General features: G+C 59.8%; 60 protein-coding genes, 1 rRNA gene and 1 pseudogene (1 of these 62 cut by a window edge). 38 read left to right on the top strand and 24 right to left on the bottom strand.

The annotated features are described in order from the left end of the window. The 16 genes from rrf to ACTQ33_RS13010 all read left to right on the top strand — a co-directional run. A 5S ribosomal RNA gene (gene rrf, locus ACTQ33_RS12935) occupies nt 1-111 on the top strand; the annotation flags it as partial. Nucleotides 112-170: 59 nt separating this feature from the next. After that, complete coding sequence (locus tag ACTQ33_RS12940; protein WP_441465016.1) at nt 171-575, top strand: hypothetical protein; 405 nt, start codon at nt 171-173, stop codon at nt 573-575. A 361-nt stretch (nt 576-936) separates the two neighbouring features. Next, entirely contained in the window at nt 937-1,422 is a 486-nt protein-coding gene (locus ACTQ33_RS12945) for a tRNA (cytidine(34)-2'-O)-methyltransferase (protein WP_441465017.1), read from the top strand. Between the two features lie 32 nt (nt 1,423-1,454). Beyond that, complete coding sequence (locus ACTQ33_RS12950; RefSeq protein WP_441465018.1) at nt 1,455-2,654, top strand: phosphoglycerate kinase; 1,200 nt, start codon at nt 1,455-1,457, stop codon at nt 2,652-2,654. 338 nt (nt 2,655-2,992) lie between these two features. Then, complete coding sequence (gene tpiA, locus ACTQ33_RS12955) at nt 2,993-3,769, top strand: triose-phosphate isomerase (protein WP_441465019.1); 777 nt, start codon at nt 2,993-2,995, stop codon at nt 3,767-3,769. A 128-nt stretch (nt 3,770-3,897) separates the two neighbouring features. Further along, on the top strand, nt 3,898-4,326 hold the full coding sequence (locus tag ACTQ33_RS12960; protein WP_441465020.1) for a CBS domain-containing protein: 429 nt from the start codon (nt 3,898-3,900) through the stop codon (nt 4,324-4,326). Nucleotides 4,327-4,598: 272 nt separating this feature from the next. Continuing rightward, nucleotides 4,599-5,051: a ribosome maturation factor RimP gene (rimP, locus tag ACTQ33_RS12965; protein ID WP_441465021.1), complete on the top strand. Its 453-nt coding sequence runs from the start codon at nt 4,599-4,601 to the stop codon at nt 5,049-5,051. Between the two features lie 33 nt (nt 5,052-5,084). After that, on the top strand, nt 5,085-6,299 hold the full coding sequence (nusA, locus tag ACTQ33_RS12970) for a transcription termination factor NusA (RefSeq protein WP_441465022.1): 1,215 nt from the start codon (nt 5,085-5,087) through the stop codon (nt 6,297-6,299). Nucleotides 6,300-6,327: 28 nt separating this feature from the next. Beyond that, nucleotides 6,328-6,603 carry an RNase P modulator RnpM gene (gene rnpM, locus ACTQ33_RS12975; protein WP_441465023.1) on the top strand — a complete coding sequence of 92 codons (276 nt, stop codon included), beginning with the start codon at nt 6,328-6,330 and terminating at the stop codon, nt 6,601-6,603. Beyond that, nucleotides 6,593-7,012, top strand: coding sequence for a L7Ae/L30e/S12e/Gadd45 family ribosomal protein (locus tag ACTQ33_RS12980; RefSeq protein WP_441465024.1), 420 nt, complete (start codon nt 6,593-6,595; stop codon nt 7,010-7,012). The genes rnpM and ACTQ33_RS12980 overlap by 11 nt, the downstream gene beginning before the upstream one ends. Nucleotides 7,013-7,027: 15 nt before the next feature. Continuing rightward, nucleotides 7,028-9,358 carry a translation initiation factor IF-2 gene (gene infB, locus ACTQ33_RS12985; RefSeq protein ID WP_441465025.1) on the top strand — a complete coding sequence of 777 codons (2,331 nt, stop codon included), beginning with the start codon at nt 7,028-7,030 and terminating at the stop codon, nt 9,356-9,358. 168 nt (nt 9,359-9,526) lie between these two features. Next, nucleotides 9,527-9,901, top strand: a complete 375-nt coding sequence (gene rbfA / locus ACTQ33_RS12990; RefSeq protein ID WP_441465026.1) for a 30S ribosome-binding factor RbfA — start codon at nt 9,527-9,529, stop codon at nt 9,899-9,901. Beyond that, nucleotides 9,888-10,838, top strand: coding sequence for a DHH family phosphoesterase (locus ACTQ33_RS12995; protein ID WP_441465027.1), 951 nt, complete (start codon nt 9,888-9,890; stop codon nt 10,836-10,838). Before rbfA ends, ACTQ33_RS12995 begins: the two co-directional genes overlap by 14 nt. Nucleotide 10,839: 1 nt before the next feature. Beyond that, complete coding sequence (truB, locus tag ACTQ33_RS13000) at nt 10,840-11,697, top strand: tRNA pseudouridine(55) synthase TruB (protein ID WP_441465028.1); 858 nt, start codon at nt 10,840-10,842, stop codon at nt 11,695-11,697. Nucleotides 11,698-11,702: 5 nt separating this feature from the next. Continuing rightward, nucleotides 11,703-12,656 (top strand): riboflavin biosynthesis protein RibF, encoded by a 954-nt coding sequence (ribF, locus tag ACTQ33_RS13005; RefSeq protein WP_441465029.1) that lies wholly within the window; start codon nt 11,703-11,705, stop codon nt 12,654-12,656. A 64-nt stretch (nt 12,657-12,720) separates the two neighbouring features. Beyond that, the gene (locus ACTQ33_RS13010; RefSeq protein WP_441465030.1) at nt 12,721-14,022 is read left to right on the top strand and encodes an HlyC/CorC family transporter; all 1,302 of its coding nucleotides are present in this window, start codon (nt 12,721-12,723) and stop codon (nt 14,020-14,022) included. Between the two features lie 195 nt (nt 14,023-14,217). On the opposite strand, the gene ACTQ33_RS13015 is transcribed toward ACTQ33_RS13010, so the two are convergent. The 10 genes from ACTQ33_RS13015 to miaB all read right to left on the bottom strand — a co-directional run bounded on the left by ACTQ33_RS13015 (nt 14,218) and on the right by miaB (nt 25,573). Continuing rightward, nucleotides 14,218-14,958: a DivIVA domain-containing protein gene (locus ACTQ33_RS13015; RefSeq protein WP_441465031.1), complete on the bottom strand. Its 741-nt coding sequence runs from the start codon at nt 14,956-14,958 to the stop codon at nt 14,218-14,220. Between the two features lie 22 nt (nt 14,959-14,980). Beyond that, complete coding sequence (locus tag ACTQ33_RS13020; RefSeq protein ID WP_441465032.1) at nt 14,981-15,484, bottom strand: cell division protein SepF; 504 nt, start codon at nt 15,482-15,484, stop codon at nt 14,981-14,983. A gap of 41 nt (nt 15,485-15,525) precedes the next feature. Further along, the gene (locus ACTQ33_RS13025; protein ID WP_441465033.1) at nt 15,526-16,218 is read right to left on the bottom strand and encodes a YggS family pyridoxal phosphate-dependent enzyme; all 693 of its coding nucleotides are present in this window, start codon (nt 16,216-16,218) and stop codon (nt 15,526-15,528) included. After that, the gene (locus ACTQ33_RS13030; RefSeq protein WP_441465034.1) at nt 16,215-17,450 is read right to left on the bottom strand and encodes an HlyD family efflux transporter periplasmic adaptor subunit; all 1,236 of its coding nucleotides are present in this window, start codon (nt 17,448-17,450) and stop codon (nt 16,215-16,217) included. Before ACTQ33_RS13030 ends, ACTQ33_RS13025 begins: the two co-directional genes overlap by 4 nt. Before the next feature lie 36 nt (nt 17,451-17,486). After that, nucleotides 17,487-17,726 (bottom strand): RNA chaperone Hfq, encoded by a 240-nt coding sequence (gene hfq / locus ACTQ33_RS13035; protein WP_441465035.1) that lies wholly within the window; start codon nt 17,724-17,726, stop codon nt 17,487-17,489. A 64-nt stretch (nt 17,727-17,790) separates the two neighbouring features. After that, nucleotides 17,791-18,738 carry a tRNA (adenosine(37)-N6)-dimethylallyltransferase MiaA gene (gene miaA / locus ACTQ33_RS13040; RefSeq protein WP_441465036.1) on the bottom strand — a complete coding sequence of 316 codons (948 nt, stop codon included), beginning with the start codon at nt 18,736-18,738 and terminating at the stop codon, nt 17,791-17,793. Between the two features lie 13 nt (nt 18,739-18,751). Further along, nucleotides 18,752-20,689 carry a DNA mismatch repair endonuclease MutL gene (gene mutL / locus ACTQ33_RS13045; protein ID WP_441465037.1) on the bottom strand — a complete coding sequence of 646 codons (1,938 nt, stop codon included), beginning with the start codon at nt 20,687-20,689 and terminating at the stop codon, nt 18,752-18,754. 4 nt (nt 20,690-20,693) lie between these two features. After that, entirely contained in the window at nt 20,694-21,413 is a 720-nt protein-coding gene (locus tag ACTQ33_RS13050; protein WP_441465038.1) for a CPBP family intramembrane glutamic endopeptidase, read from the bottom strand. An 18-nt stretch (nt 21,414-21,431) separates the two neighbouring features. Then, nucleotides 21,432-24,059, bottom strand: a complete 2,628-nt coding sequence (gene mutS / locus ACTQ33_RS13055; RefSeq protein ID WP_441465039.1) for a DNA mismatch repair protein MutS — start codon at nt 24,057-24,059, stop codon at nt 21,432-21,434. Between the two features lie 110 nt (nt 24,060-24,169). After that, nucleotides 24,170-25,573, bottom strand: coding sequence for a tRNA (N6-isopentenyl adenosine(37)-C2)-methylthiotransferase MiaB (gene miaB, locus ACTQ33_RS13060; protein WP_441465040.1), 1,404 nt, complete (start codon nt 25,571-25,573; stop codon nt 24,170-24,172). A 188-nt stretch (nt 25,574-25,761) separates the two neighbouring features. Between miaB and ACTQ33_RS13065 the strand changes: the two genes are divergently transcribed. From ACTQ33_RS13065 to ACTQ33_RS13110, 10 genes are all read left to right on the top strand, one after another. After that, a complete protein-coding gene (locus ACTQ33_RS13065; RefSeq protein ID WP_441465041.1) occupies nt 25,762-26,451 on the top strand; it encodes a hydrolase in 690 nt (229 codons plus the stop codon). A gap of 104 nt (nt 26,452-26,555) precedes the next feature. Then, on the top strand, nt 26,556-26,987 hold the full coding sequence (locus tag ACTQ33_RS13070; protein ID WP_441465042.1) for an RrF2 family transcriptional regulator: 432 nt from the start codon (nt 26,556-26,558) through the stop codon (nt 26,985-26,987). 194 nt (nt 26,988-27,181) lie between these two features. After that, nucleotides 27,182-27,502, top strand: a complete 321-nt coding sequence (locus tag ACTQ33_RS13075) for a PadR family transcriptional regulator (protein WP_441465043.1) — start codon at nt 27,182-27,184, stop codon at nt 27,500-27,502. Beyond that, nucleotides 27,495-28,097 (top strand): DUF1700 domain-containing protein, encoded by a 603-nt coding sequence (locus tag ACTQ33_RS13080; protein WP_441465044.1) that lies wholly within the window; start codon nt 27,495-27,497, stop codon nt 28,095-28,097. Before ACTQ33_RS13075 ends, ACTQ33_RS13080 begins: the two co-directional genes overlap by 8 nt. After that, nucleotides 28,094-29,056, top strand: coding sequence for a DUF4097 family beta strand repeat-containing protein (locus ACTQ33_RS13085; protein WP_441465045.1), 963 nt, complete (start codon nt 28,094-28,096; stop codon nt 29,054-29,056). The genes ACTQ33_RS13080 and ACTQ33_RS13085 overlap by 4 nt, the downstream gene beginning before the upstream one ends. 179 nt (nt 29,057-29,235) lie before the next feature. Further along, nucleotides 29,236-30,420: a cysteine desulfurase NifS gene (gene nifS, locus ACTQ33_RS13090; protein WP_441465046.1), complete on the top strand. Its 1,185-nt coding sequence runs from the start codon at nt 29,236-29,238 to the stop codon at nt 30,418-30,420. A gap of 1 nt (nt 30,421) precedes the next feature. Further along, the gene (nifU, locus tag ACTQ33_RS13095; protein WP_441465047.1) at nt 30,422-30,859 is read left to right on the top strand and encodes a Fe-S cluster assembly scaffold protein NifU; all 438 of its coding nucleotides are present in this window, start codon (nt 30,422-30,424) and stop codon (nt 30,857-30,859) included. Nucleotides 30,860-31,016: 157 nt separating this feature from the next. After that, the gene (locus ACTQ33_RS13100) at nt 31,017-31,526 is read left to right on the top strand and encodes a GNAT family N-acetyltransferase (RefSeq protein WP_441465048.1); all 510 of its coding nucleotides are present in this window, start codon (nt 31,017-31,019) and stop codon (nt 31,524-31,526) included. Between the two features lie 51 nt (nt 31,527-31,577). Next, nucleotides 31,578-32,192 (top strand): GNAT family N-acetyltransferase, encoded by a 615-nt coding sequence (locus ACTQ33_RS13105; protein WP_441465049.1) that lies wholly within the window; start codon nt 31,578-31,580, stop codon nt 32,190-32,192. 32 nt (nt 32,193-32,224) lie between these two features. Next, complete coding sequence (locus ACTQ33_RS13110; protein ID WP_441465050.1) at nt 32,225-32,950, top strand: HAD family hydrolase; 726 nt, start codon at nt 32,225-32,227, stop codon at nt 32,948-32,950. Here the strand turns inward: ACTQ33_RS13110 and ACTQ33_RS13115 are convergent. Beyond that, nucleotides 32,942-33,367, bottom strand: coding sequence for a hypothetical protein (locus tag ACTQ33_RS13115; protein WP_441465051.1), 426 nt, complete (start codon nt 33,365-33,367; stop codon nt 32,942-32,944). The two genes, ACTQ33_RS13110 and ACTQ33_RS13115, sit on opposite strands and share 9 nt — an antisense overlap. A gap of 253 nt (nt 33,368-33,620) precedes the next feature. On the opposite strand from ACTQ33_RS13115, the gene rpsO reads away from it, so the two are divergent. From rpsO to ACTQ33_RS13135, 4 genes are all read left to right on the top strand, one after another. Next, nucleotides 33,621-33,887 carry a 30S ribosomal protein S15 gene (rpsO, locus tag ACTQ33_RS13120; protein WP_441465052.1) on the top strand — a complete coding sequence of 89 codons (267 nt, stop codon included), beginning with the start codon at nt 33,621-33,623 and terminating at the stop codon, nt 33,885-33,887. 146 nt (nt 33,888-34,033) lie between these two features. Beyond that, a complete protein-coding gene (locus ACTQ33_RS13125) occupies nt 34,034-36,160 on the top strand; it encodes a polyribonucleotide nucleotidyltransferase (protein WP_441465053.1) in 2,127 nt (708 codons plus the stop codon). 342 nt (nt 36,161-36,502) lie between these two features. Continuing rightward, the gene (locus ACTQ33_RS13130; RefSeq protein ID WP_441465054.1) at nt 36,503-37,687 is read left to right on the top strand and encodes a diguanylate cyclase domain-containing protein; all 1,185 of its coding nucleotides are present in this window, start codon (nt 36,503-36,505) and stop codon (nt 37,685-37,687) included. Then, nucleotides 37,684-38,931, top strand: coding sequence for a GGDEF domain-containing protein (locus tag ACTQ33_RS13135; protein WP_441465055.1), 1,248 nt, complete (start codon nt 37,684-37,686; stop codon nt 38,929-38,931). Before ACTQ33_RS13130 ends, ACTQ33_RS13135 begins: the two co-directional genes overlap by 4 nt. A 135-nt stretch (nt 38,932-39,066) precedes the next feature. Here ACTQ33_RS13135 and ACTQ33_RS13140 read toward each other — a convergent pair whose 3' ends face one another. Next, complete coding sequence (locus tag ACTQ33_RS13140) at nt 39,067-41,049, bottom strand: SpoIIE family protein phosphatase (protein ID WP_441465056.1); 1,983 nt, start codon at nt 41,047-41,049, stop codon at nt 39,067-39,069. Nucleotides 41,050-41,183: 134 nt separating this feature from the next. Here ACTQ33_RS13140 and ACTQ33_RS13145 point away from each other — a divergent pair, with 134 nt between their 5' ends. Continuing rightward, entirely contained in the window at nt 41,184-41,768 is a 585-nt protein-coding gene (locus ACTQ33_RS13145) for a CYTH domain-containing protein (RefSeq protein WP_441465057.1), read from the top strand. Between the two features lie 43 nt (nt 41,769-41,811). Here the strand turns inward: ACTQ33_RS13145 and ACTQ33_RS13150 are convergent, their stop codons facing one another. After that, a complete protein-coding gene (locus ACTQ33_RS13150; RefSeq protein ID WP_441465058.1) occupies nt 41,812-44,838 on the bottom strand; it encodes a phosphodiester glycosidase family protein in 3,027 nt (1,008 codons plus the stop codon). 182 nt (nt 44,839-45,020) lie between these two features. On the opposite strand from ACTQ33_RS13150, the gene ylxM reads away from it, so the two are divergent. The 6 genes from ylxM to trmD all read left to right on the top strand — a co-directional run bounded on the left by ylxM (nt 45,021) and on the right by trmD (nt 48,788). Then, nucleotides 45,021-45,368 carry a YlxM family DNA-binding protein gene (ylxM, locus tag ACTQ33_RS13155; protein WP_441465059.1) on the top strand — a complete coding sequence of 116 codons (348 nt, stop codon included), beginning with the start codon at nt 45,021-45,023 and terminating at the stop codon, nt 45,366-45,368. A gap of 3 nt (nt 45,369-45,371) precedes the next feature. Further along, nucleotides 45,372-46,736 carry a signal recognition particle protein gene (ffh, locus tag ACTQ33_RS13160; RefSeq protein ID WP_441465060.1) on the top strand — a complete coding sequence of 455 codons (1,365 nt, stop codon included), beginning with the start codon at nt 45,372-45,374 and terminating at the stop codon, nt 46,734-46,736. 69 nt (nt 46,737-46,805) lie between these two features. Then, nucleotides 46,806-47,045 (top strand): 30S ribosomal protein S16, encoded by a 240-nt coding sequence (rpsP, locus tag ACTQ33_RS13165; RefSeq protein WP_441465061.1) that lies wholly within the window; start codon nt 46,806-46,808, stop codon nt 47,043-47,045. A gap of 20 nt (nt 47,046-47,065) precedes the next feature. After that, complete coding sequence (locus tag ACTQ33_RS13170) at nt 47,066-47,293, top strand: KH domain-containing protein (protein WP_441465062.1); 228 nt, start codon at nt 47,066-47,068, stop codon at nt 47,291-47,293. 261 nt (nt 47,294-47,554) lie between these two features. Further along, nucleotides 47,555-48,052, top strand: coding sequence for a ribosome maturation factor RimM (rimM, locus tag ACTQ33_RS13175; protein WP_441465063.1), 498 nt, complete (start codon nt 47,555-47,557; stop codon nt 48,050-48,052). Beyond that, nucleotides 48,042-48,788 carry a tRNA (guanosine(37)-N1)-methyltransferase TrmD gene (gene trmD, locus ACTQ33_RS13180; protein WP_441465064.1) on the top strand — a complete coding sequence of 249 codons (747 nt, stop codon included), beginning with the start codon at nt 48,042-48,044 and terminating at the stop codon, nt 48,786-48,788. The genes rimM and trmD overlap by 11 nt, the downstream gene beginning before the upstream one ends. Nucleotides 48,789-48,845: 57 nt before the next feature. On the opposite strand, the gene ACTQ33_RS13185 is transcribed toward trmD, so the two are convergent. The 3 genes from ACTQ33_RS13185 to ACTQ33_RS13195 form a co-directional block, all read right to left on the bottom strand. After that, a complete protein-coding gene (locus ACTQ33_RS13185; protein WP_441465065.1) occupies nt 48,846-49,262 on the bottom strand; it encodes a DUF2871 domain-containing protein in 417 nt (138 codons plus the stop codon). Continuing rightward, entirely contained in the window at nt 49,259-49,942 is a 684-nt protein-coding gene (locus ACTQ33_RS13190) for a hypothetical protein (RefSeq protein ID WP_441465066.1), read from the bottom strand. The genes ACTQ33_RS13185 and ACTQ33_RS13190 overlap by 4 nt, the downstream gene beginning before the upstream one ends. A gap of 75 nt (nt 49,943-50,017) precedes the next feature. Next, nucleotides 50,018-50,575 (bottom strand): TetR/AcrR family transcriptional regulator, encoded by a 558-nt coding sequence (locus tag ACTQ33_RS13195; protein WP_441465067.1) that lies wholly within the window; start codon nt 50,573-50,575, stop codon nt 50,018-50,020. 48 nt (nt 50,576-50,623) lie between these two features. Between ACTQ33_RS13195 and ACTQ33_RS13200 the strand changes: the two genes are divergently transcribed. Next, nucleotides 50,624-50,734, top strand: a complete 111-nt coding sequence (locus ACTQ33_RS13200; protein WP_441465068.1) for a DUF2200 family protein — start codon at nt 50,624-50,626, stop codon at nt 50,732-50,734. Between the two features lie 76 nt (nt 50,735-50,810). Here the strand turns inward: ACTQ33_RS13200 and ACTQ33_RS13205 are convergent, their stop codons facing one another. The 8 genes and pseudogenes from ACTQ33_RS13205 to ACTQ33_RS13240 form a co-directional block, all read right to left on the bottom strand. Further along, nucleotides 50,811-51,260 carry a helix-turn-helix transcriptional regulator gene (locus ACTQ33_RS13205; RefSeq protein ID WP_441465069.1) on the bottom strand — a complete coding sequence of 150 codons (450 nt, stop codon included), beginning with the start codon at nt 51,258-51,260 and terminating at the stop codon, nt 50,811-50,813. A gap of 95 nt (nt 51,261-51,355) precedes the next feature. Next, nucleotides 51,356-51,787, bottom strand: a complete 432-nt coding sequence (locus ACTQ33_RS13210; RefSeq protein WP_441465077.1) for an arsenate reductase ArsC — start codon at nt 51,785-51,787, stop codon at nt 51,356-51,358. 18 nt (nt 51,788-51,805) lie between these two features. Beyond that, nucleotides 51,806-52,471, bottom strand: a pseudogene (locus tag ACTQ33_RS13215) (DUF5714 domain-containing protein); the annotation flags it as partial. A 157-nt stretch (nt 52,472-52,628) separates the two neighbouring features. Then, a complete protein-coding gene (locus tag ACTQ33_RS13220; RefSeq protein ID WP_441465078.1) occupies nt 52,629-53,333 on the bottom strand; it encodes an SDR family oxidoreductase in 705 nt (234 codons plus the stop codon). Nucleotides 53,334-53,345: 12 nt separating this feature from the next. Further along, nucleotides 53,346-53,660 carry a TIGR04076 family protein gene (locus ACTQ33_RS13225; protein ID WP_441465070.1) on the bottom strand — a complete coding sequence of 105 codons (315 nt, stop codon included), beginning with the start codon at nt 53,658-53,660 and terminating at the stop codon, nt 53,346-53,348. Beyond that, nucleotides 53,657-54,067 (bottom strand): peptide deformylase, encoded by a 411-nt coding sequence (locus ACTQ33_RS13230; protein ID WP_441465071.1) that lies wholly within the window; start codon nt 54,065-54,067, stop codon nt 53,657-53,659. Before ACTQ33_RS13230 ends, ACTQ33_RS13225 begins: the two co-directional genes overlap by 4 nt. A gap of 79 nt (nt 54,068-54,146) precedes the next feature. Then, nucleotides 54,147-54,623 carry a flavodoxin gene (locus tag ACTQ33_RS13235; protein WP_441465072.1) on the bottom strand — a complete coding sequence of 159 codons (477 nt, stop codon included), beginning with the start codon at nt 54,621-54,623 and terminating at the stop codon, nt 54,147-54,149. Nucleotides 54,624-54,807: 184 nt separating this feature from the next. Continuing rightward, nucleotides 54,808-54,868 carry the final stretch of an EFR1 family ferrodoxin gene (locus ACTQ33_RS13240; protein WP_441465073.1) on the bottom strand. Its footprint extends 683 nt past the window's final position, so the window shows 61 of its 744 coding nt (coding positions 684-744); its start codon lies off the right edge, out of view — the gene reads right to left on this strand; its stop codon occupies nt 54,808-54,810.

The raw sequence follows: 54,868 nt of genomic DNA on the forward strand, positions 1-54,868 counted from the left end.
TGTTGATTGCAGCGAGGGTCCACCTGTTCCCATTCCGAACACAGAAGTTAAGCTCGTTTGCGCCGAAAATACTTTGCGGGCGACTGCACGGGAAAATAGGTAATGCCAACACAGAGAACGAGGATTGCAATTGCGGTTCTCGTTTTTTGATTTTATTGGAGGTATATAAGATGAATCGGAAGGCTCTGGACGTCATCAGCCTGGTCGGGTTGCTGATCTGCGCAGTGGCAGTAGCGGACCTGCTGACCAGATGGGATAATACCATCCTACTACTGCTGTATTTTATTTGGGGTGTTGCCAGTGCGGCCATGGTAGCCATCGTGCTGCTGGCATACAAAGTTCGGCAACAGGTACAGGAGGTATGCCGGGGCGGTGCGCCGCTGTTGGGCCTACGCCTGGCTTTGTCTGTGATGCTGCTGGTTTTGGGATGGTACGTCAACGCGGCTTCCGAGGCTCTTTACGGCGCGGACAGTGCCATGGTGGCCGATAACGGGATACGGATGTTTTGTGTGATTTTTTCCGCCGTGTTCCATGTGATCTATTTTGCCTATACCAAGAAAAAGCCGGAGCGGTAACCGCTTCGGCTTTATTTAATACAAGTTGGTGACAGCGGCCAAAACCACGGCAGGGATTGCGCTGGCGACGGCGGTGCTGATAGCCGGGGCATGCGAATTTGTCCTCTGTGTGGCGGAGACTGGAGACCAACGAAGTCTCCCAAATGACTGGAAAACAAGGGCCGCGGCGCATATAGGGCCGCGGCCCTTTGCCGTCAAGAGGGGCCTTACAATCGGATTCCACAAAAACAGCCGGGTTTCTCAGGGGATTCCCTGTAAAGAAAAGAAAAATGCAATTTTCTAGTTGAATTTCGCGGCAGTTTATCATAGAATAGGAAAGTGAAAGCCGAAAGGCAGAGATTTTGGATAGAGAGGCTTGTATATGCTGCATATCGTACTGGTGGAGCCGGAGATTCCGCAAAACTGCGGCAATATTGCCAGAACCTGCGCCGCCACGGGCAGCGTGCTTCATTTGATCAAACCCTTGGGCTTTGACATTTCGGAAAAGGCCGTCAAACGGGCCGGACTGGATTACTGGCATCTGGTGGACGTCCGGGTTTATGAAAATCTGGAGGACTTTTTCCGGCGCAACACCGTGGAGCAGATGTGGCTCATGACCACCAAGGCGCCCCGCAGTTACGCCGAGGCATCCTTTTCCGACAACTGCTACCTGTTGTTCGGCAAGGAGACGCGGGGACTGCCGGAATCGCTGCTGCGGCAGCATCCGGACTGCTGTCTGCGTATCCCCATCCGGGCGGAGGCCCGCAGCCTGAATTTGGCCAATTCTGTGGCGATTGTCACCTTTGAGGCCCTGCGCCAGCAGGGATTTCCCCATCTGTCCGATCAGGGGCTGATGGTCAACTGGTAATTGGAGTAACATGATATTGGAGGTCAACAAACATGAATTACAACAAGAAATCCATTGAGGATATCGACGTCAAGGGCAAAAAAGTCCTGCTGCGCTGTGACTTCAATGTTCCCCTGAAGGCCGGTAAGATCACCAGCGACAAGCGCATCGTCGCTGCCCTGCCCACCATTCAGTACCTGCTGAAGAACGGCGCTGCCGTTATTGCCTGCTCCCACATGGGCAAGCCCAAGGGCGAGTGGAAGCCTGAGCTGAGCCTCAAGGTTGTGGCCGAACGTCTTGGCGAGCTCCTGGGCCAGGAGGTCATCATGGCTGCCGATGTGGTGGGTGACGACGCCAAAGCCAAGGCCGCTGCGCTGCAGCCCGGCCAGATCATGCTGCTGGAGAACACCCGTTACATGAAGGGCGAGACCAAGAACGATCCCGAGCTGTCCAAGGACCTGGCTTCCATGGCGGATCTGTTCGTCAATGACGCATTCGGCTCCGCCCACCGCGCCCACTCCTCCACCGCCGGTGTGGCCGACTATCTGCCCGCCGTCTGCGGCTACCTGATCGAGAAGGAAATCAGCATCATGGGCAAGGCCCTGTCCGACCCCGCCCGTCCCTTCGTCGCCATTCTGGGCGGCGCCAAGGTCTCCGACAAGCTGAACGTCATCAACAATCTGCTGGAGAAGGTGGACACCCTCATCATCGGCGGCGGTATGGCCTACACCTTCCTGGCTGCCAAGGGCTATGGCATCGGCAAGTCCCTGCTGGACAGCGAGAAGCTGGACTACTGCAAGGACATGATGAAGAAGGCCGAGGAGAAGGGCGTCAAGCTGCTGCTGCCCATCGACACTGTGGGCGCCGATCACTTCCCCGATCCCATCGACGGCGACATCGCTGTGGAGACCTTCCCTGTGGAGGCGCATCCCGACAACATGATCGGCATGGATATCGGCAAGGAGACCTGCAAGCTGTATGCCGATGCCGTCCGCTCCGCCAAGACCGTCGTGTGGAACGGCCCCATGGGCATCTTTGAGAACCCGGTTCTGTCTGCCGGTACCATCGCCGTGGCTCAGGCCCTGGCCGATTCCGATGCCATTACTATCGTCGGCGGCGGCGACAGCGCCGCGGCCTGCGAGCAGCTGGGCTTCGCCGACAAGATCACCCACATCTCCACCGGCGGCGGCGCTTCCCTGGAGTTCCTGGAGGGCCTGGAGCTGCCCGGCATTGCCTGCCTGGAGGACAAGTAAGGACTGTGACCTTGTGGAGTACCCGGAACGAAGGCATGCACTTTCGGCCGGGCAGCTCCAATGGGGTCCCCACACTAAAGGCTGTGTCTTTGGTGTGGGGAAAAGGCAAAGCAAACAGAGCGAAAGAGCGCTGCCGCTGACGGCGGCGCGATGGATGCGGCGATTGCTTTGCCGCCGCCCGGCATTGCCTGCCTGGAAGACAAGTAATTTTTATATGGGCATCTGCAAACACATATGTCTGCGGAAGCCCGGTTTTCCCGCCGAACCGTAGTATCAGTATTCCGGCGGCGCTGCCGCCGGAACCGGAAAAAAGTAATCGTTGAGGAGATACGAGAACCATGAACAGAAAGTACCGCAAGACCATCATCGCCGGCAACTGGAAGATGAACAAGACCCCCTCTGAGACCAAGGAATTTATGACCGAGTTTAAGTCCATCATGCCCAAGGGCCGCTGGTGCGATGTGGCTCTGTGCGTGCCTGCCGTGTGCATTCCCATGGCCGTGCGCTGCATGAGAGAGACCCGTGTGGGCATCGGCGCTGAGAACTGCAACGCCAACGCCTCCGGCGCTTACACCGGTGAAATCGCCGCTAACATGCTGGTGGACGCCGGCTGTAAGTATGTCATCATCGGTCACTCCGAGCGCCGCGCCATGGGTGAGACCGATGCCGATGTCAACGCCAAGGTCCACGCTGCGCTGAAAGCCGAGCTCATGCCCATCGTTTGTGTGGGTGAGACCCTGGAGCAGAGAGAGCTGGGCATCACCGAGGACTGGATCTCCATGCAGGTCAAGTGCGCCCTCCACGGCGTGCCCGAGGAGAAGATCCGCAAGATCGTTGTGGCCTATGAGCCCATCTGGGCCATCGGCACCGGCAAGACCGCGACCCCTGAGCAGGCGGAGGAAGTCTGTGAGCACATCCGCACCGTCATCCGCAAGCTGTACGGCGCCAAGATTGCCCGTGCCATCTCCATCCTGTACGGCGGCAGCATGAACGAGAAGAACGCCTTTGAGCTGCTGGCACAGCCCGACATCGACGGCGGTCTGATCGGCGGCGCTTCCCTGGTGCCCGAGAAGTTTGTGCAGATCATCGAGGCGGCCAACCAGCCCACCGTGTAAGCGGAAATCTGATCGGAATTGTGCACAAAACAGGCGCAGATTTTTCTGCGCCTGTTTTTCTGCCTTTACAAAATTTTCATGCCTTAACTGAAAATCTATGATACAATAAGGGCGAAAGGGGATGTGTCATGAATATTTTGTTTTTTCTGACACCCAAAGCCACCTGCTCCTATCTGGAGGAGGACGACACGCTGCGTCAGGCCCTGGAGCGGATGGAACAGTGCGGCTATTCGGCCTTGCCCATCCTCCGCAAGGACGGCACATACTGCGGCACGCTGACCGAAGGCGATTTGCTGTGGGCGCTGAAAAAGCTGTGTGTCATGGACATCAAGCAGACGGAAAACCACAACATTATGGAGATCGCCCACCGGCGGGACAACAGCGCCGTGTCGGTGACCACCAACATTGAAGATCTGGTGACCAAGGCCACCGACCAGAACTTTGTGCCGGTTATCGACGACCGGCAGGCGTTCATCGGAATTGTTACCAGAAAGGCCATCTTGCAATACTGCCTGAAAAACTTCTTTGTTCATACCAGACAGGAGGCCGCCGTATAGGCGGTCTCTTTTGTAAACTTGGGGCGAAACCGGACTTTTCTGCCGGTTCTATTCCAAAAAATACCCTGTTTTTTCAAGAAATTTTCATAAATTGCTTGCAATACACATAGAATAGTGATATAATGTGTACGATTTAAGATGTAGTAGGATGAAGGCTGGGGTTTTTCCCCAGTCTTTCTTATTGGAATGACAGCGTCCGCAGGCACCGTTCCGGTGATCACGCGGCGACTGTACGCGTGCCGCTTGCAGCGGCGGAAAGGGGAATCTGCCATATGAAGATCACCGAACAGGTCCGGCAGTTTGCCGAGCCGGTGGTGGAGGCCCAGGGCTGCTCCCTGTGGGATGTGGAATACGTCCGCGAGGGCGGCGAGTGGTTCCTGCGGCTCTATATCGACAAGGAGGGCGGCGTGGACATCAACGACTGTGAAGCCGTGTCCCGGGCGGTGGACCCCATCCTGGATGAGAAGGACCCCATCCCCGACAGCTACCACTTTGAAGTCAGCTCCGCCGGACTGGAGCGGACGCTGCGCCTGCCCCAGCACTTTGCCAAATGCCTGGGCCAGAAGGTCGCCGTCCGGCTGTACCGGCCCAAAGACGGCGCCAAGGAATTTGTGGGTGTTTTGCGGGAATATGAGGATGGCCGGGTGACCATTGAAACGGCTGCCGGTCCCAAGACCTTTGAAAAGAACGAAGTCGCCCTGGTGCGGCTCTATGTGGAATTTTAACCGTCTTACCGACTAAGAGGAGGAATTTACCCAATGAATCCCGAGATTTACGCAGCTCTGGACCAGCTGGAGAAGGAGCGGGGCATCCCCAAGGACTACATGCTGGAGAAAATCTCCGACGCCCTGAAGAATGCCTACAGCAAAAATAAAGTGGGCTATACGGAGAATGTCACCGTGGAGCTCAACGACGGCGTCCTGCGGATGTATGCCCAGAAGGAAGTGGTAGAGGATGTCATGCTCCCCGCCACGGAAATCAACATTGAAGCCGCCCGCAAGATCGACAAGCATGTGCAGCTGGGCGACCTCATCAATGTGGATGTAGACACCAAGAACTTCGGCCGCATCGCCGCCCAGACCGCCAAGCAGGTCATCATCCAGGGCATCCGCGAGGCCGAGCGGGGCAAGGTCTTTGACAACTTCTCCTCCAAGGAGCATGAGATTCTCACTGGTACCGTCCTGCGCATTGACCCCAACACCCGGGACATGATCGTCCGCATTGGTTCCGGCGCCGTCAGCACCGGCGCTCTGGGCAACAGCGAGCGCACCGACGCATTGCTGTCCGGCTCCGAGCAGGTCAAGAGCGAGGTCTACACCGAGGGCAACCTGATCCGCGTCTATGTGGTGGAGGTCCGCCGCTCCAACCGCGGTCCCCAGGTCATTGTGTCCCGGACCCATCCGGGCCTGGTCAAGCGGCTCTTTGAACTGGAAGTGCCGGAGATTGAGTCCGGTCTGGTGGAGGTCAAGTCCATTGCCCGGGAGGCCGGCTCCCGCACCAAAATCGCCGTCTGCGCCACCGAGGAGAACATTGATCCCGTGGGCGCTTGCGTCGGCCCGCGCGGCGGCCGCGTCGGGGCCGTGGTGGAGGAGCTCCACGGCGAGAAGATGGACATTGTGGTGTGGTCCGAGGACCTGGCCCAGTTTGTGGCTTCGGCACTGAGCCCCGCCGATGTGGTGTCCGTCACCATGATTCCCGGCCAGAAGGCTTGCCGCGTGATTGTCCCCGATGATCAGCTGTCCCTGGCCATCGGTAAAGAGGGCCAGAACGCCCGTTTGGCGGCCCGTCTCACCGGCTGCAAAATTGATATCAAGCCCCAGTCCATGGAGGACCAGCTGGAGCCCATCGTGGCCCCCGCAGAGCGGGAGGAACCGGCTGCTGCGGAAGCGCCGGAGGCGTCTGAAGAGCCTGTGACGGCGGAGCAGGAATCTGCTGCCGACGCGGCGGAGGAACCCGCCGGCCAGCAGGCGTAACCGCCGGACCCCGGAAGGAGGAGACGCCATGCCCAAAAAGATTCCCATGCGCCAATGCGTCGGCTGCCGGGAGATGAAACCGAAAAAGGAACTGGTGCGGGTGGTTAAATCGCCCGACGGCGAAATCACTGTGGATTTTCGCGGCAAGGCGCCGGGACGCGGCGCGTATGTGTGCCCCAACACCGACTGTCTCAAACGGGCCATCAAGTCCAAGGCCCTGGAGCGGGGCTTTGCAACGGCCATCCCCCAGTCGGTTTACGATACCCTTGTGGAGAGAATGGAGGCGGGAGACGATGGATCGTAATCGTGCGTTGAACCTGCTGTCCCTGGCGCGCAAGGGCGGCAATATCCAGCTGGGCGAGGAGAACGTGGGCGCGGCCAGCCGCGCCGGTCAGGCCCGGCTCATTGTGGTGGCGTCCGACGCCGCCGACAACACCTATGGCCGGGTGAAAACCTTCTCCCATGCCGGTAAAACCACGTTTATCCGCGTGCCCTATACGAAAGAGGAATTGGGTCACGCCTGCGGCCGCGCCGTGTGCGCCATGGCCGCCATCACCGATGTGGCGCTGGCCAGAGCGTTTGTCAACGCCCTGGGTCAGCCGGAGAAGTACGCCGAGCTGTTGGCCGACCTGGACCGCCGGGTGGAGCGGGTCCAGCAGCGGCGGCGGGAGGAAAAGGCCCATCGCAACAATATCAAACACGGGAAAAAGTAACTCGGAGGTGGCTATATGAGTTTAATGAAATATCGCATCCACGAGGTCGCCAAGGACTTCGGGGTACCCACCAAGGTCATGATGGAGCTGTACGAGAAGCACTTCGGCAAGCCCAAGAACCATATGCAGGTCCTGGAGGAAGACCAGCTGAATCTGCTGTTTGACGTATTTACCAAGAGCCATCAGGTGGCGTCGCTGGAGGAGGCCCTGAAGGCCACCGGTGAGACCAAGGCTCCGGCCAAGACTGCGGAAAAGCAGGAGCACAAGCCGGCTGAGGCCCCCAAGGCGCCCGCGGCCAAGAAGGAGAACAAGCCCGCCCCCCAGAGCGAGCAGAAGAAAGAGCAGCCCAAGAAGGACGAACGCCGCCGCGAGCGCCGTGTGGTTGACACCTCCGCCGTTACGGTCAACGCCGAGCGGTTCGACGACCGGGTGGACTCCCTGGTGTCCGAGCGTATGCAGAACGCCAAGGGCGGCAAGCAGCGCATTGGCGGCAAGCAGGGCAGCAACAACAAGAAGAAGGGCAACTTCGGCAACAAGCGCCGCAACGAGGAGCAGGAGAAAATGCGCCGGCTCCAGCTGGAGATCGCCAAGAAGACGCCCCTTACCGTTAAAATCCCCGACGAGATCACCGTGGGCGAGCTGGCCAGCCGCATGAAGAAGACGGCTGCTGAGGTCATCAAGCAGCTCATCAAGCTGGGCGTCATGGCCGCCGTCAATCAGGTCATCGACTACGATACCGCCGCATTGGTTGCCATGGAGCTGGGCTGCAAGGTGGAGAAGGAAGTCGTTGTCACCATCGAAGAGCGCCTCATCGATGACCACGAGGATACCGCCGACGAGCTGCAGCCCCGCAGCCCTGTTGTCGTGGTCATGGGCCACGTCGACCACGGCAAGACGTCGCTGCTGGACGCCATCCGGAAGACCAACGTGGTCTCCGGCGAGGCCGGCGGCATCACCCAGCACATCGGCGCCTATCAGGTGGAAATCAACAACCAGCCTATCACCTTCCTGGATACTCCCGGTCACGCCGCCTTTACGGCCATGCGCGCCCGCGGCGCCATGTGTACCGATATCGCCATTCTGGTGGTGGCTGCCGACGACGGCATCATGCCCCAGACCGTCGAGGCCATCAACCATGCCAAGGCCGCGGAAATTCCCATCATCGTGGCCATCAATAAGATGGATAAGCCCGAGGCCAACCCCGACCGCATCAAGCAGCAGATCACCGAATACGATCTGGTGCCCGAGGAGTGGGGCGGCGACACCATTATGGTGCCCATCTCCGCCAAGAAGGGCGAGGGCATCGACAACCTGCTGGAGATGGTCCTGCTGACCGCCGAGATGCAGGAGCTGAAGGCCAACCCCAACCGCCGCGCCAAGGGTACCGTCATCGAGGCCCGGCTGGACAAGACCCGCGGCCCCATTGCTACCCTGCTGGTCCAGAACGGCACCCTGCACCAGGGTGATATCATTATTGCCGGTACCGCCGTGGGCCGTGTCCGCGTCATGACCAATGACAAGGGCAAGACCGTTAAGGAAGCCGGTCCCTCCGTCCCCGTGGAGATCACAGGTCTGGGCGAAGTACCCGGCGCCGGCGACATCTTCAACGCCGTCGAGGACGAGCGCATGGCCCGCCAGCTGGTGGAGGAGCGCAAGGCCGAGGAGAAGGCCCGCGCCGCCAAGGCCATGACCAAGGTCACCCTGGATGATCTGTTTGCCCAGATTCAGGAGGGCAACATGAAGGAGCTGAACATCATCGTCAAGGCCGATGTGCAGGGCTCCGCCGAGGCGGTCAAGGCCAGCCTCCTGAAGATTTCCAACGACGAGGTCCGCGTGAAGGTCATCCACACCGGCGTTGGCGCCATCAATGAGTCCGACGTGCTGCTGGCCTCCACGGCAAACGCCATCATTGTCGGCTTCAACGTCCGCCCCGATGCCGCTGCCGCCGCTTCGGCCCAGCGCTCCAAGGTGGATATGCGGATGTACCGCGTCATCTATGACGCCATCAACGAGATCGAAGCCGCTATGAAGGGTATGCTGGACCCCAAGTTCCGGGAAGCCGTCATCGGCCACGCCGAGGTCCGCGAAACCTACAAGGTTTCCTCCGTGGGCACCGTCGCCGGCTGCTACGTCAAGGACGGCAAGATCACCCGGGATGCCCAGGTCCGCGTTCTGCGCGACAATATTGTCATTCACGAGGGTGTGCTGGGCTCCTTGCAGCGCTTCAAGGACTCCGTCAAGGAAGTGGCGGCCAACTATGAGTGCGGCATCACCATCGACAAATTCAACGATATCAAGGAAGGCGACGTCTTTGAGTGCTTCGTCATGGAGCAGATCAAGGACTAAGCGTTCCGCGCCAGTGTGCAAACATTGGCAGGCATATACGGAATGCAAGTAATTTGCAGGGCGGGGGCATGTCCCCCGCCGCCACCAACCGACACCGTACCGAATAAGGCGGGGGTTTGCCCCGTCCGACACGGTGCGGTATCATCGTTTCTAAGGAGGTCCATTACTATGGCATCCAATCGCATCGGAAGAATCAACGAGGAGATCCAGCGGGAGCTGGCAGAGTTGCTGCGCACGCTCAAGGACCCCCGCGTCCAGGCCATGATCTCCGTGACCCGTGTGGAGACCACCGGCGATCTCCGCTATGCCAAGGTCTATATCAGCGTCCTGGAAAAGGAACGGAGCCGCGATGTTTTGAAGGGCCTCAAGTCCGCCGGCGGCTTCCTGCGCCGGGAGATCGGCAACCGGCTTCAGCTGCGGTATACGCCGGAGCTGGTCTTTGAGCTGGACGACTCCATTGAACACGGCGCGCACATTTTTGATCTCATTGCCAAGCTCCACGACCAGGAGGAGCAGAGGGGGGAACACCATGACGAGGAGTGAAGCCGCGGCGTGGCTGCTGGCCCATGACCACTTCTGTATTTTGACCCACCGGAATCCCGACGGCGACACCATCGGCTGTGCCGTGGGCCTGTGCCGCGGCCTGCGGAGTTTGGGTAAGACGGCCCACATTCTCCGGAATCCCCAATTTGGCCCCCGCTACGCCAAGTGGTACGACGGGCTGCTCTGTGAGGAGCCTGCTGCTGATCATATCCTGGTCTCTGTGGACATCGCTTCCGAGTCCCTGCTGCCGGATAATGCGCAGGCATTGGCCGGGAAGATTCAGCTGGCATTGGATCACCACGGTTCCAATACGGGCTATGCCCATTGTGACTGTGTGGAGCCGGATTTGGCTGCCTGTGGTGAGTTGATTTTCGGCGTTCTGCGGGAGCTCCACGTGGACCTGACGGCGGATACGGCTTCGGCCCTCTACCTGGCCGTGTCCACGGATACCGGCTGCTTCCAGTACGCCAATACCACGTCCAACACCCTGCGGGTGGCGGCGGAGTTGATCGACGCGGGCTGTGACGCATATCCCATCAACAAAGAGTTTTTCGGCACCCGGTCCATTTCCCGCCTGCGGCTGGAATCCCGGCTCACCGACAGCCTGGAATTCTTTGCCGGCGGCACGGTGGCCCTCTCCCACATTCCCCTGTCCTGGATGGAGGAGCTGGGCCTGCGGGAGGAGGAACTGGACTCCATTTCCGGCTTTTCCCGCAACGTGTCCGGCGTGCAGATCGGCATCACCATCCGGGAGCAGGCCGGCGGACGGCAAAAAGTGTCTCTGCGGACGGCCAGCTGTGCCAATGCGTCGGCCATCTGTGCGCACCTGGGCGGCGGCGGCCACAAGGCGGCGGCGGGCGCCACGGTGACGGCCTCCTATGAGGAAGCGCGGGCCATGGTGCTGGACGCCCTGCGGGCCGAAGGCATTGAGGTGTGATATGGCGGCAAACGGCATTGTCATAGTGGACAAGCCCCAGGGCTGGACGTCCCAGGACGTGACGGCCAAGCTGCGGGGCGTGTTCCACCAGAAGCGCATTGGCCACGGCGGTACGCTGGACCCCATGGCCACCGGTGTTCTGCCGGTGTTTGTGGGCCGGGCCACCCGGGCTGTGGAGTTTTTTGAATCAGCAGAAAAGGGTTATGAAGCGGGGCTGTGCCTGGGCCGTGTTACCAACACCCAGGACACCACCGGCGAGACGTTGGAGGAACATCCCGTCACCGTGAGCCGGGCCGACGTGGAAGCCGTACTGCCCCGATTCACCGGAGAAATCGACCAGATTCCACCCATGTATTCGGCGGTGAAAATTAACGGCCAAAAGCTGTACCAGCTGGCCCGCCAGGGAAAAGAGATTGAGCGGAAGCCCCGCCGCATCACCATTCACAGCCTGCGGCTGCTGGAGGGCGACGATCTGAGGCTGGAGGTGCTCTGCTCCAAGGGAACGTACATCCGCACGCTGTGCCATGACATCGGCACGGCGCTGGGCTGCGGCGGCTGCATGTCCAGTCTGCGGCGGACCAAGGCCGGGTGTTTTGCACTGGCCGACAGCATCCCCCTGGAAACCCTGATTGCCGCCGAGCATCCGGAACAGTATCTGCGGCCCGTGGACAGCCTGTTTGCAGACCTTCCGGCGGTGACGCTGACAGAGGAGCAGGTGAAGCCCTGCCGCAACGGCGCGGCTATTCCAATGGAAGGCCGGGGCCGCTGCCGCGTCTACGGCCCCAACGGAGAATTTCTCATGGTGGGTCGGTTCCGGCAGGGAAAACTCTGGACGGAAAAAAGTTTTTTTGAGGTGTGACGCCATTGGAACTACAACGTGTCATTGCCATTGGATTTTTTGACGGCGTCCATCGGGGCCACGGGGCGTTGCTGACCAGAGCCCGACAAGTGGCGGACCGGCTGGGACTGCCTGCGGCGGCTGTGACCTTCGACCATCACCCGGCCTCGGTGCTGGGCGGCCGCACCGTACCGCTGCTCAGTACGCCGGAGGAGCGGGCGGGCCTGATGGTGCGGCTCTACGGCATGGACGAGGTGTTGATCTGCCACTTTGACCGGGAGATGGCCCAGATGCCCTGGCGGTCCTATGTCAGCGACCTGCTGCACCGGCAGTATGGGGCGGTCCATGTGGTCTGCGGCGAGGACCACCGGTTTGGATGGCGGGGCGAAGGCGACGCCGTCCGGCTCCAGCAGCTGTGTACCCGGCTGGGGATGGGCTGCGACGTGATCCCCAAGGTGGAGATGGGCGGCAGCGCCGTCTCCTCCACCCGTATTCGGACCTTACTGGAACGGGGCGATGTGGCCGGGGCCAATGCGCTGCTGGGCCATCCCCACTGTCTGACGGGCCGGGTGGTCCACGGCCGCCAACTGGGCCGCCAGCTGGGCACCCCTACAGCCAACCTGCTGCTGCCAGACGGCGTCTTGGCTCCGGCCTACGGCGTCTATGCCACCCGGGTCTGGGTGGGGGAACGGTCCTATGCCGCCGTGGCAAATGTGGGCGTCCGGCCCACGGTGGACGGCCTGGGCGCTGTAACCGTGGAACCGTGGCTGCTGGATTTTACAGGAAATTTATATGACCGGGAAGTTCGGGTCGATTTTTACGAATTTCTTCGACCGGAGCAGAAATTTGACGGGTTAGACCAGCTTCGTGAGGCTATTTTGTTGAATGCCGACCAGACCCGCGCCTATTTTGCCCACCGGGACCCGCCGGAGACTTCGGAATTCTCCCTTTACAATAGGGAGAATGATGTGATAAACTAAAAACCATATCAGTGCTTGTCATGCTGATAAATTTTATGATGAAAGTAGAGTTGATTCGTCCCAAATGGACAGTACAGGTAATTTAGTGATGATCGTGGCCCTGTTGGCCCTGGTCGCCATGTCCGGCTATTTTTCCGCCACAGAAACGGCCTTTACATCACTCAACCGCATCCGTCTGAAAAACCGCGCCGAAAACGGCGACCGCCGGGCCGCCAAAACGCTGGCGCTGGCGGAGGATTACGACAAGCTGCTCTCCACCATTCTCATCGGAAACAACATCGTCAACAACGTGGCCACCACCATCGGCGCTGTGCTGTTTATTAAGCTCATCGGCGAGACCCGTGGTCCTACGGTGTCTGCTACCGTGCTCACAGTTGTCATTCTGATCTTCGGCGAGGTCTCCCCCAAGAGCCTGGCCAAGGAGAATCCAGAAGCCTGGGCTATGTTTGCCACGCCGCTGCTGCGATTCTTCACCTGGGTTCTGACTCCGGCCAATTTTCTGTTCACCATGTGGAAAAAACTCCTGTCGCTGGTGTTTCGCAACAACGGCGACGACGGCATCACCGAAGAGGAGTTGGTGGGCATGGTCGATCAGGCGGAGAATGAGGGCGGTCTCGACGAGCACGAGAGCGATTTGATCCGCAACGCCATCGAGTTCAGCGATTTGGAGGTGTCGGAGATCCTGACGCCCCGGGTGGACCTGGTGGCAGCCGAGGATACCGCCACCGTGGAAGAGGTGGCGCGGCTGTTTGTGGAGAGCGGATATTCCCGTCTGCCCATCTATCACGACAACATCGATAATATTATTGGCCTGATCCATGAGAAGGACTTTTACGCGGCCCGTTATCGCGGTCTCAGCGATATCTTCCATCTGAAAGCCCCCATTCAGTACACCACCGGTACCACTAAGATTTCCGAACTGCTGCGGATGCTCCAGCGGAACAAGGCGCATATGGCCGTTGTGGTTGACGAGTACGGCGGCACCGAGGGCATTGTCACCATGGAGGACATCATGGAGGAACTGGTAGGCGAAATCTGGGATGAGCACGATGAAGTGGTGGAGCTGTTCCGCAAACAGGAGGACGGCAGCTACCTCATCGGCTGTACCGCCGATCTGGACGACCTGTATGATCTGTTTGAAGTCAAGGGCAGTGACGACTCCGACGCCGTCACCGTGTCCGGCTGGGTCATGGAGCAGGTGGGCCGGGTGCCGGAGATCGGCGACCACTTCCAGGCCGAAGGCCTGGATGTCACCGTTACCAAGGTGGAGCACCGCCGGGTTATGGAAATTCAGGTCCGCATTCTGGAGGAAGAACCCGACGACGAGACGAAAAACGGCAAGAAAAACGGTAGATCTGAGAGATAACCGTCAGGGCGCGCTGCTGCGGCAGCGCGCCCTGTTTTGCGGCTTATCCGCATTGCACCTGTGTGTCCACCAGCCACCGCGGACACACGGCGGGTAGACAGTCCAAAAATCCAGTCAAAACTTTTGTGGATTATAGAAACGATTACAAAAACCGAGGCGCTGCTCCAGGGCAGCGCCTCGGTTTTTATTCTGCAATTACTCCCGGTCGGGGGAGAAGTTCTTGCCGAACTGCAAGTCAGAGAATTTGTCGTTCTTATGGGCGACACGGGTTTTTTCCAGATCGCCGTCATCGTTGGGACCGATGACTTTTTCCAGATTCTGTTCAATCTGGTGGGCAATTTCTTCGGTCTCGCGCTCCTGCTGGGCTTCGGCCTCGCGGATTTTGTCTACGGGTACCTGAACGGTAATGGGCTCCACGGTTTCCTTCTTGGGGGCCGGGGGCTCGGCGTGGAAGTCAAAGGAGGAGGCAGAGGGCTGGGGACCCAGATTCATGAGCTTGAGATTATTCAGCAGGTCCAGATGACGGGCCACATCCTTTTCAATGATCTCAATGAAGTTCCGGGCGGCCTGCTTGGCCCGCTCAATGCGGTCCTCTTCGGCGCTGATCTGCTGCTGGGATTCCTGAATCTTGGCGCGGACAATGTTTTCCGCCTGACTGGTCAGCTGGGCGCATTTCTTCTCCGCCTCAGCCACCATGGTATCGGAGGTCTTCTGAGCAGCCACCAGAGCCTTTTTCATGCTGTCTTCCTGGGTGCGATACTCTTCCAGCTTTTCCACCAGAATTTTCATCTTGCTTTTGAGGACGGCGTTCTCCTTGTACAGAGTGATATAGTCCTCGGTCAGCGGCTCGAGAAATTCGTCGACGCTGGCCATGTCATAGCCGCCGAACACAGCTTTGACAAATGTTTTTTCTTCGATCTCCTGAGGGGTAAACACAGGGCAGGGCTCCTTTCAGCGATTACAGATACACGCCGTTGTTTTCCAGCTGATCGATAACATCCCCAATGATATCCACATTGTAGGGCGTAATCAGGTAGGTGGAAATGGCGATTTTCTTGATCTTGCCGTCGAGAGCGTAGGCACAGCCGGAGAGGAAATCCACCAGGCGGCGGGCGATGGCGGCATCGGTCTTCTCCAGATTCAGCACCACGGCGTGCTTGGCCCGCAGGTGCTCGGCGATTTCGGTAACGGTGTCAAAGGATTCGGGCTTGACAAGAATGACCTGCATCTGCACCGTGGGGTGGATGCTGACGACTTTGTTGCTGCGGGTGTCGTTATTGACCGTGGCGGTGGCGGAACCGAGACCCAGATCGTTCATATCGTAGGCCGGAGCTACAGAAGATTTCGAGGCCGGGGGTACATTGGGAGCCTCGTCGTTGAGGCCGTCATCATAGTTATCAAAGTCCTCCGAGTCCTCGGAGAAGGGCTTGGCTAAACGCTTGAGTTCGTCCATAAAACGCATGTTGCAAAATCCTCCTATTAGTAAAAACGATCCACGTTACCTTATCCGTAATTTCGGGCGCCAAAAATGGCGGTACCCACGCGTATCATGGTGCTGCCCTCAGCAATGGCGTCGGTGAAATCGTCCGACATGCCCATAGATAGGCAGTCCATAGAAACATTATCGTACTTTTTTCCCTTAATGTCAACAAAAAGGTTGCGCATTTGTGCAAAAAACTTGGAATTATCCCCAGGATTTTGGCTGATGGGGGGAATGGCCATGAGTCCGCGCAGGTGAACGGCAGGAAATTCACCCATCCGGGCCGCTACGGCGGCGGTTTCCTCTACGGTGAATCCCGATTTGCTGGCCTCGCCGCCCACGTTGACCTCCAGCAGAATGTCCTGGACAATGCCCTGCTTGTCGGCCTCCTTCTGGATGCACTCCAGCAGAGGCAGGCGGTCCACCGACTGGATGCAGTCCACCCGTCCCACCACCTGCTTGACCTTATTGGTCTGCAAATGGCCGATAAAGTGGACAGGTACGCCCGTATAGGCGCCCAAGGGCTGCTTTTCCAGCAGCTCCTGGACCCGGTTTTCGCCGCAGCAGTCTACGCCGGCGGCGACTGCCTGCCGGACGGCGTCGGCGTTGTTCATCTTGGTAGCGGCGCACAGAAGAATTTCTTTGGGGTCGCGGCCGGCGGCCTCGGCGGCCCGGGCCATGGCGGCCCGGATGGTCTGTACATTTTCGTGGATCATGAGGTGATCACAACCTTCCCATCGTATAGTTCTTTGGCGTTGACGATAATTTCATCGCCTGGCCACAGATTGTCTGTAACCGATTTATCCAGCGACACCACGTAGCTGTCGCCGTCATCATAGAGTAGGGTGACGGGTTTCCACTGGGCGGAGGTGGTTTCGAGAATATAAACGCCGGTATTGCCCGATTCATCGGTGCGGATGGCCTCCTTGGGCACCCGCAGACCGTGGTGGAACCGGAGGATAATGTCGGCCTGCTGGCGGCGCAGCAGCGTCACCGATTGCAGGGACGATTCCGACGACAGCACCAACAGGCTCCGGCCGTTTTCGTCGTCGCCCAGACGCTCCACCTGCATGGGCAGACTTTCGCTGCCGCTGATGGCAAACTGGACCGTCACGGTGTCGCCGGCTTCCAGCTCCTCCAGGCTTTCAGTGGGAACCGCCGCCACATAGTACCAGCGAGAGCTGGTGATCAGGCGCCCGAAGGCGTTTTGATCGATGGCGGCAGGCTCCAGGGACTCCAGCTGCGCAATGGACAGGGTGGACAGCAGTTCCGGCGTCAACACCTGTTCGTAGCCGTCCACATCGCCGGAAAAATAGCCGGACACCGGGGCGTTGATGGAGGTGGTGTCACCGACGGCCTGGGTTTCCAGGGCGGTGAGCTGGGACTGGAGCTGGGCAATCTGGCTGTTGAGGACCGTCAATGCGCCGTCATCGGCGCCATGGCGGAGAATCAGACCTTTGAGCGCTGTGCTCACGTCTACACTCTCCGAAAGGGACTGACTGGCCGTCAGTTTGGCCCAGGCCGTCAACTGCTGAAAGACGGCGTCGTCCAGGGAGGTGGTGTCGCCGGCTTCGGCGGCCACGGTGGTGGCATAGGTCAGCTGTTCCAGCTGAGCCGACAGGAGTTCAATTTGATCCTGCCGTGTCTGGGCATCGGCATCGCTGTAGCCCATGGCCACCACCTGACCGGCGCCGACCTTTTCCCCTTCGCTGCGCTCCGGAACGGTAATGGCGCTGGAAGAGGTCAAGAGCTGCTCCTCCCGGACCACCCAGCCCTCCACGGAACGGCCTTCGCTGACGGAGACCTCCACGGCGAGAATGGTGGACAGGGGATCTCGAAAATAGTTCAGTGCCATGTAGCCCGCATAGAGCAGTAGAGCTGCCACGGCAATCAATACGATGATACGGTTGTAGAATTTACCGGATTTGGACAGTAGTTGCAGCTTCATGGAGACTCCTTCCGACCCCGCGGGCCGGGTGAAGCGTCACGGCGCGGGGGTTGTCTGCTCCCGCAGCGACACGGCAACGGCGGGAGAAATGGTGGATATGGCGTGCTTGTAAATCATGTTCTGCCGCCCCTCCGACTGGATGATGACGGCGTAGTTGTCATAGCCGGTGACGACGCCGCGCAGCTGGAAGCCGTTCATCAAAAAAACGGTGACCTGGGACTGCTCCCGGCGGACGGCTTTGAGAAATTGTTCCTGTAAATTGTAAGGGTGTTGCATGGGTATCTCTCCTTTGTCTGTTCCGGCCTGGGGCCGGGAATGGGATACCCATAATCTACCATGTCTATGGTGCGAAATCCCCCGAAATGCCGTCCTCCAACAGATGAAGGGCCGTTTCCAGCGTCTGATGGGCGTCCGGTTCGTCGGGTTGGACAATCCAGGCAATGGCGGGATTGCGGCGGAACCATGTCAGCTGCCGTTTGGCGTAGCGGCGGGACTCCTGCTGGATTTTCGCCACGGCTTCCTCCATGGTGATCTCGCCCCGGAGTGCCGCCATGGGCTCCTTGTAGCCGATGGCCTGGAGACTGGTGGCCGTGGGCGGCACGCCCCGATCTAACAGGGCCTGAAGTTCCTCCAGCAGCCCCTGCGCCATCATCTGTTCCACCCGCCGGTCAATGCGGGCGTAGAGGGCGGCGCGGTTTACAAAATCCAGGCCAATCCACCGGGCCTCATAGCGGGGCGGCAGCAGTTTGGTCCGGCGGTTGTGCTCGGTGATGGTAACGCCGGTTTCCAGATAGACCTCGGCGGCCCGGATGATGCGCCGGTGGTCTCCGGCGGGAAGCCGTGTATAGGAATCCGGGTCCACGGTGCGTAACAATTCCCGAATGGGTTCGATGCCCTCCCGTGCCGCCTGCTCCTCCAGATGGCGGCGGTGACCCGTGGCGGGACAGGCGAAGGAGCGGCCCAGCAGCAGGCTGTCCAAATACAGCCCCGTGCCGCCGCAGACAATGGCCCGTTTCCCCCGCGCCAGAATATCCCGAAGGCATTGGTCCGCCATCTCCACATAGCGGCTGACGGAAAAATCCTCGGCGGGGTCAATGACGTTCATCATATGATGGGGGATGCCGTCCATTTCCTCTGCCGTAGGCGTGGCAGTGCCGATGTCCATATGGCGGTAGAGCTGCATGGAGTCACAGGACAGCACCTCGCCGTCCAGCGCCTTGGCCAGCCCAATGGCCAGACCCGTTTTTCCCGACGCCGTGGGTCCCACCACAGCGATGATATCGTGCATAGGGCGTTCCTCCTTAGCCGCGGCCGAACCGGCGTTCCAGCTGACCGCGGGTGACGGTGATGCAGACCGGGCGGCCGTGGGGACAATGCTGGATGTCAGGCCGGTACAAAACTTGGGCCACCAAATCGGCCAATTCGGCGTCGGTGGTATGCCAACCGGCCTTAATGGCTGCTTTACAGGCGATGGAATGGAGAATATGGTCCCGCAAAGCTGCCGGGTCCGCCCGGCGGCCCTCAGACAGGGCTGTGGCCAGGGCTTGCAGGGTGGCTTCGGCCTGCTCCTGGGGCAGATCGGCGGGAATTTGCCGCACCATCACAGCGACGTCGCCAAATTCTTCCACGGTAAAGGCGAACTGCTCCAACAGCTCCGCGTTTTCCAGCAATGCCGCCGCCTCCTGGCGGGATACCTCCACGGGAATGGGCGTCAGCAGCTGTTGGCCCATGATCTGCTGTTCCGAGGCCCGCAGCTTTTCAAACAGCAGCCGTTCATGGGCGGCATGCTTGTCCAAAAACAGCAGTTCTCCGTTCTGTTCAATGACAATGTAGGTGTTCAGGACTTCCCCCACAATGCGGTAATCGGGGACCTCCGGCATGGAAAGGGTCTGCTGCTCCGGCTCCACCGGTGCGGATTCCACAGCCAGGGGGGCGGTGGGGGAGCCGAAAGAGAGCATTTCCGCCTCCGTGGGCAGAAAGTCCAGCCGCTCCTCCGATTCGGCGTCGGACTGGCCAACGGGCGGGGCTGCTGGCGTCACCGGGGCCGCAATGGGAATCGGCGGTTCCACGGTGCGGGGGGCAAATACCGCTGACATGGTCTCTTTTTTCGGCGTGACTTTGGGGGCGTCGGCCACGGCCTGGGCAAACTCCCGGAACTGGGAGGCGTCCATGGTCTTGAAAAAATCCTGTTTCGGCTGGGGCGCGGCAGCGGGCGCCGGGTCCTTGGTCAACTTCAATTCGGGCCGGTCCACCGCGTGGGACAAGGCCCCCAACACACCGTAGTGGACGGCGTCAAAGACGGCCCGTTCCGACAGAAACCGGACCTCCGTTTTGGCCGGATGGACATTGACATCCACCAGATGGGGCGGCAGGTCCAGATGGAGTACGCAGCAGGGGAATCGGCCCTGCATCATCTGATTCTGATAGGCCTGTTCCAGGGCCGAGGTCAGCAGTTTGGACTTGACCGGGCGGCCGCCCACGAAAAAGTGCTGGCCCGACCGGTTGCCCCGGGTAGCCGTGGGCTTTCCCACAAAGCCCCGGAGGGTATAGTGTTCCCAATGGCTGTCCACCGGCACCAATCCGGCGGAAAACTGCCGCCCGTAGACGCAATAGACAGCACTGCGCAGGTCCCCGTCGCCGGGGGTGCTCAGCAGCTCCTGACCGTCCTTCAAAAAGCGGATGGCCACGTCGGGATGGGAAAGGGCCTGCCGCTGCACGGCGGCGAAGACGTGGGAGCTCTCGGTGGCGTCGGATTTCATGAACTTCATCCGGGCCGGGGTGTTGTAAAAGAGGTCCCGGACGAGAATGGTGGTGCCGTCGGGGCATCCGGCCTCGGTGTGTTCCGTGACCTGACCGCCCTCCAGATGGAGCGCCGTACCGGAGGCCGCCCCGGTGAGTCGGGTTAAAAGGTCGATGCGGCTGACACTGGCAATGGCGGCCAGGGCTTCGCCCCGGAATCCCATGGTCACAATGGACGAAAGATCATCGGCACAGCGCAGTTTGCTGGTGGCGTGACGGAGAAAGGCCGTCTCCGCGTCGTCGGGGCCCATGCCGCAGCCGTCATCGGTGACGCGCAGGAAGGTCATGCCGCCGTTTTGAATCTCCACGGTAATGTGTCTGGCTCCGGCGTCCACGGCGTTTTCCAGCAGTTCCTTGACGACGCTGGCCGGACGCTCCACCACCTCGCCGGCGGCGATGAGATCGGCCACATGGGCTGACAGCTGTTGAATGACTGCCATGCGATCAACCCAACCCTTCCAGTTGGAGTAGTCCCAGGCCCATGCCGTTGAGGATGGCATGGAGGATCATGGAGGCCCAAATGCTGTCGGCCTTGGAATAGGTCCAGGCCAGGGCGATGCCGCCGGGCAGATAGCCGATGGAGGCCAGCAGCGCGGCCTGCCAGCCGATCTGCGGAATATAGGCCACCACGTGGATAACGGCAAAGACAATCACGGAGACGAGGTAGGCGGCCAGGGGGCTGAGGCGGCGCAGATTGCCAAAGATGACACCGCGGAAAAGAATCTCTTCGGCAAAGGGGGCCAGGATGACGATGGAAATGGCCATGGTGGTGAATTGGGTCTTGGCCAGACCGCCCAGATAGTTGTCATTGGGCGAGGGCGGCACAATGCCCGTCAGCTGATAGACCATGCCCAGGAGCCACGTCAGGGCGTAGTACAGGACAAAGCCCAGGATGACGGCTTGGAGGAAGGGCCAGAACTTCCAGCGGCCCGTGGGAACAGAGGCCAGAAGCCACCGGCGGAACAGCAGGGCCAGAAAGAGGAAGTTCAGAGCAAAATACCAGAGGTTGGCCGTGACCTCCGCGGGCTTGACCTTCAGCAGGCCAAAGACCAGCTCCAGAACAAAGGACAGGCCGATCATATAGATGGGCAGATATACAATACCACAGATAATCTCAACCCGGGTCATGGAAGGGCCGGGAACACTCTTTTTCATCAATGCCATGGGGTCTCCTTTCTGTCCTTACAGGCCCTTGTCGGCCAGCTGTTTCAGCTGATACAGGGCGTTGAGTGCTTCAATGGGGGTCATGGTCTCCACGGTCATGGCCTGGAGCTTTTGCCGCAGTTCGTTGCCGGTCATATCCAGGAGCGATACCTGATCATCGGCAACGGGTGCCGCAGCGGGGGCGGGGACCGGCGCACCGTTGCCGGATTCCAGTTGGTGCAGCAGCTGCCGGGCCCGGCGGATGACTGAATCGGGCAGACCGGCCATTTTGGCCACGTCTACGCCGAAGGAATCGTCCGCCCCGCCGGGGACAATTTTCCGCAGGAAAATCACCTCATCCTGCTTCTTTTTTACGGCAATGTTGTAGTTTTTCACGCCTGGAAGCTCCTGCTCCATGACGGTCAGTTCATGGTAATGGGTGGCAAACAGCGTTTTGGCCCCCAGCTTTTTCCGGTCCGCCGTATGCTCCAGGACGGCCCGGGCGATGGCCATGCCGTCAAAGGTGGAGGTACCGCGGCCGATCTCATCGAGAATCAGCAGGGAGCGGGGCGTGGCGTTGCGGAGAATCTCGGCCACCTCCGTCATCTCCACCATAAAGGTGGACTGGCCCGAGGACAGGTCATCCGACGCGCCGATGCGGGTGAACAGCCGGTCCACAATGCCCAGCCGTGCCGATTTGGCCGGGACAAAGCTGCCCATCTGGGCCATGAGGACCATCAGGGCGACCTGGCGCATATAGGTGGATTTACCGGCCATATTGGGGCCGGTGAGAATGGCTACATTGTCGCCGCCGACGCCCAGGGTGGTGTCGTTGGCCACAAAGAGACTGCCCTCCAGCATCTGTTCCACCACCGGATGGCGTCCGTCCTTGATGACGATTTCGCCGGAAAAGTCCACCTCGGGGCGGCAGTAGTGGTTGTGAACGGCCACATGGGCCAGATTGGACAATACATCGGCGGTGGCTACGGCCCCCGCCGTCAGCCGCACCCGGTCGGCCTGTCCTGCCAGCCATTCCCGTACCTCGTTGAACAATTCGTATTCCAGGGAGGTGATGCGGTCCTTGGCCGTGAGAATGGTGTTTTCCAGCTCTTTTAATTCGGGGGTGATGTAGCGCTCGCAGTTGGTGAGGGTCTGCTTGCGGATGTAGTGGGCCGGAGCCTGTTCGCTGAGGCTCTTGGAAATCTCGATGTAGTAGCCGAAGACCCGATTGTATCCCACTTTCAGCGTCTTGATGCCCGTCAGTTCCTTTTCCCGGGCCTCGATTTCGGCCATAGCCCCATTGCCGCCGGACAGGATATCCCGGAGCCGGTCGGCCTCCTCGCTGTAGCCGGGGCGGATCAGCTTGCCCTCCCGGACCGTGAAGGGAGGATCGTCCACAATGGCCCGGTCGATGCGGGCTTTCAAATCAGAAAGGTCGTCCAGCTGTTCGGCCAGCGTCTGGGCCATGGACGAGTCCAACTGGCCCAGGGCGTGTTTCAATTCCGGCAGACAGGCGCAGCCGTTGGCCAGGGACAGCAGATCCCGGCCATTGGCCGTGCCGTTGACGATGCGGGCCATGACCCGTTCAAAGTCGGACACCTCCCGCAGCAGCTGCCGCAGTTCCTCCCGGTCCACGGTCTTCTGCACCAGTTCTTCCACAGCGGACAGCCGTTTGCCGATGAGGGCCGGGGAGAGAAGCGGTTTCTCCAGCCAGCTCCGCAGGAGCCGCCCGCCCAGGGCCGTAACCGTCTTGTCCAGGACCCACAGGAGACTGCCCCGCTTTTCCTTGGAACGCAGCGTCTCCGTCAGTTCCAGATTGCGGATGGCCGTCAGGTCCAGCTCCAAAAACCGGCCCGACAGATAGTAGTCCATGGCCCGGATGTGGCCCAGATCCGACTTCTGCACCCGATGAAGGGTGGCCAGCAGTGCGCCGGCGGCGCAGATCACCGCAGGCACGGCTTCCAGTCCCAGGGCAGCCAGACTCTGACGGAACTGCTGCTCCACCACAGCGGTGGCGGCGTCCAGGGCAAAAAGGGCGTCATCGCCCCGGTCCACGCAGCAGTGCAGGCGCGCTTGCAGGGCTTCCGGCAGCAGGGTCACCTCGCTGGCCTCGCCGCCCAGCAGCAATTCAGAGGGAGAGAAGCGGGCCAATTCGTTGATGGTCTGCTCCACAGCATGGGGGCCGGAGAGACAGGTGGCGTAGAAAGAGCCCGTGGATACGTCGCAGAAGCACAGGCCGAAGATACCGTCCCGGCCGTAGGCGCAGGCAAAATAGTTGTTGCGCCGTTCGTCCAGCATGGAGCTTTCAGTGACGGTGCCGGGGGTGACAATGCGGGTGATGTCCCGTTTGACCAGCCCCTTGGCCGTGGCTGGGTCCTCCATCTGCTCGCAGATGGCCACCTTGTAGCCCTTGGAGACCAGGCGGGCAATATAGCCTTCGCTGGAGTGGTAGGGAATGCCGCACATGGGGATGCGGTTGGGGTCGTTTTTCTCCTTGGTGCGGTCGCGGCTGGTGAGGGTCAGGTCCAGCTCCTGGGCAGCAGTGCGGGCATCGTCATCGAACATCTCGTAGAAGTCGCCGAGGCGGAAAAAGAGAATGCAGTCCGGATGATCGTTTTTGATCTGCCGGTATTGCTGCATCATGGGGGTCAGTTGCTGCTGGGCCATGTAGCGGCCTCCTTTGTGTGGGTGTAATAAAAAATATATCAAACTGCGCCGTGCAGGGCGGGGACTTGTCCATGTCCTGCACGCTGCGGTCATGGAATTTGGGTGGAATCTTATAGTTTTCCCATCAGGGACCAGGTGTTGGCGCCGGTAATGGTGGCGTCGGCATACTGACCGATGAGGTCCTCCGTACCGTTTTCCAGGCGGACCAGACGGTTGCCGCCGGTGCGGGCCGTCAAAACGCCGTCGTCCACGCCGTCCACCAGGACTCGGACCGTTTTGCCCACATACTCCCGGTGCTTCTCCTCGGAAATGCGGTTCTGTGCAGCGCACAGCCGGTCGAACCGGGCCAGCTTCTCCTGGCGGGTGGCCGGGTCGGGCATCTCCGCCGCCGGGGTGCCGGTGCGGGGCGAATAAATAAAGGTAAACAATGCGTCGTAGCGGACGCGCTCCACCAGGTTCAAGGTATCTTCAAATTCCGCATCGGTCTCGCCGGGAAAGCCCACAATGACGTCGGAGGTCAAAACGATATCGGGCATGACGGAGCGGGCATAGTCCACCAGCTCCAGATACTGCGCCGCCGTATAGCGCCGGTTCATCTCCTTGAGGACCCGGTCATTGCCAGCCTGGAAGGGCAGATGGATATGGCGGGCGATTTTGGGATACTGGGCCATGGTGTCAAACAGCTTTTTCGTGGCGTCCTTGGGATGGCTGGTCATAAACCGCAGCAGGAAATCGCCGGGCAGCTGGGCCAATTCCGCCAGCAGGTCCGCGAAGTCCACGCCGCATTGGAGGTCTTTTCCGTAGGAGTTGACGTTCTGCCCCAAAAGGGTGATATCCCGGCAGCCGCTCTCCACCAGCTCTTTCACCTCGGCGATGACATCCTCGGGTCTGCGGCTCCGCTCCCGGCCCCGGACGTAGGGTACGATACAGTAGGTGCAGAAGTTGTTGCAGCCGTACATGATGCTGACCCAGGCCTTGAAGGCACTGGAACGGACCACCGGCAGTCCTTCGGCAATGGAGCCGGCCTCGTCCTCCGTGGCAAAGACCCGCTTGCCCGTGTCCAGGACCCGGTACAGCAGGGAGGGAAACTCCCACAGGTGGTGGGTGGAGAAGACGCCGTCCACATGGACGTAGCTCTTGCGGATTTTTTCCGCCACGGCGGGTTCGCCCATCATGCAGCCGCAGAGGAAAATCTTCTGGCCGGGGTGGCGGCGCTTGGTGTGGACCAACGCGCCCACATTGCCCAGAACCCGCTGCTCAGCGTGCTCCCGGACGGCGCAGGTATTGATCACAATGACGTCGGCCCCTTCCTCGCCGTCTTGCATGGTGTAGCCGCATTGTTCCAGCATACCGCGGATGCGTTCGGAATCGGCCTCATTCTGCTGGCAGCCGTAGGTGTCCACAAAGGCTGTGGGCAAAATGCCGGCTTCTTCCCAGCGCCGCCGGATGCGGCCGCAGAATTCCTGCTGCTGGCGCAGCTGTTCCGATGAGATCACAGTGGTCTTACGTTCCAAGGGGGTATCCTCCCATTATCGTTCAAATATCATTTTATTTTACCAGTTTTTCGTGACGTTTGCAAGGGCGGCAGCGGGAAGAAACAAGGAAGAAAAACTTCACAATTTTGCAATATTCTCGAAAAAATTCTGTGATATGATAAGAAAATCCATAGCTGTATAGCGTGTTCCGGAAAGGGTGAGCAACCATGAAAACATTTCCTACACCGGTGGAAGGCGCTCTGCGCCGCGTGACCCTCAAGGTGCCCGAGTGCATTCGCGACTGCTCCGGTATTCTGGTCTTCGGCAAGCGGATCAAGTCCCTGGTCTTTACCACCGACGTCAGCATCATCCGCAATGTCAACGCCGACGCCGTCATTGCCGTCTATCCCTTTACGCCCCAGCCCATCATCACCCAGGCCCTGATGCTGGCCGCCGATATTCCGGTGTTTGTGGGCGTGGGCGGCGGTCTGACCCAAGGGCCCAGAGTGGTGAACCTGGCCATGTTCGCCGAAATGCAGGGCGCCATGGGCGTGGTGGTCAACGCGCCTACCACCAATCAGGTTATTGCCGAGGCGGCCCAGACCATCGACATTCCCGTGGTGGTCACCGTGGCCCGGGCCGACGAGGATTTCGAGGGGCGTATGGAGGCCGGCGCCAGCATTTTCAACGTCTCCGCCGCCGCCAATACACCCGAGGTGGTCCGCATTATCCGGCAGCGGTTCCCCAACGTCCCCATCATCGCCACCGGCGGCGCCGATGAGGATGCTATCCGCCGGACCATTGCGGCCGGCGCCAACGCCATCACCTGGACGCCGCCCTCCTGCGGCGAAATTTTCAAGGATATCATGAAGGCCTATCGGGAAGGACGCAGCTATGATTCGGTCCATCGGGACTAGATCCATAGGAAAAAACATATGAATAACATAGGCATTTTTATAGCTGCCTCTTGCGAGCCGAGCATTCCTATTGTATAATGGGGATAACCTGGGAGGTGTTGACCATGAAGATATCCACCAAGGGCCGCTATGCCCTGCGCATTATGATTGATTTGGCCCAACATCCGGGCGAGGACGCCGTTTCCCTGCGGGATATTGCCGAGCGGCAGGAGGTTTCGGCCAAGTACCTGGAGCTGATTGTCTCCGTGCTCAACAAAGCGGGCTTTGTCAACAGTACCCGCGGCAAGTCCGGCGGTTATCGCCTGTCCCGCAAGCCGGAGGAGTACACCGTGGGGTCCATCCTCAAGCTGACGGAGGGTTCGCTGTCGCCGGTGGCCTGCCTGGAAAACCGCCGCTGCACCTGCAGCCGCGCCACCCGCTGTGAGACGCTGCCGCTGTGGCTCCGCCTGGACCAGCTGATTGACGACTATCTGGAGAGCGTCACTCTGCGAGACCTGGTGGACCAGACCATCGCATCGGAAGTGGAGGAGCACTGATTCACAAACGCCTGCCGACCATCGCGGCAGGCGTTCTTTGCCGCTGGGATTGTGGGGTTTGAAACGATGGACGCAAACAGCAGGGAGGGCTGCGGCCCCGCTGCTGTTTTTTTGTGCCTGAAAAAATTTTTCTGGAGATGCTTTACAAGGCTTATACTTCGTGATATGATGTATTACACGAAAGGAGGTATTATATGGATATTCAACTGAAGCGGGGCCTTTTGGACGTCTGTGTGCTGGCGGCCATCAAAAGCGAGGATTCCTACGGCTACAAAATCATTAAAGATATGAAGCCGTATATTGCGTTGTCTGAATCGACGCTGTATACCATTTTGAAACGGTTGGAAACGGCCAAGATGCTGACGGTCCGAACGGCGGAGCACGGAGGCAGGCTTCGGAAGTACTACCATATAACAGAAGCGGGGCTGGAGCGGATTGAGGAATTCAAGGAAGAATGGAAAGAAATTCTGGCCATTTATCAATTTGTGACAAAGGAGGATGGGGAGGATGGATAAACAGACATTTCTGGCGCGGCTGCGGACGGGGCTGTCCGGCCTGCCGCAGGAGGATATGGAAGAGCGCCTGACGTTTTACAGCGAGATGATCGATGACCGGGTGGAAGAGGGCTGTACCGAAGCGGAAGCCGTGGCGGAGATCGGCCCGGTGGAGGCGGTGCTGTCGCAGATCGTGGCGGAGATTCCTCTGACGAAACTGGTCAAGGAGAAAGTGAAGCCCAAACATACGCTCCGTCCCTGGGAGATTGTGCTGCTGCTGGTGGGCTCGCCGCTGTGGCTGTCCCTGCTGGTCAGTGCCGCCGCCATTGTATTGTCTTTTTACATCGTTGTATGGTCGGTGATCCTTTCCCTGTGGCTGGTGGAAAGTGCGCTGATCGGCTGTGCATTGAGCGGTGTGGTCCTGGGCGTGGTGTTTGCCGGCCGGGGCAATGTGTTGGCGGGCATTGCCGTCGTCGGTGTAGGGCTGACCTGTGCGGGCCTGTCCATTTTCCTGTTCTTCGGCTGCAAGGAAGTGACCAAAGGCATTTTGCGTCTGACCGGGCAACTGATCCTGGGACTGAAAAATTGCTTTGTCAAAAAGGAGGCGGCAGCATGAGTAAGATGGTAAAAGCGTGGCTGATGATTGCGACGGTCCTGGTGGTGCTGGGCGTCCTGATGTTCGGTGTGGTCATGACCATCAACCGCTGGGAATTTTCCAGGCTCGGCACGGTAAAATATGAGACGAACACCTATGAATTCGATGAAGAAATCCGGGACCTGTCCATCCATACCGACGCGGCGGACCTGCTGTTTGTCCCGTCCGACGACGGAAGCTGCAAAGTGGTCTGCTATGAACGGCAGATGATGCACCACACCGTGGAGGTGGAAAACGGCACGCTGTTCATTCGTGCGGTGGACGCGAGAGCGTGGTATGAATCCATTGGCATCACCTTGGAAACGCCGAAACTCACCGTTTATCTGCCCCAAAAGGAATACAGCGCCCTTGTCATCGACGGCAGCGTGGGCACGGTGGAGCTGCCCGACGCGTTTTCGTTTGAAAGCGTGGAGATCTCCGGCGATACCACCAACGTCCTGTGCCGGGCCTCCGTCTCCCAACAGATCAAGATCACGCTGGATGTGGGAGACATTCAGCTGGAACATCTGTCGGCGGATTCCCTGGAACTTACGTCGGATACCGGCGATGTGACTGTTTCTTCCGTGACCTGCGCCAATGCAATGCAGGTGGAAGTGGACACCGGCTCGGCCCGGCTCACCGATGTGGCATGCGGCAGTCTGACGGCAACCGCCGACACCGGCGACATTCTGCTGGAGCGGGTGACGGCCACCGGCGCCATGACGCTCCAAAGCGAAATCGGCGCGGTACAGTTCCTCGGCTGCGATGCCGGAGAACTCCACATTGTGACCGATACCGGTGACGTGACAGGCACTCTGCTGTCGGAAAAAGTGTTCCTGGCGGAAAGCGACACGGGGGAAATTGACCTTCCCAAAACCGTCACCGGCGGCGTCTGCGAGATTCGTACAGACACCGGCGACATTCAAATTCAATTGGAGTAACACAGGGGCGCGGGCCGTGAAAAACCCGCGCTCTTTTCCTGCAAAATATTTTCCTAGGAATTTAATAGGTTTATCTTGACAGCGGGGAAATTATGGTGTAGTATAAGCACATAAAACAGATAGGAATAAAGGGAAAGAAAATTTCCCGATGTGTGCATCATAGAAACGAGGAATGTATCATGCTGCGAGTTTACGCTGACAACGCGGCCACCACCGCCATGAGCCCTGCGGCCAAGGCCGCCATGCTGCCGTATTTCGATGAAATCTACGGCAACCCCTCCAGCCCCCACAGCTTTGGGCAGGCGGCGGCCGCCGCTTTGCAGGAGTCCCGGGAAACCGTGGCCCGCTGCCTGGGGGCCACGGCCGACGAGATCACCTTCACCTCCGGCGGCAGCGAGGCCGACAATCAGGCCATCCTGTCCGCTGCGGCGGCAGGGGAGAAGCAGGGCAAGCGCCATATGATCTCCACGGCCTTTGAACACCACGCCGTCCTCCACACCCTGCAAAAGCTGGAGCGCCAGGGATGGGAAATCACCCTGCTGCCGGTCCACGAGGACGGTATCGTCCGGGTGGAGGAAGTCAAGGCGGCCATTCGCCCCGATACGGCGCTGATCACCATTATGTTCGCCAACAACGAAATCGGCACCATCCAGCCCATCGCGGAGATCGGCGCGGTATGTCGCGAAAAGGGTGTGTTGTTCCACACCGACGCCGTCCAGGCGGCAGGTCACCTGCACATCGACGTGGCGGCCCAGAACATCGATCTGCTGTCCCTGTCGGGCCACAAATTCCACGGTCCCAAGGGCGCGGGCGTCCTCTACGTCCGCAAAGGCGCCCTGCGGCTGCAAAACCTCATCGAGGGCGGCGGCCAGGAGCGGGGCAAACGGGCCGGTACGGAAAACCTTCCGGCCATCGTGGGTATGGCCGTGGCGCTGGACGAGGCCTGCAAGCATCTGGATCAGCATACCGCCTATGTGACGAAGCTGCGGGACCGGCTCATTGCGGGGCTTTCTCAAATCCCCTATGCCCGGCTCAACGGCAGCGCTGAGCACCGTCTGCCCGGCAATGTCAATTTCAGTTTCCCCGGCGTGGAGGGCGAGGCATTGCTGCTGCTGCTGGATTCCATGGGTGTGGCCGCTTCCTCCGGTTCGGCCTGCACCTCCGGTTCTCTGGACCCCAGCCATGTGCTGCTGTCCATTGGTCTGAGCCATGAAGTGGCCCACGGCTCTCTCCGTCTGAGCCTGTGCCACACCAATACAGAAGAAGAAGTCGATCACATTCTGGCCGTGGTACCTCAGGTGGTCCAGCGGCTGCGGGATATGTCTCCCGTGTGGAAAGATATGATGAAGAAGGAGGCCGTCTGAGATGGCATACAGTGCAAAGGTCATGGACCATTTTATGAACCCCCGCAATGTGGGCGAGCTGGACAACGCCAACGGCGTTGGCGAAGTGGGTAACGCCAAGTGCGGCGATATTATGAAGATCTACCTGGATATCCAGGACGATGTCATTCAAGATGTACGCTTCAACACCTTCGGCTGCGGCGCGGCCATTGCCACCAGCTCCATGGCTACGGAGCTCATCAAGGGCAAAACCATTGAGGAGGCCATGGAACTGACCAACAAGGCCGTGGTGGAGGCCCTGGACGGCCTGCCCCCCGTAAAGCTCCACTGCTCCGTCCTGGCAGAGGAAGCCGTCCAGGCGGCGCTGCGGGACTACTATGAGCGCAAGGGCGCGCCGGTGCCGGAAAAATTGCAGCCCCGCTGCTCCGGCAGCTGCGATCATTGCCACTGCCCGGCATAACCGTTTTTGTCAACAGTTCAATACAAATAGATACCCCCCAACGCCGCCGCCGTCCCTGCCCCCTTGGGACGGCGGCGGTGTTTTTACGATTTGTTGATTGCCGGTGGCCGGCAGTCGTAGTATAATGGGGACAAATTGTGAAGAAATGGGGGATACTGTGCAGTTAAAGCTGGTGAAGCTGTCAGAGCAGTACAGAGAGCAGCTCCGTGAGATGATGGAGGAATGGTGTGCTGCCGGGGAGCAAATTGTACCATATGCCATTGTAAAATCCGATTATCGTGCATTTGACACCTATCTGGACAACCTGGAGATCCGGGAACCGACCGACGGTCTGGTACCGGATTCCACATTTTTTTGTCTGGATTTGGACAGAAACCGCTTTGTGGGGGCCGTCAATATCCGTCACACGCTCAATGAATATTTGCTGCTGCACGGCGGCCATATCGGAGACGGCGTTCGCCCGTCGGAACGGCGCAAGGGGATTGCGACCAAAATGATCGCATTGGCCCTGGAGGAATGCCGTAACCTGGGGCTGGAGAAGGTGCTGATGGTATGCGACAAGGACAATATTGCATCCGCCAAGAGCATCCGAAACAACGGAGGGGTTTTGGAAAACGAAATCGAAACGGATGGCGTGGTGGAACAGAGATACTGGATCACGGTATAACTCGGATTTGATGTGCCGAACAATGATTTATGTACTGGGGAACGGGATAAAATGCAGAATGAACTCTTGTGTTTGACACCGGCGGAGCCGTGGCTGGCGGAACCGGCGGCGGACTATTACCGGCGGAACCGTGCGTTTCTAAAGGACTTTGAGCCGGTGCGGGAGGAACGATTTTTCACAGCCGACGGCCAGCGGGAGGTTTTGGAAAAGGAATTGCGGGACCGGGAAGCAGGCCGGGGGTATCGGTTTTATATCCAACCGGCAGAGCGGCCCCATCACATCATCGGCGTCATTGGTCTGAACAATGTGGTGTGGGGAGCGTTTCGTTCCGCGTTCCTGGGATATAAGCTGGACAGGGACTATGTCAATCGGGGCTATATGACGGCGGCGGTGTCCATGCTGGTGGACTATGCCTTTCAGGAATTGCACCTGCACCGTATCGAGGCCAATGTCATGCCGAGAAACCACGCGTCGCTCCGGGTCCTGGAAAAGAACGGGTTTGTGTGCGAGGGGCTGTCCAGGTATTACCTGCAAATCAATGGGGTGTGGGAGGACCACGTCCATATGGTAAAGCTGAACGACGCCATGCACCGGCCGCCGGATGGGACCGGCGCAAGGGAACGGAAACCGTCCTCTTGCGTTTTTTGCCGGTCTCTGGCACAATAGCGTTGTACTATGGAAAAAAGGAGCGCATGTACATGGCTTTTACAACTGCACCCCGTCCGGTGGTCCTCTTCGACCTGGACGGCACCCTGCTGCCGCTGGAAATGAAACCCTTCACGGAAGCCTATTTCGAAACCCTCTGCGGCCGCTTTCCCCAGTTCAATCCTCAGGATGTGGTAAAGGCTGTCTGGGCCGGTACCGGAGCCATGGTGAAAAACGACGGCTCCCGCACCAACCGGGAGGCCTTTGCCGCGGTGTTTTCTCAGGCATTGGGCGTGGATTACTACGACCAGGAGCCGGAATTTCTCGACTACTACGCCAAGGAGTTCCAGCGCTGCGTGGACGTGTGCCGTCCCTCGGAACTGAGCCGGAAAATCGTCACAACCCTGCAAGACAAGGGCTATACGGTGGCCGTGGCCACCAATCCCATTTTCCCCGAGATCGCCACCCTGTCCCGGCTCCGCTGGGCCGGCCTGGAGGACGTGGAGTTCCCCCTGGTGACCACCTTTGAGACCAGCACCTACGCCAAGCCCAACCCCGACTACTACCGTCAGGTGTGCGCGCGGCTGGACGTGCAGCCGGGCGACTGCATCCTCGTCGGCAACGATGTATTGGAGGACGGCGCAGCCCAATCCCTGGGCATGGAGGTCCTGCTCATTGCGGACTGTCTCGTCAACGAAAAGCAGCTGCCCACGGAGGCGTTCTCCATGGGCAGCCTGGAAGACCTTCTGGCCTGGGCCGAAGCGCTGCCGTCAGCGTAACCGGCTGACGGTGACGTTGAGCAGCTGATAGGATGTATTCAGACTGCCGGTATTGGTAAAACTCAAGGTGTTGACGGCCCGGGGCAGGGTGATGACAAAGGTGCTGTTCAGCGGCGCGCTGCCGTCGTCGGGCACCGTGGCGAAGCTGCCGCCCCGGGGGAAGGGCACGCCGTTGAACCGGGGTGCAGTGCCCAGGGTGGCCGTGTCGGACGCTGCCGGTTCCGCCGCCGAAGCGTTGACGCTGTAGGCGATGAGATACCGGCCGCCGGGCAGATACACCGTGGATGAGGGTTCTGTATCCTCGGCGGGGCAGTACCGGGCCATCAGCAGTTCACCCGCCGGGGCCGCCTGCTGGACCGCGTAGCCGAAGTAGCGCACGTCGCCGGTGCGGTCGTTGGATTCATAGGGATTCCACATTTCAAAATTCCTCCTTTCCCGACAGTCTATGATGGGCGACCGCTGGAGGTGCGCCCAAATGGTTCTGAAATTTTTTTAAAATCGGGGAAAAAACCTTTACATTCTGGGTATCCTGTGATATTGTAGTATAGCTAACGCACAGTTAGCGGACCCCGCGCTCAGTTCCGGGACAGCGCCGCTGTTCACAGGGCATTTCCGCCAGCCCGGTACTTAGCCTGAGGGAGAATATTTTTTATGAAAGGTGGATCATCCCATGATTCTGAAGGAAACCAAGGCCAAGGTCATTGCCGAGAACGCTACCCACGAGGGCGACACCGGTTCCCCCGAGGTCCAGATTGCCATTCTCACCGCCCGCATCAACGAGCTGACCGAGCACCTGCGCGTGCACAAGCACGACAACCACAGCCGCCGCGGTCTGCTGATGATGGTCGGTAAGCGCCGCAACCTGCTGGACTATCTGGCCCGCAAGGACATCAACCGCTATCGTGCGATCATTGCCAAGCTGGGCATCCGTAAGTAAGTAACCCATAGGGGCGGCCTTTGGCCGCCCTTTTTTAAAAGAGAATGACACGGAGAAGGTTAGCAGTTGAAAGAACTGCTGCGCTTGCGGCGGCTGTTTCAAGTGCTAACGTTCCGTGTCCTTCGCAGCTGTGAAAGGAGATCTCAATGATTACACAGAAGCAATTCCCCAACCACCACATTTTCGAGACTGAAATCGGCGGCCGTACCTTCACCGTGGAAACCGGCAAGGTGGCCGAGCTGTGCAACGGCGAGTGCATCTGCCGGTATGGCGACACGGTGGTTCTGGTCACCGTCGTGGCCTCCTCCGCTCCCAAGAGCGGCATCGACTACTTCCCCCTGACCATCGAGTTTGAGGAGCGTATGTACGCTGTGGGCCGCATCCCCGGTTCCTTCAACCGCCGCGAGGGCCGTCCCTCCGAGCGCGGTATCCTCAATTCCCGCCTGATCGACCGCCCCATGCGCCCCTTCTTCGACGATGAGCTGCGCAACGATGTGGTCATCACCTGCACCGTCCTGGCCAACGACTACGACAATCCCGTGGAAGTAGTCGCCTCCCTGGGCGCGTTCATCGCCACCGCCTACTCCGACGTGCCCTGGAACGGCCCCATGGCTACCACCGAGGTTGCCTATCTCAACGGCGAGTATATCATCAACCCTTCTTCCGAGCAGCGCCGCGAGGCCAAGATGTTCTGCTGCATCGCCTCCACCGCCGAGAAGGTGGTCATGATTGAAACCGAGGCCGACGAGGTCCCCGAGGATATCCTCATGGGCGCCATCCGTCTGGCCCACGAGACCAACCAGAAGATCGTGGCGTTCATCAACACCATCGTGGACGCCATCGGCAAGCCCAAGTTCACCTTTGAGAAGGCCGCCGTCAACCATGAGATGCTGGACGATCTGATGGCCTACGGCATGGACCAGATCGAGTACGCCCTGGACACCCCCGACAAGAATGTGCGTGAGGAGCGTCTGGCCAAGACCCGTCTCGACTTCGCTGAGAAGTTCGCAGAGAAGTACGAGGACTACGAGCAGCACATCGAAGTCTGCCTGTACAAGATGCAGAAGAAGGTGGTCAAGAAGTGGCTGCTGGCCGGTAAGCGCGTCGACGGCCGTCAGATGGATGAAATCCGTCCCCTGTCTGCCCAGGTCGGCGTGCTGCCCAGAGTCCATGGCTCCGGCCTGTTCACCCGCGGCCAGACCCAGGCCCTGTCCATCTGCACCCTGAACACCCTGTCCATGGAGCAGAAGCTGGACACTATCTACGACGAGGAGACCAAGCGGTATATCCACCACTACAACTTCCCGTCCTTCTCCACCGGCGAGGCCCGGGGCAGCCGCTCCACCTCCCGCCGCGAGATCGGCCACGGCAATCTGGCTGAAAAGGCATTGCTGCCCATGATTCCTTCCGTGGAGGAGTTCCCCTACGCCATCCGCGTGGTCAGTGAGATCATGTCCTCCAACGGTTCTACCTCCCAGGCTTCCATCTGCGGCTCGACCCTGGCACTGATGGATGCCGGCGTACCCATCAAGCGCCCTGTAGCCGGTATCTCCTGCGGCCTGATCTCCGAGCCGGAAACCGGCGAGTGGAGAACCTTTATCGACATTCAGGGCGTGGAGGACTTCCACGGCGAGATGGACTTCAAGGTGGCCGGTACCACCGAAGGCGTCACCGCCATTCAGATGGACCTGAAGAACGACGGCCTGACCATGGAGATCATTGAGAACGCCCTGGAAATCTGCCGCAAGGCCCGCCTGGAGATTCTGGAGCAGATCATGCTGCCCTGCATTGACAAGCCCCGTGACCATGTGTCTGAGTATGCCCCCAAGATGCTGTCCATCAAGATTCCGGTGGATAAAATCCGTGAGGTCATCGGCTCCGGCGGCAAGACCATCCAGAAGATCTGTGCCGATACCGGCGCCAAGATCGATATTGATGACGACGGCTCCGTGTTCATTTCCGCCATCGAGGGTTCTGCCGCTGAGGCCGCCAAGAAGATGATCGACGACATCTGCTTTGTCCCCGAGGTGGGCAAGCTGTATTACGGCAAGGTGGTTCGCATTCTGCCCATCGGCGCCTTTGTGGAACTGGTGCCCGGCAAGGATGGTCTGGTCCACATCTCCAAGCTGGAAAACCGCCGCGTGGAGAAGGTGGAAGATGTGCTCAACATTGGCGATATGACTTGGGTCAAGGTCATGGAGATCGACGAGAAGGGCCGCGTCAACCTGAGCCGCAAGGATGCCCTGCGGGAACTGGCCCAGCAGCAGAAATAAGCGCTGCCCAGTGAGATTGGCGTAATTAAACGGGGTGCTGCAAGATGCACACCCCGAGCAAAATGCCCAACTCCGCATGTGGAGTTGGGCATTTTATGTCACCTGCGGGCGGGAGATGGGACGCCAAGCGGCCAGTTGCTCTTGACCTGCGGCCACTTCCCCTTGGGGGCGCAAGACTGTGACGTTCGTACTTCCTATGCCGAGTGATTTCTATATCATTTCAAATCAAGCTATTTGGTGACAGTCCCTTTTTACACGTTCTTGACAGGATATGGAATACATAGGTATAATTGCACTGACATAGAACCACTTGCAAGCGGACAGGAGAGGAGGAGACTGGATGTGAACGTGGCACTGGTGGTGCTGCTGATGGTGACGGTGATAACGGAGAGCCACATGCGCCTGTTGATTTGGCGGAAAAACGGTCTGGGGCGGTTGTCCGGGCGTGCGCACCTGGGGTATACGCTGCCGGCCGTTGTGCCGTCGCTGGCCATGCTGCTGCCTCCCTTTCGTCTGCCGGTTTTCTACTTGCTGTTTTTCCTGCTGTGTGCTCTCCAGGAGCGCATTGTGCCTACGCCCAAGCATATGTTCAACTATTCGGTCCGCATGCGGTTCGCTGTCTTCGGCTGCATCCATATGACCGTATTGGGGCTGATGTCCCTGATATTAGCCCGGTGGGACAGCGATCTGGTGGTAGACCGAGGCGTCATGCTGAGTACCAGCGCAGCCTTTGCCATGCTGCTGACGGCGGCCATCAAGTGTACATCCCTGCTCAGCCAGAGCCGAATGGACTTCCAGATTGAGCCGGAGGAACAGCGGGACTTCCGTCACCTCTACTCGTTTCTCAATCTGACGGTGGCCTACCTGTTTTTGCAGGCAGGGCTGTCCCAGTTTCGCTTTCCGGTCGATCCGCATATGGCGGTGCTGCTGTGCAGCAACCTGATTACCCTGATTTATATCAGCTGCTATCTCATCAGCCTGACGGAGATTCTGCGGAAATTCCATGCGGAAAATAGCTATTACAGCCTGTCGGCATCGTTGATGGCGTCCAACCTGCGTCTGGATACTCTGCGCAGCAACGCCCACTTCGATAACCTCACCGGCGCCCGGTCCCGGGGCTTTGCGCTACAGGCGCTGAACCAGCTGATCCGCTATCAGACGGCCTTTTCCATGGCCTATTTGGACCTCAATGGTCTCAAGAAAATCAATGACACCCTGGGCCATGCTGCCGGTGACGCCTATTTGCGGCGATTTGCCGCCAGCGTGCAGAAGCAAATCCGGGACACTGATATTCTGGCCCGGATTGGTGGTGACGAGTTCCTTCTGATTTTGCTGGGCTGTTCCAGGGATAACGCAGAGAAGCGGCTGGACGTCATCCGCCGCCGCATGGCCGAAGACATTGACCAGTTCGCCTTCGGCGCCGGTGTGGTAGAGAGCAGTGAGGCGGACAATCTGGAAGATCTGCTGTCGCTGGCTGACCAGCGTATGTACAGCGATAAGAAGCGGGGCGAGGAGGTCGCGGTATGACGAGACAAGTGCTCCTCCTAGTGGGATATCTGCTCAGCATGTTTCTCTTTCACCGGGGCACGGCTGTTTTGGCCGTGAGCCTGGACCGGGACCAGGCCAGCCGGGTGCCTTGGCGCTATGCCGTGATTCCGACGGCGATTAACAGTCCACTGTTTATTCTGTGCAATCTGGTCCATATCGGGCTCATGGGCAACTGGCTGATTATTTTGCCGGTGCTCTATCTGGAACTGCGGTATTTGATGCACATCCGTCGCTGGCTGGCCGTGGGTCTGGCACTGGAGACGGTGATTTGCGGCCTCAGCGCCATGCTGTTCTATCGGTCCCTGTTGGCCATCGTTCTGCAAAAGCCCCTGTATGCCTTCGCCAACAGTCTCCAGTCCACAGACCTTTGGGCGCCGGTGCCGGTGCTTTTGGGGCTTCTGTCAGGGTTCTTCGTGTTCCGGAGCTACGCCGATGCGCGGAAGCGGCAATCCATGCGGTATCTGCTGACAGGCGGGCATCAGCTCCGTTTTCTCGCGGCCAGCATGGTGCTGGTGCTGGTGTTTCTGGCCATGCAGGCCTACCTCTATGAAAACAACGGCGAGACGTCCAACAATATCCATACAAAGCTGTGGAGCCTGATCTCCTGCCTTTATATTTCTTTGGGCTATCTCTTTGCGCTGCGCTATGCCATTCGGGTCAGTATTCTCAGCTACATGAGCGATTGCAATGTGATTATGCAGCAGGACCTGGACCGGCGAGCTCGCGAGGAGGAGGCGCTGATGGAGACCATTGAGGTGGATGAACTCACCGGCGTGCTGACGCGTCTGACGGGTCAGCAGCGCATTTTGGAGGCGGCCCAGGTCCACCGGCAGCTGTGCCTTTGTATGGTGGATTTGGACGGTCTGAAATACGTCAATGACAACCTGGGCCATAAGGAGGGCGACCGCTATCTGCGGACGGTGGCGGAGGTTCTGCTCCAATGCTGCCGTCAGGGTAAGGATGTGGTCTGCCGCTATGGCGGCGATGAATTCCTGATGGCCTTTGTGGGGGCGGGACTGCCCAATGCCCGGCAGCGGATGCAGGCGGTAACCGCCACTCTGGCCCAACGGGCCAAGGAAATTGCTTTGCCCATGGTCCTCAGCTACGGCGTGACCCAGTGGGAGCCGGGGGAGTCCTTCGAGACCGTGCTGGAACGGGCCGATCAGGAGATGTACGCCATGAAAAGCCAACATAAAGCCGAAATGCCGGATCGTGTTCGATAGCCGGCAGCATATAAAAAGGACGTGCTGCGCAGAACAGCACGTCCTTTTGCAATGATTTGGGTCCTGTAAATTGGGAAATATTTCCCACTCGACGAACTTCGACAGAACTGTTGCCGCCGCCGTGGTACACTAAGGTCAGACCGCACCGGGTCGCAGGCAGATTGCCAGAGCCGTCCGGTCATCCTCTCCATCCGCTGCTGGCTGTCCGATCAGCGCAGCCGCAAGAGCCTTGGGGTCTCCATCCCCCCAGGCGGCGATCTGCTGCGCAGCCGATTCTCCACCGGCGCCATCACTGAGCAATACCAGCAGCGCTCCATCTCCCAGGGACAGCCCATACTCCGCCGCCTTGTGGCCTTCTCCAACCCCAAGGCCCGGCGGGGGTGCGGCTGTCCCAATGCGTTTGACGTGGGTCCCACGTTTCAAATAGGACGGGGCCGCGCCCCATTTATAGAGGGTCCCCTCGCCGGTGACCAAACTGACAGCCAGCAAATCCACCGTGGAAAAGCAGCCGTCCCCCTGGAGGATGTACGCGCCGTTGAGGGTTTCCAATGCCGCCGCCGGATGGACCCCAGCCCGAATCAGACCCGCTACGGTCCGGATGGCGGCGGCACTTTCGGCGGCGGCTTCGGGACCGGTGCCCATGCCGTCACACAGCAGCAGACAGTAGAGTCCCGACGGCGTCCGGAAGCAGGCGCCCCGGTCGCCGGACAGGGCTTGTCCGCCCCGGCCCGCCCCGGCCACCCCCAGTTCCGGCCGGTAGCGGAGTACCGGCTCCCGAACGGCCGGGTCCTCCGACGCCGTCTGCAATAAATAGTCCCGGAGAAACCGGTATTGCCGCACCAGAACCGCCCGGCTTTCCCGCAGGCGGCTGTCGTACTGTCGGCGGCATACCATGTCATCCAATCCCCGGTTGATGGCGGTAATGAGACCGTCCAGGCGGCAGCACCGGTCGGTGAAGCTGTGGGGAAAGTCGGACCGCTGGACGGCGCCCCGTTCCAGCATGGGCTGAGCCACGGCACAGAGGGCGTGGTACGTCTCACTGCTGTGTTGCTGCCAGCACTGGCCCCAGAGGACGCAGCCGCCGCAGACTTGATCGGAAGCACGGTCGAAGATCACGGAAGCCCCCGCCGGTTCCCGGCGGCGGCGGTCGTCCAGAGATTGGCCGATTTCCTCCAACACGGCCGCGGCCAGCTCCAGCCGGTGGGCTACCTGTTGGTGGCGGCTCTCCAAAGGCAGCAGGGAAGGGGGAATCAGCAGACCGGCCGCGGCCCCCAGACCGGCTGCCGGCAGCAGTTGGGGCATATCGCCGCCGGTGAGCAGAACCCCCAGAGCCACGGTCGTAAAGAACAGCAGGACCCGCAGGGGCCGGATGCGCACCGGAAGCCACAGGGTCACCAGGGAGGCGGCGCACAACAGTGCCGTCAGGCTCACGGTGGCCTGGGAGGATAAATCCACGGCCAGACCAGCGGCGGCGCAGATGGCCAGACCCGGCGCCGTACCGGAGGAGGCCGCACCCAGGGCCACGGCAGCTACCTGTCCCAATGTGATGCCCGCGGTCAGTTCTACGGCGGCACAGCCGCAGAGGGTACAGCCCAACAGCCAAAGCCGGTCCGCCGTTCGCCCCGCCAGCGCCCTGGAAAAGCTGCGGGTCACAGGATAGACCAGGGCCAGGCGAAGCCCGTACCAGACCAGCGCCGGTGGTGAGAAGCGGGCCTGGGCCAGAAACAGCAGTCCGGCCAGGGCGGTGAGCAGGGTGGCCAGAACGGCCATGCACCAGCGGGGCGGGTGCAGGCAGCCCACAACGCAGACGGCGGCAAACACCAAACCGGCGGCGGCTGCATATTCCAGGCCCAGCGGCATACCCTGAAAGTAGAGGTAGCCCAGAACGGCCCCCAGCATGGCGGCCAGAGACTGTAATGCCGAACCGGCCGCCGCCGTCAGGCAGACGGCCAGGGGCAGGGCCTGACTGCCCAATCGGGCCCCCGTCAGCAGCAGAGACAGGCCCATGGTGGTCACGGTGTGAATCAGAAGCCCCAGGACGCGGCTTCGCAGCACCGCCGCCAGGGGCGGGGCCATTCGGTCCGGCACGGATCGAATGGCGGCGAGGGTTTCTTTCAAGTTCTCCATCTCCCCATAGTGTTTTTTCAAAGTATAACAAAAACTGGAAAAATAACGTGTCGGGAAATGGCCCTTGTCACCAAGGGGTTTGGGTAGTACAATAGTGGAGCAATACCACAGAGAGGAAGGAACGTATGGGACGGGAACTGGAATGGAAATTTTCGGCGGATCGGGAGATACTGGACGCGGCGGAGCGGGAGCATCCCGGCGGCTGGCGGCAGATTGTCATGGAGACCCGGTATCTGGACACGCCGAGGAATGCGTTTGCGGCGCGGCGCTGGACCTTTCGGCAGCGCATGGAGAATGGCCGCTCCGTCTATTGCCTCAAGACGCCGGGCAGCGGCCAAGCCAGAGGCGAATGGGAGTGGCAGGGCGACGACGCGGTAACGGCCGTGGAACAGCTGACGGCGGCGGGCGCTCCGGCGGAGCTGCGGCAGCTGACCGACGGCCGGGACCTGCGGGAGGTCTGCGGCGCGGCGTTTACCCGCCGGTGTCTGACGGTGGCTCTGGGCAAGGCCCAGGCGGAGGTGGCGCTGGATGACGGCGTCCTGCGGGGCGGCGGTAAGGAAGTGCCCCTGTGTGAGATCGAAGTGGAGCATAAGGAGGGCGATGAGGAAATCACCCGCCGCTTTGCCGACACCGTGGCGTCCACCTACGGTTTAGCGGCTCTGACCGAGAGCAAGTTTGCCCGTGCCAACGCGTTGGCGAAAACCGTATGAATAATCAAAACGGGAGCACCGCTTTTGCGGCGCTCCCGTTTGTTCAGTAGAGATTATACAGCATCTTGGCTACCTGGGCACGGGTGACGGTGCCGTTGGGGTCCAGCTTGCCGTTGGAACCGGAGATGATGCCCCGGGTCACCATGGCGGCAATGTAATCCTTGGCCCAGCCGCCCACCTGGCCGCCGTCGGGGAAGGCGGTCAGGGGATCGAGACCGTAGCCCATGGGCTGGGTCCGGCCCAGAATGGTCATGGCCTCCTGCCGGGTGATGGTGGAGGTGGGATTGGCCAGCAGCTGCCCGCCGGAGGAAGAACCGGTGACCAGCCCCAGGGTGTAGGCGGCTTTCATGTCGTTCATAGCCCAGGCGGCAATGGAACCGCTGTCGGCAAAGGGCAACGTGGTATCGGCATATTGGCTGCTGTCCACGCCCAGGAAACGGATGAGGGCCACGGTGAACTCCTGCCGCGTCATGGAATCGTCGGGCCGGTAGATCATCTTGCCATCGGCCCCGGTGGAGCCGGACAAAATACCCTGGCGGTTGCAGTAGGCCACAAAGTCGGTGGACCAGTGGCCGTCCAGATCGGAGAAGGGATTGTTCAGCGTGCCGCTCTGGCTGACGGTCTGAGAGTTCAGATTGCCGAACCGGTCGGCGGCGGTGATACGGACCTGGTGGGCCTGCCCGTCAGTGGGCAGGGACACGGTGGCCTGTCCGCCGCTGAGGGGGACAACGCTGCTGGTGCCGTCAATAGAGACGGTGACGGAGGTCACGCCGCTGCCGCTGTCGGAGGCGGAGACCGTCAAAGTGGTACCGCTGACAGTGGCGGTCAGGGACGGGGGCGTGGTGTCCTCCAGTTCGCCGGAGGTGGCCACCATCTGATCCACATAGATGGTACCTGTTGCGGTGGTGGACTGGTCCCCAGCGGTAACGGCCAGACCGGAAATGGCGGTAGCCCCGGCGGGGATGGCCGCCGTGACATACTTCCAGCCGGTGAAGTTCAGCTGGGTCACCCACAGGGAGGACACATTGGCGCCGTCGGTGAATCGCAGAGAGAAGCTGTTGCCGGAGTTGTCGCCGTAAATCCACAGGCCCACATGGTCGGCCTTGGCGGGCAGCGTGGCTTGAAGCTGAGCCGTCACCTGGGCTTTGGAGCTGGCGGCGGCATCGGCCTGGGACAGGTCATAGGCGGCCCGGAGGCTGCCGCTGCCGTAGCGGACATAGGAGAGACTGCTGTTGACCGACAGGGTCAGACCGGCGCCGGAGGAGAAGGCTGTAAAGCCCGGTTCCAGGCCCTCCAGGACGGAGCCTTCCGGCGGCAGCGGGGCCACAGTAACGGCAATGGAGGCGCTGGTGTCTCCGGCGGTACAGGTGATGGTGCCGCTGGCGGCAGAAGTCAGTTCGGCAGCGGTAAATTTGCCGTTGCCGTCGATGACGCCCAAGCCGTCGGTGACGGTCCACTGGTAACAGTCATCCTGGGCGGTAACGGTGTAGTTGTACAGCTTGGCAGCGGCGGTCAGATCGAGACTCTGCCCGGCGGCCACGGAAATGGAGGTCACGGCTTTGCCGGTGGACTCATTTTCTACGGCGATGGACGAGGGAGATGTGATGACCCGGATCGTCCGGGTACCGTAGGCGTTGCCGCCGGTGGCGGTGACGGTGGCCGTGGCATCCTCGGACCCGGCGGTGAAAATACCGCCTGCGTCAATGACGCCGCCGGTGGCGCTGTAGGACACCAGTTCCGGCAGGGTGGTCGCGGTGTAGCGGCTGTCGGTGGCCTTGACGGTCATAGCCAGACGGCCGCCGGCCAGTACCACGCCGTCCCAGGGATACAGATGCAGATTGACGGCCTCCCCGGCGGGCTGAGTGTCCTTGACCAGGAAAATAAAGTTGGCGCAGCGGCGCAGAGAGCCATCGGAGGGCTTATTGATGGTGGTCATGGCCGTGCTGCCCGGATACTGGGCCACATAGGTGGTGGAGCCGCCGCCGTCCAGGTTCAGCGCCGTGACGCAGCCCAACTCCACCATGCGCTGGGCCAGCTCCGGCAGGGTGATACCGGCGGAATAGCCGCTTTGGGCGCCGTCCACGGTGTAGAGGACCAGGGTGCCGTCGGCCTTGACGCCCACGGCGGTGCGGGCAGCCCGTTTGTTGGCGGTGTTGAGCACATAGCTGGTCTGGGCTTGTCCGTTCAGGACCAGAGGTTCATCGCAGCCCAGGGCATAGACCACGTCGGACCAGGCGCTGTCCACGGTACAGCTGATTTGTACCGTGTCGCCAACCTTCAGGCCGCCCAGGTCGTTGGTCAGGGTGTACTGGTAGTCGGATTCGGTTGCCATGGACACCACCATGTCCCCGGCGGGAATGTCGCAGGAAGCCGTGTCCGGGACGACGGCTGTGACAGTTCCGGTGACCGTTTGACCCGGAGCCAGGGTGGCGCTGTCGGTGTCCAGCACTACATTATAAGAGGAAAGGGTATTTTTCGTTTTGCTGTCAAAATCCCGGGAGTAGACCACCAGACCGTTGCCCTTGGTGACCGTCTTATTGTAGTTGGCGACGCCGCTGCGGCCAGTGGGGAAGAGGACCTGGACTTGCAGCTGAGGGTCCCCCAGGATGGTGGAGCCGTCGGCCCGGAAGCCCACGGCCAGATTGTCGCCGCTGGAGCGGAGAATGCCTTCGGTGAGCACCAGGTCCATGGGGACGCCGGTGGACATGGAGAAGAATCCGCCGTTGACGGCGGCCACCGGCGTCAGGTTCCGGCCCGCCAGGTACTGGGCCACATAGTTGGCGTCGCTGCGTCCGTACAGGGTGGAACCAAAGGCCACCACAGGCCGCACGGTGGAATCGGGCGCATATGTAAGAATGTTCTCCGTCTGCTGTCCGCCGCCGGCGGCGGTGCCGGTACTCTGACCATGGGTCAGCGTGGCCGTGGCGGAAAGCTCAATGGAATCCTGCCGCAGGGTGTACCCGAGGGTGGTCGCGGCCTGGACCATGCCAACCAACAGGGCAGTGGCAGCGGCCAACGCCGCCGCCCGCCGCAGGGACGGAGCCCATTTTTTATGGAAACGAGGGTTCATGGGGAAAAAACGCACCTCCTGTGAATACATACGGTGAAAAGGGGAAATTACTGTTATGTTAACACAAATTCGGCCTGATGTAAATGGTATCTCGTGTAAAACAAATTACTTGACAGGGGGCAAAAAGTCTGGTATAGTAAGTGAGCTGTCAAGGGATAGACCTTTGCAGAGAAGGAGGCGCCATGAAAGATTCCGTCAACATGACCCTTCTTTATGACTACTACGGCCAGCTGCTCACCGACAAGCAGCGGGAGTGCTTCGACCTGTATTACAATCAGGATTACTCTCTGGCCGAGATTGCCGCCGAGGTGGGCATCAGCCGCCAGGGCGTCCACGATTCCATCGCCCGCGCCGAGACCATGCTTCGCCATATGGAGGAGAAGCTGGGCTGCCGGTGCCGGGAAGAACAGCTGCAAAAGGCATTGGCCGTCATCTGTGAAGCCGCCGGGCAGCTGAGCCAATTTGACGATGTAAAGACCCGTTCCCTGGCCGGAGACATTCTCCGGGCGGCGGATACCATAAAGGAGTAGCAGATGGCATTTGAAGGTTTGACCGAAAAACTCTCTGCCGCGTTCAAAAAGCTCCGCGGTAAGGGCCGGATCACCGAGGCCGATGTGAAGGAGGCCATGCGGGAAATCCGTCTGGCCCTGCTGGAAGCCGACGTCAGCTATAAGGTGGTCAAGGACTTTGTCAAGGCCGTCACCGAGCGGGCCATTGGCGCCGACGTGATGGAGAGTCTGACCCCGGCCCAGATGATCGTCAAGATCGTCAACGAAGAGCTGACGGCCCTCATGGGCAGCGAAAACGAAAAACTCAAGATTTCCTCCCGGCCCCCCACGGTAGTCATGCTGGTGGGTCTGCAGGGCGCCGGTAAAACCACCAACGGCGCCAAGCTGGCAGGACACTTCAAGAAGCAGGGCAAGCGGCCCTTGCTGGTGGCCTGTGATATCTACCGCCCCGCCGCCATCAAGCAGTTGCAGGTGGTGGGCGAAAAGCTGGAGATTCCCGTCTTTGAGATGGGCCAGACCAATCCCGTGGAAATTGCCAAGGCCGCCGTTGCCCACGCCGAAAAGCACGGCAACGACATGGTGTTTCTGGACACCGCCGGACGGCTCCACATTGACGAGGCCCTCATGGAGGAGCTGAAAGCCATCAAGGCCGCCGTCAACCCCACGGACATTGTCCTGGTGGTGGACGCCATGACCGGCCAGGATGCCGTCAACGCCGCCTCCTCTTTCAATGAGATGCTGGACATTGACGGCGTCATGCTGACCAAGCTGGACGGCGACGCCAGAGGCGGCGCGGCACTGTCCGTCAAGGCCGTCACCGGCAAGCCCATTCTGTTCCTGGGCACCGGCGAGAAGCTGGACCAGATTGAGCCCTTCCATCCCGGCCGCATGGCCTCCCGGATTCTGGGCATGGGCGACGTCCTCTCCCTGATTGAAAAGGCCGAGCAGGCTTTGGATCAGAAGAAGGCCGAGGAGTTACAGCAGAAACTCCGTTCCAACAGCTTTACCCTGTCTGATTTTTACGATCAGATGGTGCAGATGCGCAAGATGGGTCCCATTCAGGATATTCTCGGTATGCTGCCCGGCGTCAACGCCTCGGCATTGCAGAATGTCCAGATTGACGAGAAAGCCATGGCCCATGTGGAGGCCATCATCCTTTCCATGACCCCCTATGAGCGCGACAATCCCTCCTGCCTCAACTACAGCCGCAAGCGCCGCATTTCCGCCGGCTGCGGCGTCAAGGTGGAGGAGATCAACCGGCTGCTCAAGCAGTTCAATGCCATGCAGCAGATGATGAAGCAGTTCGCCGGTCCCGGCGCGGCTAAAAAGCTCAAGCGCATGGGCAAGATGGGCCGCTTCGGCGGCGGTTTCCCCGGACTGCCGTTCTAAAGTTTTACGTTGGCAAAGCGCGTATATCGCCTTTCCATAGATCAATGATATTGTTGGAGGTGAATCCCCATGGTTAAGATCAGACTGCGCAGAATGGGCGCCAAGAAGAACCCCTTCTACCGCATTGTTGTCGCTGACTCCCGCAGCCCCCGTGACGGCCGCTGCATCGAGGAGATCGGTACCTACAATCCCCTGACCACTCCTTCCACCGTCGAAGTGGACGTGGAGAAGGCTCAGCAGTGGATCAAGAACGGTGCTCAGCCCACTGACACTGTGAAGGCTCTGCTGAAGAAGGCCGGCGCACTGTAAGCTGCGAAGGAGACGACAGTATGAAGGAACTTTTGCTCTATATGGCAAAAAATCTCGTGGACAATCCCGACGCCGTCACCGTGACTGAGGTGGAGGGCGAGACGATTGTCCTGGAGCTGCGGGTGGCCCCCGAGGATATGGGCAAGGTCATCGGCCGTCAGGGCCGCATTGCCAAGGACATCCGCACCATCATCAAGTCCGTTGCCCAGCGCAATGGGCAGAAGGTTTCCGTCGAGATCGTTGATTAAGGCCCAATGGATCGTGCGTGGCAGTTTGCCACGCATTTTCCATTTGTAGATGCAGGGCCTTACCGCCGGAACCACAGCCCACACCGGTCCTTTTGTACCACAAATGCAGTGCAGCTTCTTGCAATACATCCAGTATTCCTGCGAAGCTGCACTTTTTTGCGGCACAAAAATCCTCGCCGTGGACAGCGGCTCCGGCGGTGCGGCCCTGCATGATTGTGTACAATGGAACTATTTTTCGGAAATGAATTCAGGAGGCGGCCCATGGCCAAGCAGTATTTGGAAGCCGGCGAGATCGTCAACACCCACGGCATCCGCGGCGAAGTGAAGATCAACCCCTGGGCCGACGGTCCGGAGTTTCTGGTGGACTTTGATACGTTCTATCTGAACGGCGTCCCCTATGCCGTGGAGAGCGCCCGGGTCCACAAGTCCGTGGTGCTCTGTAAGCTGGAGGGCGTGGACACCATTGAGCAGGCCCAGAAGCTCCGGGGTACCGTGGTCTGCATTGACCGGGACGAGGTGGAGCTGGAGGAGGACGCCGTGTTTATCGCCGATCTCATCGGCCTGCCCGTGCTGGCCGACGGCGTGGAGATCGGCAGGGTGGAGGATGTGCTCACCATGCCCGGCAACGACGTCTATGTGGTCAAGGGCCAGCGCTCCTATATGATTCCGGCGGTAAAGGAATTTTTGCTGGACGTCAATGTGGAAGAGGGCTACGTCAGGGTGAAACTCATTGAGGGAATGTGTACCGATGAGAATTGATATCATGACGCTGTTTCCCGATACGGTGGGGGACATGATGAATGAGAGCATCCTGGGCCGGGCCCAGGAGCGCGACCTCATCCGCATCGAAGCCCATCAAATTCGGGATTTTACCACCAACAAGCAGAACCAGGTGGACGATTACCCTTACGGTGGCGGCCATGGAGCGGTGCTCCAGGCGGACCCCCTCTACAACTGCTGGACCCACATCTGCGACGAGGTGGGCGGTCCGGTGCATACGATCTTTCTGTCGCCCTGCGGCGCCACCTTCAACCAGCAGAAGGCCCGGGAACTGCTGAAAAAGGAGAATCTCATTCTGGTCTGCGGCCACTATGAGGGCATTGACCAGCGATTTCTCGATGAATGCGTGGACGAGGAAATCTCCCTGGGGGATTTCGTCCTGACCGGCGGCGAGATTCCGGCCATGGCCGTGGCCGACTGTGTTTGCCGCATGGTGCCCGGCGTCCTGTCGGACCCGGAATGCTTTGAGGACGAGAGCCATTGGAACGGTCTGCTGGAGTATCCCCAGTATTCCCGGCCGGAGGTGTGGCACGGTCTGTCGGTGCCGAAAATCCTGTTGTCGGGCCACCACGGCAATGTGGCCCGGTGGCGGCGGAAGCAGTCCATTCTGCGGACGCGGCAGCGGCGGCCGGATCTGTATGAACGGCTGGATTTGTCCTCCAAGGAGGACAGAAAACTCCTGCGGGAGCTGGAAGAAGAAACCGCGGGGCAGTAAACACTGTCCCGCGGTTTTTTCAGTGGTTTCAGGAGGATTCCCATACGCCTGCCGCTGTCAATTCCCGGCGGAGACGCTGCGCTTCAGTTGCAGAAGCAGCAGCACCAGACCGACGCCCAGCAGGATGTGACCGATTCCGGCCATGCCGGAGATGGCCGCGTTCATGCCGGTGGATAGGGTGGTGCCCAGCACCTGGACCACACCTCGGACCACCAGCATCACAGTTGTCAGATTCAGGCCGATGTGATAGACCACCAGCACCCGACCGGTCTTGGGACCGGTAAAGGAAAAGCTCTTTTCCAGTACCAGCAGCAGCAGGAAAAACACCATGCCCAGCAGAAAATAATGGGCATGTACCACAGAAAGCGTGGTTTTGGCCGTAAAGCCGTTGAATTTTGTAAACTCCCGATAAAATACGCCGCCCACCATGGCGAGGATGGCGTACAGCAGCGCCGTGTTGATGTAGCGTTTCATAAAGAGTTCCTCCTTTCGTTGCATTCCTGTTTCATGGCAGAATATCCGATCAGCACTGTCCAGACGTAGGCGCAGGTTTTGGGAATCATCAGCATTCCGATCATGGGGACGGCGTCCGCCCACAGCACCACCGGAATGTAGAACCCGAAGCTCAGAACGATGGTCAGCCACATCCAGCGAAACGCCCGGTCCTTGTGTTCCCTGGCGCTGCGGAAAAACAGCACGATCACCAGCAGTCCCAGCAGAGCAAAGGGGAGATTGCGGTAGATGCCCCAGGAGAGGGGGGCATCGGCGCGGAGCCACTGGTTCTGGGGCATCATGCACAGCAGCACCCGCAGACCGGCCAGCACATACACGGCGGCGGTCAGTCCACCCTGTCCCTTTATATGGTACCGCTGCCGCCATACATAGTAGAGCAGCATATAAAACACCGTCATGGTCACTGAAGTAATCCATTTACCCAGTCCCAGGGCTACGGTGTAGTGCTCCAGACCCGTGGTACACAGGGCCACCGCCCGGGGAACCAGATGGAACGCGTCTCCCGCGCCCAGTACCACCGCCATCACGCCGAACAGCCAAAATTGACGGCTGCCCTTGCTGCCCCGGATCATCAGAATACCGATGGTAATGACCGAGATCAGATAGACGGCATCAAACAAAGTTTCCATTATTGCTTGCATTGCTTCCGCTCCTTCTGGATGAACATGGTTCAAATTCCGGGAGATAAAATTCCCACAGCCTTGTGGGAATTTTATTCAATAGAGGGTCCGGCGGACCAGCTCCAGCACCGTCGAGGGGTCGTAGTCCTGCCGCAGCAGCGCCGACAGCAGGAGAGAGAACAGCAGGTCCGCAAACTTTTCCACCGTAAACTGCTCCGTAAAGGCGTCAGGCCGGATTTTGCCGTCCCGCCGCAGGACGGAACACAGCCCATCGGTGATGTGCTGCCACGTCTGCTGCATCCGCCGTTTTCCGTCGGCTTTGTCCTCCCCCAGAAACCCCAGGGAGTGGAGGTTGAAAAATCCGGGATACTGTTGGCCGCCGTATGCCATCCGTCCGTACAGCCAGGTGAGACAGGCCAGGGTGTCCTGACACTCGGATCCGTCCTCCGGTTGGTGGAAAATTTCGCACCAGACGCTTTCCACTGTGGCGGTCAGCAGCGCGGCCTTGGAATCGAAATAGTTGTAAATGGACCCCACCGACACGCCGCAGGCCGATGCCACCGAGCGGATATTGACCGCCGACCAGCCCTCCCGCTGAATCAGCTCCCGGCTGGTTTTCAGAAGTTCCTCTTTGGATGTGACAATGGTATTCATCCGATCACCTCAATATGAACAATGTTCATTATAGGGATTTCTATTCTCTTGTCAAGTGTTTTTTCGGTGTTGTTCCGCCGGATATACCACTGTCTGGACAAGCTGGTGGACGATCTGGCCAGAGGAAAGGCTCTGGACCGGATTTTGTCCACGGATTGACAGAAGAAAACGCCCCCGACGCTGCGCCGTACAAGGAATCGGCGCGGAATCGGGGGCATGATGAATGGGGGAACCGTTATACCTGGCCTTTCCAAACTCTGGCCAGAATGTCTTTGAGGACCAACAGGGCGTCGGTGTGGTTGTAGCCGTAGTCCACTTGCAGCTGGGTGAGCAGCTCCCGCAGGGGCGCGGCATAGTCGTCGATGCGCACAGTCTGGTGATATGTCCCCAAAACGGGATACTTTTTGCTCCAGACCTTGTTCCAGTCAATCCGGGCCTGGGCCTCGTCGCTGACGCTGTCAATCATCTGCTGGGCCTGCTGCTCGTCGAAGTCGTATTCGATCAGCTCGTCCAGCGTCATATGGTAGAGCATGGCCAGCCCCTTGGACTGGCGGATATCGGGCAGCGTTTCGTCGGTCTCCCATTTGGAGATGGTCTGGCGGCTGACGCCCAGCTTTTCGGCCACATCCTCCTGGGTCAGTCCGCTCTTTTTCCGGGCGTGGTACAAACTGCTTCCCAAACGCATGATATAGTCCTCCTGACAGTTCCGGTTTTGTCCCTAGTATACTGTCCGGACGGTGAAAAATCCACCAGGGAAACCCGCCATATGCGCCCGTGTTTTTAACATTGGCCGGAGCCGTTCCAGTCGCCTGCCTGAATGCGGTGTTTCAGGTCCAATACCTTTTCCTCAATCTGTTTCATAACGGCGAGGAACGCGCTGTCCGGCTGGCCGGTGGGGTCATCCAATCCCCAGTCCTCCCGATGGGAGCAGGGCAGGGTGGGACACTGGACATTGCAGCCCATGGTGACCACAATATCCACCGTCGGCAGGGCGGAAAGGGGCTTATTGTGCTGGGACTGGGCCATGTCGATGCCGTAGACCTGCCGCATCAAACGCACTGCGTCGGGGTTGATCTGCGCACCCGGTTCGGTACCGGCGGAAAAACTCTCAAACACGTCCCCAGCCAGATGCTTTCCCAATGCCTCCGCCATCTGACTGCGGCAGGAGTTGTGGACGCAGAGGAAGGCCACCTTGGGGCGTTTGCGGTTGATGGGCGCAAAGGGGCAGCGCTTGCCGATGCACTGGTTGTTCTGTTTCAAATAGGTGCAGACGGGGACGGTCCGCGTCATGGACACCCCCAGGTGTTCCCGCGCAAAGTCCACAGCCGCCAGTATGGACAGGAAAGAATCCCGCTTGCAGCAGCGGGGACCGCCCACCTTGCCGATGCGGTCCAGGGCCCGACCGGTCATCTGATTGCTCAACCCCCAGGGCTCCTGGGCCAGGGGCGTGGACTCTGTGGCAATGGCCAGAAACTGCCCCGCGCTGATGCCGGCGCCGCAGGCGCCCCAAAAGCCGCAGGCGCCGCCGGGAACGGCCTTGCCCCGGCTGTACATCTCTTGCAGGGCCGCCTCCAAATCCAGGACGCCCCCGGCATTTTTATAAGCGGTGAGCAGGGCCGCGCCCACCATCACATGGTGTTCCGGGCCGTGCATATGGCAGAACGGCAGATCCATCATCCGACGGAGGATGGCAACGGGGTCTGTGGAGGTCTCGGAGAGACACAGGCCGAAAATGCTGTCCATACCCTGGGTGTGACAGTCGCTGCATACATAGTGTCCGTTGACACAGCGGGTTTTACTGGGCTCTTGCTTGTGGCAGATGGCGCACTCCATCACCTGGTCCTGGACCAGATATTCCAGCGGCGCGTTGCAGATCAAACATTCTTCTTTGCTCATGTTTCGGGTTCCTCCCAGTTCTACAGTACGGTTTTTGCTCAAGTGCTGAGCGTCGGGTTCTGATGTTCCCGGTAAAACCGGCGGGCGTTTTCCGGTCCTGTCTGTCCGGATGGCCTCAGGCGTCCTGCCCACCGGTTTGAAGGGGCCGAAGATATCCTCACGGTTGCAGGGTCCAGCCGAAATCGTTGTGGTAGATCATCTGACGGGTCATGCCGCCGTCGATGCAGATATTCTCCCCGGTGAGAAAGCCCGCCTTGTCTGAGCAGAGATACAGCACCATATTGGCGATGTCCAGAGGGTTGCCCACCCGGCCCGCGGGCTGCTGGATGGCGTCCGGACCCTCGTAGACGGTATAATCGGTGTCAATCCAACCGGGAGAGATGGAGTTCACCCGCACCTTTCCCGCAAGGCTTACGGCCAGGGCATGGGTCAGGGCGGCAATGCCGCCTTTGGCCGCGGTGTAGCTTTCCGTCTGGGGCTGGCTCATCCGATCCCGGGACGAGGAAATGTTCACGATGGCCCCGCCGGGGACAAAGTGGGGCGCGAACAGCTTGGAAAGATAAAAGGGCGCGGTGACGCCCACCCGCAGGGCGTAGTTGAACTCGTCGTAGGTACAATTGTCGATGCCCTTCATCAGGGGGAGGGCGTTGTTAATCAGGTAGTCCACATGGCCGTGATCGGCCAGAACCTTCCCGGCGAAGTGCTCCAAAACGGTCTGGTCGGCTAGATTGCCCACAAAATAGTCGTTGGGCAGCAGATCGATGACGCACACCGCGGCGCCCTCTTTTTGAAATTCCTCCACAATGGCCTTGCCGATGCCGCGCGCGCCGCCGGTGACGACGGCAACTTTGTTTTCAAACATCATCCCATCACCTCAATCCGCATCTTCTTCCAACGCTTCCACCAGAAAGCTCACCGGCCGAAACCCATCGTTGCAGGAGAGCATGGCGGACTTGGGATTCCGCATCCAGCCGTCGTAAAAATTCCCGCCGCCGTGGCTCAGGGCCAGCACAAAGGGGGAGAGAGTGTCCCAGGCGCTCTGGCAAAAGCCCTTCGGCTTCTCCCATCCGTTGGCAATGAAAACCTGCCCCACCGTCATGTCGCAGGCGTGGGCGATGGGATTTTCGTATTGGGCCATCAGGTCCTCATACCGGGCCATGCGCAGGACGGTGATCTTACATTTTTTCAAATGATGATCCCCTCACAGTGGTCCAGCTCATGCTGAATGATCTGGGCGGTCCAACCGGTAAAGGTTTTCAGCCGCTCCTGAAACTGCTCGTTCTGCCAGCGGACCTTGATGGACTGCCAGCGTTTGGCCGGACGGGTGCCGGTGAGGGAGAGACAGCCCTCCTCCGCATCATAGGGGCCGGATTTTTTCACCAGTTCCGGGTTGAACATGACCATATAGGTTCCCTCGTTGTCAAAGGCAATGATGCGCTTGTTGACGCCAATCATATTGGCTGCCATGCCCACACAGCCGTCCTTGTGGTATTCCAGCGTTTCCAGCAGATCGGCGGCAACGGGGAGATCCTCTGGTGTGGCGGGCTCCGCTTTCCGGGCAAGGAAAGTCTCGTCTTTGCAGATTTCTCGAATCATAGGTGTGCTCCTTTTCTCCATACATTCCACAGGGGCCCATGGGCTGACGCGCCCGTGGGCCCCTGTCCGGCAATCGGTATTACAGCTTCAATCCCTCTACCCAGGCTTTCAGGTCCGCTTCGTTCAGACGGCCGTTGAGCAGCCGCCCATCGAGGAGTTTGGCGCCGGGGGCACTGGGTTGTAGTTTCGCCGCCGATTTGCCCAGACCGCTGCTGCCGGAAGTGGCGAAGAGGACAATGGTCTTGCCGCTAAAATCGTAGGCTTCCAGGAAGGTGTTGAGAATGGTGGGGGCGACATACCACCAGACGGGGAATCCGAGAAAAATCACATCGTGATCGGCCACCGGCGCGTCCAAATCGGCCAGCGCCGGGCGGGACTGTGGGTCCATCATTTCCACGCTGCTGCGGGAATGCTTGTCGGTCCAGTTCAAATCGGCGCTGGTATAGGGAACGGCGGGCTTGATCTCATAGAGTTCTGCGCCGGCGGCATGGGCAAGAGCCTTTGCCGCCTTGGCGGTGGTGCCGGTGGCGGAAAAATAAGCGACGAGTGCGTTCATGGAACATACCTCCTTTTTCCTCATTGTAATGCGGCCGGTTGAAAATGTAAATTACTTCTTTTTTATGGGAGGACGCAATCCGGTCCGCCGCAGATAGGGTTTCGGGTAGCTCGTGTCTCGGACCGCTGGAGTTGCTCCAGTACGGCATACCGGTTCCCGCAGAAGAGGCGTGTTGCTATGCATCTCAAACTTGCTCGTCCTGCGGCAGATAGGCCCGGATGGTATAGCGACGACGCCCGGCCGTG

This window comes from Candidatus Avoscillospira sp. LCP25S3_F1, from assembly GCF_052117125.1.
Classification (GTDB): Bacteria; Bacillota; Clostridia; order Oscillospirales; family Oscillospiraceae; genus Avoscillospira_A.

Excerpts from the sequence above, each read along its gene's own strand:
- ACTQ33_RS12940 (WP_441465016.1), top strand. The coding sequence starts at position 171 with ATGAATCGGAAGGCTCTGGACGTCATCAGCCTGGTCGGGTTGCTGATC.
- ACTQ33_RS12945 (WP_441465017.1), top strand. The coding sequence starts at position 937 with ATGCTGCATATCGTACTGGTGGAGCCGGAGATTCCGCAAAACTGCGGC.
- ACTQ33_RS12950 (WP_441465018.1), top strand. The coding sequence starts at position 1,455 with ATGAATTACAACAAGAAATCCATTGAGGATATCGACGTCAAGGGCAAA.
- tpiA (WP_441465019.1), top strand. The coding sequence starts at position 2,993 with ATGAACAGAAAGTACCGCAAGACCATCATCGCCGGCAACTGGAAGATG.
- ACTQ33_RS12960 (WP_441465020.1), top strand. The coding sequence starts at position 3,898 with ATGAATATTTTGTTTTTTCTGACACCCAAAGCCACCTGCTCCTATCTG.
- rimP (WP_441465021.1), top strand. The coding sequence starts at position 4,599 with ATGAAGATCACCGAACAGGTCCGGCAGTTTGCCGAGCCGGTGGTGGAG.
- nusA (WP_441465022.1), top strand. The coding sequence starts at position 5,085 with ATGAATCCCGAGATTTACGCAGCTCTGGACCAGCTGGAGAAGGAGCGG.
- rnpM (WP_441465023.1), top strand. The coding sequence starts at position 6,328 with ATGCCCAAAAAGATTCCCATGCGCCAATGCGTCGGCTGCCGGGAGATG.
- ACTQ33_RS12980 (WP_441465024.1), top strand. The coding sequence starts at position 6,593 with ATGGATCGTAATCGTGCGTTGAACCTGCTGTCCCTGGCGCGCAAGGGC.
- infB (WP_441465025.1), top strand. The coding sequence starts at position 7,028 with ATGAGTTTAATGAAATATCGCATCCACGAGGTCGCCAAGGACTTCGGG.
- rbfA (WP_441465026.1), top strand. The coding sequence starts at position 9,527 with ATGGCATCCAATCGCATCGGAAGAATCAACGAGGAGATCCAGCGGGAG.
- ACTQ33_RS12995 (WP_441465027.1), top strand. The coding sequence starts at position 9,888 with ATGACGAGGAGTGAAGCCGCGGCGTGGCTGCTGGCCCATGACCACTTC.
- truB (WP_441465028.1), top strand. The coding sequence starts at position 10,840 with ATGGCGGCAAACGGCATTGTCATAGTGGACAAGCCCCAGGGCTGGACG.
- ACTQ33_RS13010 (WP_441465030.1), top strand. The coding sequence starts at position 12,721 with ATGGACAGTACAGGTAATTTAGTGATGATCGTGGCCCTGTTGGCCCTG.
- ACTQ33_RS13020 (WP_441465032.1), bottom strand. The coding sequence starts at position 15,484 with ATGCGTTTTATGGACGAACTCAAGCGTTTAGCCAAGCCCTTCTCCGAG.
- ACTQ33_RS13025 (WP_441465033.1), bottom strand. The coding sequence starts at position 16,218 with ATGATCCACGAAAATGTACAGACCATCCGGGCCGCCATGGCCCGGGCC.
- ACTQ33_RS13030 (WP_441465034.1), bottom strand. The coding sequence starts at position 17,450 with ATGAAGCTGCAACTACTGTCCAAATCCGGTAAATTCTACAACCGTATC.
- hfq (WP_441465035.1), bottom strand. The coding sequence starts at position 17,726 with ATGCAACACCCTTACAATTTACAGGAACAATTTCTCAAAGCCGTCCGC.
- miaA (WP_441465036.1), bottom strand. The coding sequence starts at position 18,738 with ATGCACGATATCATCGCTGTGGTGGGACCCACGGCGTCGGGAAAAACG.
- mutL (WP_441465037.1), bottom strand. The coding sequence starts at position 20,689 with ATGGCAGTCATTCAACAGCTGTCAGCCCATGTGGCCGATCTCATCGCC.
- ACTQ33_RS13050 (WP_441465038.1), bottom strand. The coding sequence starts at position 21,413 with ATGGCATTGATGAAAAAGAGTGTTCCCGGCCCTTCCATGACCCGGGTT.
- mutS (WP_441465039.1), bottom strand. The coding sequence starts at position 24,059 with ATGGCCCAGCAGCAACTGACCCCCATGATGCAGCAATACCGGCAGATC.
- ACTQ33_RS13065 (WP_441465041.1), top strand. The coding sequence starts at position 25,762 with ATGAAAACATTTCCTACACCGGTGGAAGGCGCTCTGCGCCGCGTGACC.
- ACTQ33_RS13070 (WP_441465042.1), top strand. The coding sequence starts at position 26,556 with ATGAAGATATCCACCAAGGGCCGCTATGCCCTGCGCATTATGATTGAT.
- ACTQ33_RS13075 (WP_441465043.1), top strand. The coding sequence starts at position 27,182 with ATGGATATTCAACTGAAGCGGGGCCTTTTGGACGTCTGTGTGCTGGCG.
- ACTQ33_RS13080 (WP_441465044.1), top strand. The coding sequence starts at position 27,495 with ATGGATAAACAGACATTTCTGGCGCGGCTGCGGACGGGGCTGTCCGGC.
- ACTQ33_RS13085 (WP_441465045.1), top strand. The coding sequence starts at position 28,094 with ATGAGTAAGATGGTAAAAGCGTGGCTGATGATTGCGACGGTCCTGGTG.
- nifS (WP_441465046.1), top strand. The coding sequence starts at position 29,236 with ATGCTGCGAGTTTACGCTGACAACGCGGCCACCACCGCCATGAGCCCT.
- nifU (WP_441465047.1), top strand. The coding sequence starts at position 30,422 with ATGGCATACAGTGCAAAGGTCATGGACCATTTTATGAACCCCCGCAAT.
- ACTQ33_RS13105 (WP_441465049.1), top strand. The coding sequence starts at position 31,578 with ATGCAGAATGAACTCTTGTGTTTGACACCGGCGGAGCCGTGGCTGGCG.
- ACTQ33_RS13110 (WP_441465050.1), top strand. The coding sequence starts at position 32,225 with ATGGCTTTTACAACTGCACCCCGTCCGGTGGTCCTCTTCGACCTGGAC.
- ACTQ33_RS13115 (WP_441465051.1), bottom strand. The coding sequence starts at position 33,367 with ATGTGGAATCCCTATGAATCCAACGACCGCACCGGCGACGTGCGCTAC.
- rpsO (WP_441465052.1), top strand. The coding sequence starts at position 33,621 with ATGATTCTGAAGGAAACCAAGGCCAAGGTCATTGCCGAGAACGCTACC.
- ACTQ33_RS13125 (WP_441465053.1), top strand. The coding sequence starts at position 34,034 with ATGATTACACAGAAGCAATTCCCCAACCACCACATTTTCGAGACTGAA.
- ACTQ33_RS13135 (WP_441465055.1), top strand. The coding sequence starts at position 37,684 with ATGACGAGACAAGTGCTCCTCCTAGTGGGATATCTGCTCAGCATGTTT.
- ACTQ33_RS13145 (WP_441465057.1), top strand. The coding sequence starts at position 41,184 with ATGGGACGGGAACTGGAATGGAAATTTTCGGCGGATCGGGAGATACTG.
- ACTQ33_RS13150 (WP_441465058.1), bottom strand. The coding sequence starts at position 44,838 with ATGAACCCTCGTTTCCATAAAAAATGGGCTCCGTCCCTGCGGCGGGCG.
- ylxM (WP_441465059.1), top strand. The coding sequence starts at position 45,021 with ATGAAAGATTCCGTCAACATGACCCTTCTTTATGACTACTACGGCCAG.
- ffh (WP_441465060.1), top strand. The coding sequence starts at position 45,372 with ATGGCATTTGAAGGTTTGACCGAAAAACTCTCTGCCGCGTTCAAAAAG.
- rpsP (WP_441465061.1), top strand. The coding sequence starts at position 46,806 with ATGGTTAAGATCAGACTGCGCAGAATGGGCGCCAAGAAGAACCCCTTC.
- ACTQ33_RS13170 (WP_441465062.1), top strand. The coding sequence starts at position 47,066 with ATGAAGGAACTTTTGCTCTATATGGCAAAAAATCTCGTGGACAATCCC.
- rimM (WP_441465063.1), top strand. The coding sequence starts at position 47,555 with ATGGCCAAGCAGTATTTGGAAGCCGGCGAGATCGTCAACACCCACGGC.
- trmD (WP_441465064.1), top strand. The coding sequence starts at position 48,042 with ATGAGAATTGATATCATGACGCTGTTTCCCGATACGGTGGGGGACATG.
- ACTQ33_RS13185 (WP_441465065.1), bottom strand. The coding sequence starts at position 49,262 with ATGAAACGCTACATCAACACGGCGCTGCTGTACGCCATCCTCGCCATG.
- ACTQ33_RS13190 (WP_441465066.1), bottom strand. The coding sequence starts at position 49,942 with ATGCAAGCAATAATGGAAACTTTGTTTGATGCCGTCTATCTGATCTCG.
- ACTQ33_RS13195 (WP_441465067.1), bottom strand. The coding sequence starts at position 50,575 with ATGAATACCATTGTCACATCCAAAGAGGAACTTCTGAAAACCAGCCGG.
- ACTQ33_RS13205 (WP_441465069.1), bottom strand. The coding sequence starts at position 51,260 with ATGCGTTTGGGAAGCAGTTTGTACCACGCCCGGAAAAAGAGCGGACTG.
- ACTQ33_RS13220 (WP_441465078.1), bottom strand. The coding sequence starts at position 53,333 with ATGTTTGAAAACAAAGTTGCCGTCGTCACCGGCGGCGCGCGCGGCATC.
- ACTQ33_RS13230 (WP_441465071.1), bottom strand. The coding sequence starts at position 54,067 with ATGATTCGAGAAATCTGCAAAGACGAGACTTTCCTTGCCCGGAAAGCG.
- ACTQ33_RS13235 (WP_441465072.1), bottom strand. The coding sequence starts at position 54,623 with ATGAACGCACTCGTCGCTTATTTTTCCGCCACCGGCACCACCGCCAAG.